The sequence below is a fragment of the Mesorhizobium sp. M0140 genome (genome assembly GCF_040322475.1).
GTDB lineage: Bacteria > Pseudomonadota > Alphaproteobacteria > Rhizobiales > Rhizobiaceae > Mesorhizobium.
Map to the genome: position 1 here is coordinate 165434 of NZ_JAMYTM010000008.1, position 48110 is coordinate 213543.

General features: G+C 62.3%; 43 protein-coding genes and 1 tRNA gene. 14 read left to right on the forward strand and 30 right to left on the reverse strand.

Annotation, left to right across the window (positions count from 1 at the left end; translation table 11 throughout):
• Positions 1-246 precede the first annotated feature (246 nt).
• Positions 247-1437 carry a tRNA 2-thiouridine(34) synthase MnmA gene (gene mnmA / locus NKJ37_RS11020; RefSeq protein ID WP_352773820.1) on the forward strand — a complete coding sequence of 397 codons (1191 nt, stop codon included), beginning with the start codon at positions 247-249 and terminating at the stop codon, positions 1435-1437.
• 40 nt (positions 1438-1477) lie between these two features.
• Here the strand turns inward: mnmA and NKJ37_RS11025 are convergent, their stop codons facing one another.
• The gene (locus tag NKJ37_RS11025; RefSeq protein ID WP_352773821.1) at positions 1478-2443 is read right to left on the reverse strand and encodes a Gfo/Idh/MocA family protein; all 966 of its coding nucleotides are present in this window, start codon (positions 2441-2443) and stop codon (positions 1478-1480) included.
• Between the two features lie 240 nt (positions 2444-2683).
• On the opposite strand from NKJ37_RS11025, the gene NKJ37_RS11030 reads away from it, so the two are divergent.
• Positions 2684-2760 (forward strand) — tRNA-Met (locus NKJ37_RS11030).
• Positions 2761-2932: 172 nt separating this feature from the next.
• Here NKJ37_RS11030 and NKJ37_RS11035 read toward each other — a convergent pair.
• The 5 genes from NKJ37_RS11035 to NKJ37_RS11055 are packed head-to-tail and all read right to left on the reverse strand — an operon-like array spanning position 2933 to position 7502.
• A complete protein-coding gene (locus tag NKJ37_RS11035; RefSeq protein ID WP_352630095.1) occupies positions 2933-3361 on the reverse strand; it encodes an acyl-CoA thioesterase in 429 nt (142 codons plus the stop codon).
• Positions 3358-4293 carry a 3,5-dioxohexanoate:acetyl-CoA acetone transferase gene (kce, locus tag NKJ37_RS11040; protein ID WP_352440332.1) on the reverse strand — a complete coding sequence of 312 codons (936 nt, stop codon included), beginning with the start codon at positions 4291-4293 and terminating at the stop codon, positions 3358-3360. The genes NKJ37_RS11035 and kce overlap by 4 nt, the downstream gene beginning before the upstream one ends.
• 31 nt (positions 4294-4324) lie before the next feature.
• Positions 4325-5431, reverse strand: coding sequence for an ABC transporter ATP-binding protein (locus NKJ37_RS11045; protein WP_352440331.1), 1107 nt, complete (start codon positions 5429-5431; stop codon positions 4325-4327).
• Complete coding sequence (locus NKJ37_RS11050) at positions 5431-6168, reverse strand: GntR family transcriptional regulator (protein ID WP_127321023.1); 738 nt, start codon at positions 6166-6168, stop codon at positions 5431-5433. Before NKJ37_RS11050 ends, NKJ37_RS11045 begins: the two co-directional genes overlap by 1 nt.
• Positions 6168-7502: an aspartate aminotransferase family protein gene (locus NKJ37_RS11055; protein WP_352440330.1), complete on the reverse strand. Its 1335-nt coding sequence runs from the start codon at positions 7500-7502 to the stop codon at positions 6168-6170. The genes NKJ37_RS11050 and NKJ37_RS11055 overlap by 1 nt, the downstream gene beginning before the upstream one ends.
• 14 nt (positions 7503-7516) lie before the next feature.
• Between NKJ37_RS11055 and NKJ37_RS11060 the strand changes: the two genes are divergently transcribed.
• The 7 genes from NKJ37_RS11060 (at position 7517) to NKJ37_RS11090 (ending at position 14506) form a co-directional block, all read left to right on the forward strand.
• On the forward strand, positions 7517-8680 hold the full coding sequence (locus tag NKJ37_RS11060; protein WP_128306012.1) for an ABC transporter substrate-binding protein: 1164 nt from the start codon (positions 7517-7519) through the stop codon (positions 8678-8680).
• A 31-nt stretch (positions 8681-8711) separates the two neighbouring features.
• Positions 8712-9911, forward strand: a complete 1200-nt coding sequence (locus NKJ37_RS11065) for an ABC transporter permease (protein ID WP_164893116.1) — start codon at positions 8712-8714, stop codon at positions 9909-9911.
• Positions 9908-10717, forward strand: coding sequence for an ABC transporter permease (locus tag NKJ37_RS11070; protein WP_128306010.1), 810 nt, complete (start codon positions 9908-9910; stop codon positions 10715-10717). Before NKJ37_RS11065 ends, NKJ37_RS11070 begins: the two co-directional genes overlap by 4 nt.
• A complete protein-coding gene (locus NKJ37_RS11075) occupies positions 10714-11892 on the forward strand; it encodes an amidohydrolase (protein ID WP_352440329.1) in 1179 nt (392 codons plus the stop codon). The genes NKJ37_RS11070 and NKJ37_RS11075 overlap by 4 nt, the downstream gene beginning before the upstream one ends.
• On the forward strand, positions 11892-13325 hold the full coding sequence (locus NKJ37_RS11080) for an NAD(P)/FAD-dependent oxidoreductase (RefSeq protein WP_352440328.1): 1434 nt from the start codon (positions 11892-11894) through the stop codon (positions 13323-13325). The genes NKJ37_RS11075 and NKJ37_RS11080 overlap by 1 nt, the downstream gene beginning before the upstream one ends.
• Before the next feature lie 2 nt (positions 13326-13327).
• Positions 13328-13690 (forward strand): EutQ-related cupin domain-containing protein, encoded by a 363-nt coding sequence (locus tag NKJ37_RS11085; RefSeq protein ID WP_164893115.1) that lies wholly within the window; start codon positions 13328-13330, stop codon positions 13688-13690.
• 177 nt (positions 13691-13867) lie between these two features.
• Complete coding sequence (locus tag NKJ37_RS11090) at positions 13868-14506, forward strand: response regulator transcription factor (protein ID WP_352773822.1); 639 nt, start codon at positions 13868-13870, stop codon at positions 14504-14506.
• Positions 14507-14857: 351 nt separating this feature from the next.
• Here the strand turns inward: NKJ37_RS11090 and NKJ37_RS11095 are convergent, their stop codons facing one another.
• Positions 14858-16951, reverse strand: a complete 2094-nt coding sequence (locus NKJ37_RS11095; RefSeq protein WP_352759530.1) for a DUF5801 repeats-in-toxin domain-containing protein — start codon at positions 16949-16951, stop codon at positions 14858-14860.
• Positions 16952-18117: 1166 nt separating this feature from the next.
• On the opposite strand from NKJ37_RS11095, the gene NKJ37_RS11105 reads away from it, so the two are divergent.
• Entirely contained in the window at positions 18118-19887 is a 1770-nt protein-coding gene (locus NKJ37_RS11105) for a type I secretion system permease/ATPase (RefSeq protein WP_352773823.1), read from the forward strand.
• On the forward strand, positions 19884-21233 hold the full coding sequence (locus NKJ37_RS11110; protein ID WP_352773824.1) for an HlyD family type I secretion periplasmic adaptor subunit: 1350 nt from the start codon (positions 19884-19886) through the stop codon (positions 21231-21233). Before NKJ37_RS11105 ends, NKJ37_RS11110 begins: the two co-directional genes overlap by 4 nt.
• 21 nt (positions 21234-21254) lie before the next feature.
• Here the strand turns inward: NKJ37_RS11110 and NKJ37_RS11115 are convergent, their stop codons facing one another.
• The 8 genes from NKJ37_RS11115 to NKJ37_RS11150 all read right to left on the reverse strand — a co-directional run bounded on the left by NKJ37_RS11115 (position 21255) and on the right by NKJ37_RS11150 (position 29678).
• Entirely contained in the window at positions 21255-22091 is an 837-nt protein-coding gene (locus NKJ37_RS11115; protein WP_352773825.1) for a sulfite exporter TauE/SafE family protein, read from the reverse strand.
• A 95-nt stretch (positions 22092-22186) separates the two neighbouring features.
• Positions 22187-22933: a pyridoxal 4-dehydrogenase, SDR-type gene (gene pldH, locus NKJ37_RS11120; protein WP_352773826.1), complete on the reverse strand. Its 747-nt coding sequence runs from the start codon at positions 22931-22933 to the stop codon at positions 22187-22189.
• Between the two features lie 33 nt (positions 22934-22966).
• Positions 22967-24145 (reverse strand): pyridoxamine--pyruvate transaminase, encoded by a 1179-nt coding sequence (ppaT, locus tag NKJ37_RS11125; RefSeq protein ID WP_352773827.1) that lies wholly within the window; start codon positions 24143-24145, stop codon positions 22967-22969.
• A gap of 26 nt (positions 24146-24171) precedes the next feature.
• A complete protein-coding gene (pldA, locus tag NKJ37_RS11130; protein ID WP_127290290.1) occupies positions 24172-24978 on the reverse strand; it encodes a 4-pyridoxolactonase in 807 nt (268 codons plus the stop codon).
• Positions 24979-25024: 46 nt separating this feature from the next.
• Positions 25025-25960: a putative B6 ABC transporter permease subunit 1 gene (locus NKJ37_RS11135; RefSeq protein ID WP_127267958.1), complete on the reverse strand. Its 936-nt coding sequence runs from the start codon at positions 25958-25960 to the stop codon at positions 25025-25027.
• Positions 25961-25962: 2 nt separating this feature from the next.
• Entirely contained in the window at positions 25963-27060 is a 1098-nt protein-coding gene (locus NKJ37_RS11140) for a putative B6 ABC transporter permease subunit 2 (protein WP_352773828.1), read from the reverse strand.
• On the reverse strand, positions 27057-28625 hold the full coding sequence (locus NKJ37_RS11145) for a putative B6 ABC transporter ATP-binding protein (protein ID WP_352610527.1): 1569 nt from the start codon (positions 28623-28625) through the stop codon (positions 27057-27059). Before NKJ37_RS11145 ends, NKJ37_RS11140 begins: the two co-directional genes overlap by 4 nt.
• Before the next feature lie 78 nt (positions 28626-28703).
• Positions 28704-29678 (reverse strand): putative B6 ABC transporter substrate-binding protein, encoded by a 975-nt coding sequence (locus NKJ37_RS11150; protein ID WP_352773829.1) that lies wholly within the window; start codon positions 29676-29678, stop codon positions 28704-28706.
• Positions 29679-29832: 154 nt separating this feature from the next.
• Here NKJ37_RS11150 and NKJ37_RS11155 point away from each other — a divergent pair, with 154 nt between their 5' ends.
• Positions 29833-30258 carry a hypothetical protein gene (locus NKJ37_RS11155; protein WP_023809930.1) on the forward strand — a complete coding sequence of 142 codons (426 nt, stop codon included), beginning with the start codon at positions 29833-29835 and terminating at the stop codon, positions 30256-30258.
• A 38-nt stretch (positions 30259-30296) separates the two neighbouring features.
• On the opposite strand, the gene NKJ37_RS11160 is transcribed toward NKJ37_RS11155, so the two are convergent.
• The 9 genes from NKJ37_RS11160 to NKJ37_RS11200 form a co-directional block, all read right to left on the reverse strand.
• Positions 30297-31307: an ABC transporter substrate-binding protein gene (locus tag NKJ37_RS11160; RefSeq protein ID WP_023809931.1), complete on the reverse strand. Its 1011-nt coding sequence runs from the start codon at positions 31305-31307 to the stop codon at positions 30297-30299.
• 39 nt (positions 31308-31346) lie between these two features.
• Complete coding sequence (locus tag NKJ37_RS11165) at positions 31347-32162, reverse strand: ABC transporter permease (RefSeq protein ID WP_224621906.1); 816 nt, start codon at positions 32160-32162, stop codon at positions 31347-31349.
• Complete coding sequence (locus NKJ37_RS11170; RefSeq protein WP_352553328.1) at positions 32159-32989, reverse strand: ABC transporter ATP-binding protein; 831 nt, start codon at positions 32987-32989, stop codon at positions 32159-32161. Before NKJ37_RS11170 ends, NKJ37_RS11165 begins: the two co-directional genes overlap by 4 nt.
• A 130-nt stretch (positions 32990-33119) precedes the next feature.
• Entirely contained in the window at positions 33120-34049 is a 930-nt protein-coding gene (fhmpcd1, locus tag NKJ37_RS11175) for a 5-formyl-3-hydroxy-2-methylpyridine 4-carboxylate 5-dehydrogenase (RefSeq protein WP_352440316.1), read from the reverse strand.
• The gene (locus NKJ37_RS11180; protein WP_023809935.1) at positions 34049-34669 is read right to left on the reverse strand and encodes a glutathione S-transferase family protein; all 621 of its coding nucleotides are present in this window, start codon (positions 34667-34669) and stop codon (positions 34049-34051) included. The genes fhmpcd1 and NKJ37_RS11180 overlap by 1 nt, the downstream gene beginning before the upstream one ends.
• Positions 34670-34695: 26 nt before the next feature.
• Positions 34696-35103, reverse strand: coding sequence for a RidA family protein (locus NKJ37_RS11185; protein WP_023809936.1), 408 nt, complete (start codon positions 35101-35103; stop codon positions 34696-34698).
• Positions 35104-35112: 9 nt separating this feature from the next.
• Positions 35113-36270, reverse strand: coding sequence for an LVIVD repeat-containing protein (locus NKJ37_RS11190; protein WP_352773830.1), 1158 nt, complete (start codon positions 36268-36270; stop codon positions 35113-35115).
• A gap of 45 nt (positions 36271-36315) precedes the next feature.
• A complete protein-coding gene (locus tag NKJ37_RS11195; protein WP_027039500.1) occupies positions 36316-37467 on the reverse strand; it encodes a cupin domain-containing protein in 1152 nt (383 codons plus the stop codon).
• A gap of 290 nt (positions 37468-37757) precedes the next feature.
• Entirely contained in the window at positions 37758-39386 is a 1629-nt protein-coding gene (locus NKJ37_RS11200; protein WP_352440315.1) for a GMC family oxidoreductase, read from the reverse strand.
• Between the two features lie 204 nt (positions 39387-39590).
• Here NKJ37_RS11200 and NKJ37_RS11205 point away from each other — a divergent pair, with 204 nt between their 5' ends.
• Entirely contained in the window at positions 39591-40268 is a 678-nt protein-coding gene (locus NKJ37_RS11205; RefSeq protein WP_023809939.1) for a FadR/GntR family transcriptional regulator, read from the forward strand.
• Between the two features lie 42 nt (positions 40269-40310).
• Complete coding sequence (locus NKJ37_RS11210; RefSeq protein WP_352773831.1) at positions 40311-41858, forward strand: GMC family oxidoreductase; 1548 nt, start codon at positions 40311-40313, stop codon at positions 41856-41858.
• A 58-nt stretch (positions 41859-41916) separates the two neighbouring features.
• On the opposite strand, the gene NKJ37_RS11215 is transcribed toward NKJ37_RS11210, so the two are convergent.
• The 6 genes from NKJ37_RS11215 to NKJ37_RS11240 form a co-directional block, all read right to left on the reverse strand.
• On the reverse strand, positions 41917-42669 hold the full coding sequence (locus NKJ37_RS11215; protein WP_352773832.1) for a GGDEF domain-containing protein: 753 nt from the start codon (positions 42667-42669) through the stop codon (positions 41917-41919).
• 228 nt (positions 42670-42897) lie between these two features.
• Entirely contained in the window at positions 42898-43602 is a 705-nt protein-coding gene (locus tag NKJ37_RS11220) for a thermonuclease family protein (RefSeq protein WP_352610533.1), read from the reverse strand.
• 33 nt (positions 43603-43635) lie between these two features.
• A complete protein-coding gene (locus NKJ37_RS11225; RefSeq protein WP_502901991.1) occupies positions 43636-44835 on the reverse strand; it encodes a type 1 periplasmic-binding domain-containing protein in 1200 nt (399 codons plus the stop codon).
• Between the two features lie 92 nt (positions 44836-44927).
• Positions 44928-45701: a lytic transglycosylase domain-containing protein gene (locus tag NKJ37_RS11230; RefSeq protein WP_128305813.1), complete on the reverse strand. Its 774-nt coding sequence runs from the start codon at positions 45699-45701 to the stop codon at positions 44928-44930.
• A 31-nt stretch (positions 45702-45732) separates the two neighbouring features.
• On the reverse strand, positions 45733-46104 hold the full coding sequence (locus NKJ37_RS11235) for a hypothetical protein (RefSeq protein ID WP_023809946.1): 372 nt from the start codon (positions 46102-46104) through the stop codon (positions 45733-45735).
• A 60-nt stretch (positions 46105-46164) separates the two neighbouring features.
• A partial coding sequence (locus NKJ37_RS11240; RefSeq protein ID WP_352773833.1) for a calcium-binding protein occupies positions 46165-48110 on the reverse strand: 1946 nt, incomplete at its 5' end.

Sequence of the window (48110 nt, forward strand, 5' to 3'; positions counted from 1 at the left end):
TTACCGCCACAGCTTTAAAAATTGCCTAAGCAGACCCTAATGACTAGGTAAGGATCATGAACGCCGCGTTAGTCTTTTCGCCGGCATTTGAAACATCTGCCCGCAAACCCTGATTTGCCGGGGAAAATGCATCCCCTGGCGGAGATCGGACGCAACCGGTGAATCGCCCTGCACGCTGGCGCGCCGGTAAAGCTTGACCTATATTCTCGACATTGGCATTGAGGCGCCGTGCAGAACGAAAGCATCATGAACAGTCTCGATCTTCCCGGACGTCCCGAAAACACCCGCATCGTCGTCGCCATGTCGGGCGGTGTCGATTCCTCTGTCGTCGCCGGCCTGCTGAAACGTGAGGGCTACGACGTCGTCGGCGTCACCTTGCAGCTCTACGACCACGGCGCGGCGACGCACCGCGCCGGCTCATGCTGCGCCGGGCAGGACATCGACGATGCCCGCCGTGTCTCCGAGACGCTCGGCATCCCCCATTATGTGCTCGACTACGAGGAACGCTTCCGCAAGGCGGTCATCGATCCCTTCGCCGAGAGCTACGTCGCCGGCGAGACGCCGATCCCGTGCGTTTCCTGCAATCAGACGGTGAAGTTCGCCGACCTCCTGGCCACCGCCAAGGAGCTCGGCGCCGACGCGCTGGCCACCGGCCACTACATCCGTTCCGGCGCCAACGGCGCCCACCGCGCGCTCTACAGGCCGGTCGACGCCGACCGTGACCAGAGTTATTTCCTGTTCGCCACCACGCAGGCACAGATCGATTATCTGCGCTTTCCCCTTGGCGGCCTGCCGAAGCCTCAGGTTCGCGCCATTGCCGAGGAGATGGGGCTGGCGGTTGCCGCCAAGCAGGACAGTCAGGACATCTGCTTCGTGCCGCAGGGCAAGTATTCCGACATCATCGCCAAGCTGAAGCCGACCGCCGCCAATCCGGGCGACATCGTCCACATCGACGGCCGCGTGCTCGGCCGCCATGAGGGCATCCTGCGCTACACGATCGGCCAGCGCCGTGGCATCGGCATCGCTTCCGGCGAGCCGCTTTACGTCGTCCATCTCGATGCCGACCGCGCTCGCGTCGTGGTCGGCCCGCGCGAGGCGCTGGAGACGCACAAGATCTATCTGCGCAATATGAACTGGCTGGGCGACGGACCGCTCACAGACGTCCCTGCAGGCGGCCTTGAGCTGTTCGCCAAGGTCCGCTCGACGCGGCCGCCGCGCCCGGCCGTGCTGCATCATCGTGCCGGTGCCACATGGGTGGAACTGGTCGACGGCGAGTCCGGCATCGCGCCGGGCCAGGCCTGCGTGCTCTACTCCGATGACGGCAACGAAGCTCGCGTGTTCGGCGGCGGCTTCATCGAGCGTTCGGAGCGTGGCGCCGAGGCCGAGGCGATGCTGACCCGGCTTGCCGCCAGGCCGGCCCAGATTCCTGCCGAATAAGATACCTGCCGAATAAGATACCCGCCGAATAATCCGCGCTTCAGGAATTCGACTTGGTGTGGGTGACCGTGCCGGCGGTCAGGATGCGCAGCACCCTGATCGCTTCCTCGCCGCTGGTACGCGGTTCGGCACGCGTCTCGATGCACTGGATGAAATGCTCCAGCTCGCGTGTCAGCGGCATGCCCTGGGCAACCGCGACATAGGACGGCTCATTGGTGGTGAAGGCCCATTGGCCGCTGTCCTGCCACACCGCGTGGCGGTAGACGGCAAGCTTGCGTTCCCATGGCTCGACATCGTCGAACACCGCCATCGCCTTGGTGCCGACCACGGTGAGCCGCCGCTCGCGATAGGGGTTGAGCCGCGAGGTGAAGAGATGGCTGCGCAGGCCGTTCGGAAAGCGCATGTGCAGATGGGCGAAATCGCTGAGACTGTCGAGCAGCGCGGCGCCCTCGCCGCGCACCTCGATCGGCTCGGTGCCGGTGATCGCCAGGATCATCGACAAATCGTGCGGGGCCAGGTCCCACAGCGCATCGTTCTCGGTGTGGAACTTGCCGAGGCCGAGGCGGTGCGAGTGGATGTAGCGCACTTCGCCGAGTTCGCCCTTGTCGATGAGCCCTTTCAGCGTCTCGAAAGCGGGGTGGAAGCGCAGGACATGGCCGACCATGAAGACGCGGCCATTGTCCTTGGCCGCCCGCACCGCGCGCTCGGCGTCGGCAACCGTCAGCGCGATCGGCTTTTCCACCAGCACGTCCTTGCCGGCCGCGACGGCACGCACGGCAAGGTCGGCATGGAATTGCGGCGGCAGCGCCATGACGATGGCGTCGATATCGTCACGCACGAACAACTGGTCCGGCTCGATCGCCAGGCAGTCCTGCTCGCTGGCGAAGCCTTCTGCCCGAGCCCGGTTGGTATCGGAGACCGCGTGCAGCGCGCCGAGCGCCTTGAGAGTGCGGATGTGGTTGCTGCCCCAGTATCCGCAACCGAGGACTGCTATGCGCGGCTTCATCTGTTTCAAACTCTAAAAACTCTTGGCCGAGACATAGCGACGTGCCCCTTCGAACTCAACCCCGGCGGCGGCAACCAAATGTCCGCACGGCAAAGCTTTTCGATAATGACGATAAGCCGGCAAGCCGGTTGCTTCGAAGCTTGACAGGCTCACCCTCCCAACCTTATATCCGCGCGACCTTGGCGAACGCCTCCGACATGCCTTTCGATTTGAGGCGGATTTCGGGCCTTTCGCCGCCCTGGCGGGGTAGCTCAGTTGGTTAGAGCACGGGAATCATAATCCTGGGGTCGGGGGTTCAAGTCCCTCTCCCGCTACCACTTCAAACCCCACTATCGTACGCAATGGCCGATTGTGGCGGGCTGCCCAATGCGGTGTCCTGTGCGATAGCGGCTATATCTGACCTTCCTAGTAGAAGCCTTCAGCGACCTACAGCATCTCGCTCAGTGACGCCAATGCGGCTAACGATGCCGTCACCAGACATTCTCGCCGTCACCCACGCGTATCGGCTTCACCCCTCGGGAGTTTCGCGCTCGCCTGCCGGGCTTCGCCTTCGATCTCGATCTTGCTCCGCGCTTGAAGATCGAAGCGCACGGTTACAGTGCGCATGCGCGCATGCAGGACTCCGTCCAGCGTACCGCGCATTTCATGCAGATAAGTCAGCGACGATTTCCCAAGCTTTTCTATAACGCTGCGAACGGTGACCAGAGTTCCCACCGCGGTTTCATGCACGTAGTCGATCTCCATCCTCACATCCGCCCAGCCGAGGGTCGGCGTCAAACGAGGATCGGCAATCCTGCCCAGCAACTGGAAACTGGCGTCATCAAACATGGCCACATAATGACGAACGTTGAGATGGCCCATCGCGTCGCACATCCAAGGATGCACGACGCCGACATAGGTTTCGATGCCGGGCGTCAAAACCCGACCTCGTTTGCGCCCTTGAGATCCAGCAGTTGACGGGCTTCGTCGGGCGTCGCGATTTCGAGCGATAACTCGTTGAGAATGCGCTTTATCTTGGCAACCTGTTCGGCATTGCTCTTAGCGAGCGTGCCCTTGGCGACATAGAGGCTGTCTTCCAAACCGACCCGTACATTGCCGCCCATGATCGCGCCCATCGTGCAGAGATTTATCTGGTGCTTGCCCGCGGCAAGGATCGACCAGAGATAGTCGTCTCCGAACAGCCGATCAGCCGTCCTGCGCATGTGCATCATGTCTTCTGGGTCGGCGCCGATTCCGCCCAGCAGCCCGAAGATCGTCTGGACGAAAAGCGGCGGCTTCAGCAGCTTGCGGTCTAGAAAGTGCGCAAGCGTGTAGAGGTGACTGACATCGTAGCACTCGAACTCGAACTTCGTGCCGTAGGCCTGGCCGACTTCGACGATGATACGCTCGATCTGCTCGAACGTGTTGGAGACGATGCCCTTCTTTGTGTCTTCCAGGTAGCCCTTCTCCCAGTCGTACTTCCAGTCGGTGTATTTCGGCGCGATGTGGTGCAGGGCGAAATTCATAGATCCCATATTGAGCGAGCAGAGTTCCGGCTTCGAAGCGTGCGCGGCTTCAAGGCGCTCTTCGAGGGTCATCTTCAGCCCGCCGCCGGTGGAAATGTTCATCACGGCGTCGGTCTGCTGCTTGATGCGCGGCAGGAAATCCATAAACAGCTTTGGATCAGGGGTAGGCTTGCCGGTCTCCGGATCGCGGGCATGCAGATGGATCACCGACGCTCCGGCTTCGGCTGCTCCGACAGCGGCGTCGACGATCTCGGACGGCGTTATCGGCAGATACGGGCTCATCGTCGGCGTGTGGATCGAGCCGGTGACCGCACAGGTTATGACGACTTTCGGCGATTTCTTCATGGTTGAACTCTCCCTTGTCTGCCTTTTGTTGTTATCTATCGAGCGCGAGGCAATCCTCACGACCACAGCCCAATCGAACCGCCTCGCCCGCATTGAGTTCGGACCGAGACGACGATGCGGCAAGCTTGACAATGAATTTCAGGCCGCCCGCCGTCACAGCGACGAGCCGGATGTGATCCCCGACATAGACGGACTGAACGACGGTTGCCGCAATCACGTTGAGGGCGGTGGAGCCATCGTGCAATAAGGACATGCGCTCGGGCCTGATCGACAGCGTCACCCTGGCGCCCGCAGGGGGCGTCGCGCCAGGGGAAATGGCGTTCAACACCAGATCGCCATCGTCGAGACGGACGGCCACGCCACCGTTTTCACCGCCGGCAACCACCGTGCCGGACATGCGGTTGTTCTCGCCGATGAAGCTCGCCACAAAGCTGCCCGTCGGACGCTCATACAGTTCGCGTGGTGTCGAAAGCTGCTCGATGCGGCCGGCGCTGAACACCGCGATCCGGTCCGACATGGTCAGCGCCTCGGTCTGGTCGTGTGTCACATAAACGAACGTGACGCCAAGCCGGGCATGGATATCCTTGATTTCGAACTGCATCTGCTCGCGCAATTGCTTGTCGAGGGCGCCGAGCGGTTCGTCCATCAGGACAAGATTCGGTTCGAAGATCAGGGCGCGGGCAACCGCGACGCGTTGTTGCTGCCCACCCGAAAGCTGCGCCGGACGCCGGTTGCCGAATTCGGGCAACTGGACCATGTCGAGAACGTTCCTGACACGTCGCGTCACCTCGTCGCGGCCAAGTTTGCGGACCTCGAGCGGGAAAGCCAGGTTTTCGGCGACCGTCATGTGCGGGAAAAGCGCGTAGTTCTGGAACACCATGCCGATGCCGCGACGATTGGCGGGAACGTTGTCGATGCGCTGACCGTCAATGAGGATTTCGCCCTCGGTAGTATCTTCGAACCCCGCAAGCATCATCAACGCCGTCGTCTTGCCAGACCCGGAAGGCCCCAGCAGCGTCAGGAATTCGCCGCGCATGATTTCCAGGTCGAGCTGACGCACCGCCTGGACCGTCTGCCCGTAGCGCTTGCTGACGCCACGAAACTCGACATGAACCGGGCCACGCGGGGATCCGCCCATCACCGCGCCTGCGCCTTGGGATCACGGCGTGCCGAAGCCGGGCGTTTGCGCGCAGGCTGAGCCTCAGCCGCCGCGGCGGCGCGAAGAATGATGTCGGCGGCCTCGCGCAGGTCGGCCACCAGCGCCTTGCGCGCAGCCGCGCCATCGGCGCGACGCAGCGCCGCGAGCATTTCGTCATGATGGTCCAGGCCCAGGCCGTAGGTCACGTCCGAGCGGACGATGTTCAAGAACGGTCCTGCTTGCAGCCACAATTTCTCGATGATTTGCTGGATGAGAGGTGACCGTGCGGCATGGTACATCGTGAAATGGAAGCGCCTGTTCAAGCCGAGATAGCTAGCCATGACATTGCTCTCGACGCATTCGCGCATCAGCCCGTTCAGCTTCGCCAATTCATCGAGTTCTTCGGGCGTGATGGTCGTCGCGGCCCACTCGGCCGCCGTTCCTTCGACGCTGCAGCGCACACGCACCAGATCCGAAATACGCGCCACCGTGGCCTCGGGGACGATGACGCCCCGATTTGGGTGGTCGAACATCGCCTCGTCGCTGACGAGTTGCCGCAAGGCCTCGCGCACCGGCATGGCGCTGGTCCGGTACTGTTCGGCAAGCTGTCGCACGACCAGTCTTTGGCCGGGCAGGAAGTCACCGTTCATCAGTGCTTCCTTCAAGCCCGTATGTACACGAACATGAGCTGTCTTTTGCGCGGCCGAGCCGGCACTGGCATCCTTGCGATCAAGCATCAGTTTGTCCGGCGCGGCAGTATTTTGAGGTTGCTCGACAGGAAATCGTCGAATGCGCCGGCGAAGCCGTCGAGTTCGGCGTCGCCAGATGGCAGTGACAACGCCAGCATGCCGCGCGGCGTCACGTAGTACCCTCGCAACAGCATCTCGATATGCCAAAGCGCAATCACCGAAGGATCGGCATCGTCGAGCCGCGCCGGAGTATCCACCGGCCCCCTGACGAAATGCAGGTTCATCAACGACCCTCGCCCGATGACGATGCCCTCGACGCCACGCCTTTCAAGGGAAACGTTCATCGCTTCACGCAGGCGGTCGCCGCGCGCATTGATCGCGCGGCTCGCCTCTTGCGTCAGCACCTGGGTCAGACCGGTGAAGCCAGCAGCCATGCTGAGAATATTGTTGTTGAACGTCCCGCCATGCGAGAACGAACCGGGCAAAGCCGGATCGAAGCGATCGACGAGGTCGGCGCGTCCACCGAATGCGCCAAAACTGGCGCCGCCGCCGATATACTTGCCGAGCGTCACGAAATCGGGAAAAATCCCATGCGCCCCGTGGAGCGCGCGGTAGTCGAGGCGCGAAGTCATGACCTCGTCGAAAATCAGCAGCGCCCCGGTCTCCTTCGTCGCCGCGCGCAGCGCTTCCAGGAACTCACGCGTCGCCGGGATGCAGCCGCCGCCGCCCATCATCGGCTCGACGATCACCGCGGCAAGCTCGTCGCCCTGTTCCTTTATGAGCGCCACGGCGCCTGCACTATCGTTGTAGTCGGCGAAGACAAAGGGGAACGGTAGATTGAGTGGCGAGCCGCCATGCGCAAAGGTGAGTACACCACCGTGGTAGCCCTCGCGGAATGCGAGTATCTTCGAGCGCTGCGTGATGGCGCGAGCCGCCGAAATAGCCATGATGTTGGCTTCAGTGCCGGAATTGCAAAAGCGAACGCGCTCGATGGCCGGAAAGCGGTCAACCACCGCGGCAGCCAGGCGCGCTTCGTAGCGGTTGGGCGCACCCAGCATGATGCCGCCCTCTATGACGTTCACCAGGGCCGCCGAAATCGCCTTGTCGGAATGACCGTAAAAACCGGCACTGTATTCCGAGACCAGGTCGACATAGATGTGCCCGTCCAGATCGGTCACCCTGCAGCCTTCGCCGGAAACAAACGATACGGGGAATGGCGGATACCATAGAACAGCCCTCGTATTGCCGCCCGGCAACGATGCCGCGGCCTCGTTCTGCCGCGCCAGGCTGTTCGGGTTGGCGTCAGCGAAACGCTGTCGGGCCTCGTCCAGAACAGCAGCGAGACTGACATTGGCGCGTACGTCTCTGGTGCCTTGCAGCATTCGATCAAATCCCTTTGGCTTTTTCACTTTTTTGCACCGTATCGCAAATTCCTGTTGCTAATCAACCCATTTTGCGCTTGAAATTTGATCAAATATACAACGAAAAAGAAAGGGGAACTGCAATGAGGACTTATCTGCAAACCGTATCTGCCGCCGCGATCTGCCTCGCGACCTCGACTTTTGCCGTGTCCGCGGCCGAACCCGTCACAGTGGTCGGCTGGGGTGGTACATGGGATAAGGCCTACAAGGATGGGGTCTGGGACAAGTACACCGAAAAGACGGGCGTTCCGATCGTCATGGAAGAATGGGGCGGCGAGGTCGCCAAGGTGCGTGCCCAGGTGCAGGCGGGCAACATCACTTATGACGTCGTCTCGGTCGAAGCGCCCGCCATGGAAGTCGGCTGCGCCGAAGGCCTGTTCGTTCCGCTGACGCCAGAAATCACAGGCGACGCGGCCAATTATTTGCCGGGCACCCTGCACGAATGCGGCGTCGCGTCTGATACCTGGGCCACGGTCCTTGCCTATAACACAGATGTCTACAAGGGCGACGCCGCGCCGAAGAGCTGGGCGGATTTTTGGAACGTCGAGAAATTTCCGGGAAAGCGCGGCCTCTACCAGCAGGCGCAGTTCACGCTGGAAAACGCGCTGATGGCCGACGGCGTTAAGCGCGAGGACATGTACAAGGTGCTGGGCACGCCGGAAGGCGTCGACCGGGCTTTCGCCATGCTCGACAAGATCAAGGCGCACGTCGTCTGGTGGTCCACAACGACGCAGGGCATCCAGAACCTCGACAGTGGTGAAGTGGCTCTCAGCGACGGGTTCAATGCGCGCATCACCAACGAAGCCATCAACGAGAAGAAGCCCTATACGATCGCATGGGACGCTGGCTTCTTCTATGGCACCGACTACTGGGCGGTGGTGAAGGGCGCGCCGCACCAGCAGGCCGGGCTGGATCTCCTCAAGTGGTTCTCCATCCCTGAAAACCAGGCCGGCTTCTCGAAACTCTATGCCTATGGCACCGGCCGCAAGGAAGCCGCCGACCTCATTCCCGCGAATTGGAAGGCCAACCTGCCGACGTCGCCGGAGCACCTTCAGTACGGCGCCTCCTATGACAACGACTTCTGGACCGAGCACAAGGAAGCACTGGAAGAACGCTTCAAGGCCTGGCTCGCGAAGTAACCTAGGCATGTTGGTCGGGGCAAAGCCGGCTATGAAGCGGCGTCAACGGGGCGGCATGCTCGCCCTGTTGACGGCCCCGCTTATCCTGTTCGTCGTCATTCTGTTTCTGTGGCCGGTGGCGCGCTTCCTCGCTCTGGCCGTCGACAACTCGGATTTCTCGAACAACCTGCCGCGTACAATTGCCGCTCTGGCGGGCTGGAAAGCAGATAGCGGCCTGCCTGGCGAACCCGTCTTTGCAGCACTCGTCGAGGACCTGGCCGACGCGCGGCGCGCCGGGAAGGAAGGCGTCCTGGCGCAACTCGTGAACCAGCGCGTCGTCGGCAGCCGTTTCCTCGTCATCAAGACGGCAAAGGATGCGGCCGACGGCAAGCTGACTATGCGTCCCGTGCGCGACGAGGTGCTCTCCAAACAGGCCGGCTGGAAAGACATCGATCTCTGGCAGGTCATCGCGCGTCAACAAAGCGCGCGAACGGACTATTATCTGCTTGCGAGCCTGGACCTGAAGCGAGGCGCGGACAATTCGATCGAAGCCGTTTCCGCCGACCGCGCCATCTTCGTCGACGCGCTGCTGCGCACGATCTGGATCAGCATCGTGGTGACCGTCATCTGCGCGGTGCTCGCCGTGCCGCTGGCGCAGGCAATTGTCAGCGCGCCGCCGGCCTGGTCGAAGCTCATGTTCGCGCTGATCCTGTTTCCGCTCTGGACATCGCTGCTGGTGCGCACCGTCATCTGGATTATCGTGCTGCAGAAGAACGGACCCGTGAATTCCACGCTGCTTGGCCTCGGCATCGTCAGCGAGCCGCTCAATCTCATTTACACACGCTTTTCGCTCTATTTGGCGATGGTTCAGGTTCTGCTGCCCATGATGGTGCTCTCCGTCGTCGCTGTCATGCGGCGGGTTCCGACCACCTACATGCGCGCGGCACTCTCGCTGGGTGCGCCGTGGCTCACGGCATGGCGCCGCGTGCAGTTGCCGTTGATCCTGCCAGGAATCCTGTCTGGCGGGGCGATCGTTTTTGTCTTCGCTCTCGGCTATTACATCACCCCGACGCTTGTCGGCGGGCCGACCGACCAGATGATCTCCAGCTACATAGCTTTCTACACGAACAGCACACTGAACTGGGGCATGGGTGCAGCGCTTTCGCTGCAACTGCTGATGATCCTCGTCCTGTTTGCGTTGCTGTTCTGGACGGCGTCCGTCCTCTTCCGCCGCAAGGCGCATGTCGCATGAGCGCCGACCGCTTCCGGAAGTGGCTGATGTATGCCTATGCGGCGACGTTGCTGGCGTTCATCATCCTACCCCTGCTGATCGTGATCCCTATGTCGCTGACCTCGAGCAATTCGCTGGCATTTCCGACGCCGGGCTGGTCGCTGCGCTGGTATGCCGAACTGTGGGTCGACCAGCGTTGGCCGAACGCGCTGTGGAACTCGATCGTCATCGGGATATCCACCACGGTTCTGGCGTTGCTGCTCGGCATACCTGCGGCGATCGGACTCGCCTGGGGCAATTTTGCCGGCAAACGGATCCTCTACGCGGTCATCGCCGCGCCCTTGGTGACGCCGGTTGTCATCGTCGGCGTCGCGGCCTTTTCATTCTTCGCCACACTGGGACTCGTCGGCAACAAGCTATCGATCATTCTGGTGCATACGGCGATGGCCGTGCCTGTGATGCTGACGACTGTCGTCGCCAGCCTTTCGACCTTCGACCGGACATTGGTTCGCGCGGCGGCATCGCTCGGCGCCGGCACCATGCGCACATTCTTCAAGGTAGTGCTGCCGCTGATAGCGCCGGGCGTCATTACAGGGGCCATCATCGCCTTCATCATCTCTTTCGACGAAGTCGTCGTCGCAAGTTTCCTCTCGACAGGCGCGGAGCGAACCTTGCCTCGCATGATATTCTCCGGGGTTCGCGAGTCCATCAGCCCTGCTATCGCGGCCGTCGCTGTGCTGCTGATCGCCTTCTCGGCGACCCTGCTTGGTGTCATCGCCATCCTTCAGAGCCGCTCGCAAACTCTCCGCGCAAGGGCATCGGCATGAGACTGGTTCCATCGGTGCAGCAGTTGGAGACAGAGATGACGGCCTGGCGGCGGCATCTGCATGCCAATCCAGAACTCGGCTTCGAAGAGTTCGAGACGGCGCGTTTCGTGGCGGACAAACTGCGCTCGTGGGGCATCGAGACGATCGAAGGCGTCGGTCGGACAGGCGTCGTGGGTACGCTCAGGGGCAGGCTCGGCGCTGGTCGCGGGCTTGGCATCCGAGCCGACATGGACGCCCTGCCGATGACCGAGGCGCGGCCGCTGCCGCATGCGTCCCGCATTCCCGGGAGGATGCATGGCTGCGGCCATGACGGTCACACGACGATGCTGCTCGGCGCAGCCTCGGCGCTTGCCCGCTCGCCCGACTTCGCCGGCACCGTGCATTTCATTTTCCAGCCGGCCGAGGAGGGCCGAGGTGGGGCACTCGCCATGCTGAATGAGGGCCTTTTCGAGCGTTTCCCCTGCGATGAAGTCTACGCGCTGCACAATTGCGAACGGCCGCTGGGCGAGATCGCCGTCCACCATGAGACGGTGGCAGCGGCGGCCGATCGCTTCGAGATCGTCGTGCATGGAAGGGGCGGCCATGCGGCGATGCCGCATCTTGCGATCAATCCACTTCCCAGCGCCGCGCGCATCCTGCTGGCGATAGAAGCCCTGCCCGGACGCCTGACCGATGTGCACTCTCCGGCAATCGTCACCGTTGGCAGCCTGCGCGCCGGCGAAGCCTTCAACACCATCCCCGATGCGGCGTTTCTGACCGGCACCGTGCGCACCTTCGACCATCAGGTTCAAAAGACGCTGGAGACGGCAATCCGCCGCATCGCGAAAAACGAGGCTGAAGCTTTTGGCGCCAGCGTCGATATTCGCTACGGAACGCCCTTCGCGCCGACGATCAACACTCCGGCGCAAGCCGACGCGATGATCGCGATTGCGAACGAGGTGATGGGCTCGGAACGTCTCGTCGTCGATCCGCCTCCCGAGATGGGTTCTGAAGATTTCTGCTACATGTTGGAACAGCGGCCGGGCTGCTATTTCTTGCTTGGCCAGGCGGACGACGCGCACCAGGCCGCCGCGCACGACACCAATTACGATTTCAACGACGCTATCCTGCCGATGGGCGCCAGTCTTTGGGTCAGGCTGGTGGAGCGCCGCCTGTCCGCGGCAGGCGCATCGTGATGCAGTTGCCGGAAAAAGACATCCGCTGGCGGAGCCATTGGCTGCGGCAGGCATTGCCCGAGGACCCGGACCTTGCGCCTCCGCTCGAAGAGACAACGCAGGCCGACATCTGCATCGTTGGCGGCGGGTATCTCGGACTGTGGACCGCCATTCGCCTCAAGCAGCACAATCCAGGCTTCGATGTTGTCATTGTAGAGCGCGACATTTGTGGTGGTGGCCCGAGCGGCCGCAATTCCGGAATGGTGCTTTCGGCATGGACCAAATACAGCGCGCTTGCCGCGCTGCGCGACGGAAACGACGCGCTTTCGATCATCAAGGCATCCGAAGCCGCGATCGGCGGCATCGAGGCTTTCTGCAAGGCAGAGGCAATCGACGCCTGGTTCGATCGCATCGGCTGGATCTGGGGCGCTACGTGCGAAGCACAGCTTGGCGCCTGGGACGACGCGTTAAACAAGCTGGCAGCGCATGGCTACGTTCCGGCGCGGCGAGTTTCGCGCCCTGAGATCGCGGCGATGGCCGGTACGACGAGCCACCTTGGCGGTGCGTTCGACGCTTCGTCGGCAACTGTGCATCCAGGGTTCCTGGTGCGCGGCCTGCGTCGTGCAGCGCTGAACCGCGGCGTTCGGATCTATGAAAAGTCGCCGATGAAGCGGTTTTCACGACGTGGCAAGCTCACGGTGGAAACGGCGAAAGGAACTGTGTCCTGCGGCAAGGTCGTGCTTGCCATGAATGCCTGGTCCGGCGCGATTCCGGAACTGGCCCCTGCGATCTTCAACATCTCCAGCGACGACGCCATGTCACAGCCCATTCCAGACCTTCTCGACAAGGTCGGCTACCGCCGGGCGCCGCTGATGATCGATTCCCGCGTCTTCGTTGGCGGTTGGTCTCCGACGCGCGATGGTCGGCTGTCCGTCGGCGTCAGCGGTGGCGTCATTGGCTTCGGCGGCATCGTCGACCAGCGTTTCCATGGCCTGTCGCCACGGGTCGCCGAAATGCGTCGCGCGCTGCGGGATGGCCACCCAGCGCTCGCCGATTTCCCGCTCGAGACATCGTGGAACGGCCCGATCGACCGGACGGTCAGCGGCGTGCCGCTGTTCGGCGCTTTGCCCGCTAACCGCGATGTCGTCTACGGCTACGGCTTTTCCGGCAATGGCACGACAATGGCTTATATCGGCGGCGAGATCCTCACCGGCCTGCTGACTGACGGCGAATCGGAACTGACGCATTCGGCGCTGGTGCGTCCGGTGGCGCGCGGTTTCCCGCCCGAACCCTTTCGCTTCGTCGGTGCGCATTTCGTCCGTGGCGCGGTGCGTCGGCGCGACGATCTCGAACATGCCGGGCGCAAGCTGGATCCGGTGACGAGATGGCTCGCCGGGATGGCTCCGTCCGGCGTCACTCCCTCCAAAGCCAATCTTCGCGCAAAGAAAGGATGACGATGTCCAAGGCCAAGATTTTCAAGCACAGCGAGTTGACTCTGAAGCCATCAGTCACGCCGACCGGAACGTCGTCGATCGCGCGCGTGATCAATGCCGAGATCAGCCGGACCATGGGCGGTGGCATCGAGTATCTGGAGAACGCCTCGATCGACTGGACCGTGACCTATGACGAGGTGCTGTTCATCCATGAAGGCACGCTGACGATCGAACTGGATGACGGCCGCCACGAATGCCGCCCTGGCGACATCGTCTGGCTGCCCAATGGCACGCATCTGAAATACATCGCAACCGAACGCACCGGCTATTTTTACTGCCTGTACCCGTACGACTGGGCCGCGCGGCAAGGGACGTTAGAACCTTGAAAGTGACAGGCATATCATAGGTTGGCTTTTTACGGCGCCGATCCGCCTGGCAGACGGCGGATTGTCATTATAGCAACATGCATATTAGCTATTCCTTGACAATCTGCCTGGGCTCTGGTTTCCTGATTTAACGGGTGTTTAACCAAGTTCGTTGCGTTTTTTTCGGACGGTGTTGGTATGTCGACTTTGGTTGTCGCCGACCCGCGGGGGGTGTATCTCGCCGGTCTGGAGTGGGTGTTGCAGAAGGCTGGGCACGATGTTGTCGCCCAGTGTCGCCGCCCTGTGGACGTTCTCGCTCATGTGGAGCGCCATCAGCCTGATATCGTCATCGTGGGCGTGGATCTCGCGGACCAGCAGACATCAGGTCTCTCCTCACGGCTGAAGGCTGGCAACAGCGCTCTCGGCATCATCTTCATCGTGCAGCCAACCGGCAGGCTCGATGTCAAGGAGATACAGACGCTCGACGTCGACGGCCTGTTTCTGGACGGCATCAGCCATCGCTTTCTCATCGAATGCGTGAATGCGGTGGCGGCGGGCAAGAAGTGGATCGACAACAAGATTGTCCAGCAACTGCTGATGCCCGGGTCGCAGCCGCAGTCAATGTCCCGGCTGACCGGGCGGGAGACCGAGATCGCCGATCTCGTCTCGCGCGGGTTGCGTAACAAGACCATCGCGCAGCGGCTGCATTTATCCGAAGGCACGGTGAAGATGCACCTGCATCACGTCTACGAGAAGCTGCACCTCGGCGGCCGGACGGAACTGGCCTGGATGACGCACGGCAAAGGCCTCGCCCCCCCAGGAACGGGCCTCCTCTGAAAGCAGCACTTTTTACGGGCATCGACGTGAGGCCGGCAGCGGGCCGGAAAGCCGCGCGATGGCATCGGCCGTGACACCCTCTGTTCTCGACGATTGCGACAGCCTGCTCTCGGTCCGACCCGCCTGATAACCGGGGCATTTCAGATTGGCTTGGCGGTTGCTGGCTCTCCCCTCCTCCGGTTCCTTCAGCCAAACAGGCTGGTTGTCGGAAAGCCGCCACAGCATACACCGCAAGCCGCCGCTTTGCATGTCGCCTGGTTTGAGTCCAGAGCCTTGGTGTCTTGAACATCCGGCCCCTCGAAGGGGGCCGGATCGCCTGCGTTGAAGCTAATGAAGGCTGCGAGAACGTCATTAAACGATGAAGTCCTGGCTTGCGAGGATGCTCAGTGTTTGCGTAGCAGCATCCCCGTCGAGGTCGGTGTTTGCCAGAGTGAATTCGAACGGCTGATCGTCAACTGGGCCCTCGATGCTCGTCGAGAAGTCGAGGATGCGAACACCCGAGTTGGCACCGCCGACGTGGAACTGAACGTAGGCCGTGTCGAAGGCTTGCCCACCATCGTCATCGATGGTCACGGTCTGATTGCCCGAGCGCAAGCCAGTAACGTTTTCGATGGTGTGATCGATCAGATTGCCGCCATCGTCGTAAAGCCACGATTCTACGGTGATGGCGTTGATGTTTCCAATTCCTGCGACCGCGAAGGTTAGATTGTTGATGTCAGACCCGTCCGCAGTGGAGAAGGTGAAGCCCTCGTTGTTATTGATCTGCGAAGCCTGACCGCCTTTCACGCCGAAACCAACTGCATCGGGGTTAAGGTCGTCAGCCGCTACAGTCGGGCCTCCCAGTGGAGTGGTGTTGAACGGCACAAAGGCTGCCTCGGTCGCGTCCGCTGCGGGCGTAGCGTTGAAGATCAGGCCGTCAAAGACGATGCTGCCGGTGTTATCCACCGTGGGTACTGTCAAGGTCTCCTGGGGACCGCCCGACTTGACCGCATTGAAGTTGAGGTCGGACTGCTCACCCTGGGGTGTGAAGAGCACGTCGAAGGTGTATCCCGAGTCGGTCACGTTCAGTTGGTAAAGATCCGTATCGGTGGCCACGTCGCGGTACGTCAGCGTGGTTCCGTCGTTGGTGAGAATCTCCTCGATGTCAGCGCCACCGAGATCGGTATATTGGGTGATGGTGACGTGTGAGCCGTCGGCTCCGGGAGTAAGGTCGAACGTCCCTGTGTCCTGTTGATTGGCGGCCAATCCGACCTGGAACGGCGTTGCATCACCAGTGATGCCGTCGAACGTCGGCCCGGCATCCTCGAACACGAGGTGCGTCCCGAGATCCTCGTGGTTGACGACCGTCACCTCGCTCGATGATGGGAACGCGACTTCAAGGTTCTCAACGCGCACACCGGAGGTGCTCTGCTTCGTGTCGTAGGTAAATCGAACGTAGATTTGATCGACGCTATCCGCCGACTCGATGGTATAATTCTCAAAGACGGCGCTGCCGGAAGGTAAAGTTACTGTGTCAGTGCCATGCTCAACTATCACCCCATTATCGATAGTCCACCACTCGATGTTAACGCTCTTCACACCGCCTATGCCCTGGACGTCGAACCTGATGCCGCCGATCTCGTTCGCATCCGGAGTGGCAGAAGTCCAGGCCGCGTCTTGGACGAAGAAGCCCTCATTTTGATTCATCTGAGAGGCTTGGCCTCCCTTCACACCGAAGCCGACGGCGTCGGGATTCAGATCATCATTGGTTCCGGGGTTCTTGTTGATGGTCGTCGGATCAGTGACTGCACCTGCCGGGAAGATGATGCCATCAAACTTGGCGCTGTGATTGTCAGTGAGATCGGCTGTCGCAACCGTGAGTGTCTCCTGTGGGCTACCTGACGGGATCGACGCGAAGTCCAGCACCTGAAACGTCGTTACAAGTTCGGTGGTCGTTACATCCAGTGTGATCTTGCCCTGGGCAAATGACAGGATGTCGTCATCGTCAATGACAGGAGGATCACCAGGAACGTTGTGCTGCAGCGGTTCGTATTGAATGAGGTAAATCTGCGCCGATGACAGGTCAGTCTCGTCAAGCGCAACCGCGAACGCCAAGGCGCCAGCGGGATCGGCGTCACCATTCCCGTCGGCCTCGCGCCCATAAATGATGCCGTCTTGGTTGTAGAGGAAGATTTCCACACCGTCGACGGTAAAGAGGCCGCTCGACGTGCCGTCAGCGGGGATCGACAGCGCCAGATCGGTCGCTCCGGTTGTGTCAAGGAGGGCGGTGTTGACGGCCACCTGCGGGAAGCCTGTCGCGGGGTCGGTAGGACTGATTCCAAGCACGCCGAGAGCGATGAGCGCGTCGCTCAGCGTCTGGTCGAGGAGGACATCATTATCATCGGTGACGGTCTGTACGCCGATCTGCTCGTCGAGAACGAGATTGGTGGCGGTAATCGTAGTCATAATCTTCCTCCCAATTGTGATCGAGCTGTTCCAGGGTCAGTTGGAATTAGGTCAGGGCGCGCCGAAAATGGTGGATTTCGAGAACCGGAACAGAGCACGCCTTGACGGGCGTAAGTTCCGGAGGCGTAGAAAGCTACGATTGCCCGTCCGCCATCACTTGAGATGCCACTTGAAATGCTAACAAACCCCAGATGCTCAGGGGTCAATTTGGCGCAGCCTAAGGATGGCAAGTCAACTTTCCGTCTGGTAGTATTCTGACCTATATCGAACGATATATATCGTTTTCGATAGGGTCGCCGTCGACAGTATAAATGGGAATATTGACTTGGCGGAGAAGCGCCGTAGTGAATACCCGCGCCGGAGCAAACCATACGTGTCAAAAGCCTTGGCCCGATCGGCGTCGCCCTCTATGTAGGGCACGTCGCTTAGCGATCGCCGGAGCTTATCGGGTTGCGCAGCCCGGCGAGCGCGGATGAGCTTGGCCGTGTTGGGTGATCAGGCGCGGTTCTTGAAGCGCCCGCACTCATTGACAGTCTCGATGATCTCACAGTGATGCGTGAGACGATCCGAGTTCATCGAGGACGACGAAGCCGAGGCGAGTGAGATAGTCGGCGCGACACTCGGTCTTGAGCTGGTTGAGCAGATCGACGACGTTGCACCTATACCACGTTTACGAAAGCTGCACCTCGGCAGCCGGGCGGAGCTGGCCTGGATGGCGCATGGCAAAGGCGCTGCGCGTCCAGGAACGGGCCTCCTCTGACACCAGCACTTTCAACTGGCATCGACATGAAGCTGGCAAAGGGGCCGGAAAGCCGCGTGATGGCATCGGCCGTGATACCCGCCGCAGCGCCTGTGCCGGCCTGATCTATCGAAAGGTATATATCGTTCGATCAGGTGCGGACATTGATCTCAATACTATCGAACCGGGAATGGACGCCTCCTCGTCGGCGGCGACACAATCGAGGATCAAAGGCCGCAGTTCAGCGCGTCAGCGCGCCAGCGGATGCACTCGGGGGATGCACTCGGGTAGGGCATCTGGGGGGATCCCCTTTTCTTTATGCGTTCAAAAAGGGGGGAATCTCGATGGCACTCACCATAGCAACTTATGGCTGGACTAACTGCAATCCCTTGCGCCGGATGTCACTCCGCACACCAGAGAAATAGCGATGAAAACCAAGCAACAGCCCCCTGCCCTGCAGGTAGTCATGAAAGAGGTCAAACGCGCCATTCGGCCGCTGATCTGGTTCAGCGGAGGCATCAACGTGCTGATGCTGACCGGGGCGCTTTACATGCTCCAAGTCTACCACCGCGTGCTCGGCAGCCATAGCCTGGAGACGCTGGTGATGCTTTCGCTGATGGCGGCGGCCGCGCTCGGGACGCTCGCCGGGTTGGAAGTAATACGCGGGCGTCTTCTGGCCAAGGTCGGTTCCTGGATGAATGCGCGGCTGGGACCGGTTCTGCTGACTGCATCGGTGGAATACGCCGCCTCGGCGCCCGGCCAGGCCAACGCCCGTGCATTGCGCGATCTGGACCAGGTGCGGAATTTTTGCACCAGCCCGAGCGTCTTCCCGATCCTCGACGCTCCTTGGGCGCCGCTGTTTTTCGCTGCCATTTTTGTCATGCACCCATGGCTTGGATGGCTGGCGCTCGGCGGCGGGATCGTCCTGTTCGCTTTGGCGCTGCTCAACGAATACGTCACGCGAAAGCCCTTGACCGAGGCTGCGGGTGCGCAGTCGCGGGCATATGTGCAGGCCGAGGCTGCAATCCGCAACGCCGAGGTCGTCCAGGCCATGGGCATGCTGAAGCCCCTGTTGGAGGGCTGGAAGGCACAGCAGGACGAGGCGAACAAAGGACAAGTTCTTGCCGCCAACCGGGGTGGGGCCATCGCGGCTATCGCGCGTTGTCACCGGCTGGCCCTGCAAATGGCGATACTCGGCCTCGGCGCCTATCTGGTACTTCGCAACGAGGCCTCGCCCGGTATCATGATCTCCGCCTCGATCCTGATGGGCCGCGCATTGTCACCGGTCGAGCAAGCCATCGGCACATGGAAGGCGACGCTCGGAGCGCGTGCCGCCTATCGGCGTCTCACCGCTGTCGCCGGACAGCACCGGGAATCCACACCGGTTCTGCCGCTACCACGACCGAAAGGCAGGTTCGAGGCCGAGAACATTGTGCTTGCCCGACAGGGTGGCGAACATATCCTGAAAGGCATCAACTTCCGCCTCGAGCCGGGTGAAGCGATGGCGTTGATCGGTCCGAGCGGGGCTGGCAAGACGAGCCTGGCGCGCATACTCGCCGGTGCCTGGCGCCCGTCCGCGGGGCGCGCCTTGCTGGACGGAACGGATGTTGCCCAATGGGCGGCGGAAGACCGTGGCCGTCATGTCGGCTACCTACCGCAGGACATCGAACTCTTCGCCGGCACCGTGTCCGAAAATATTTGCCGCTTCGCGACGCTCAACCCGGCGGTCTTCAACAAGGTGGTCGAGGCCGCGCAGTTGGCAGGAGTCCACGAACTGATCAAGGGACTGCCGAAGGGTTACGCCACCGAGATCGGCGAATCCGGCGCCGTCCTGTCAGGCGGGCAGCGCCAGCGCATCGGGCTGGCGCGGGCACTCTACGGCGACCCCGCGCTGCTTATCCTCGACGAACCCAATTCCAACCTCGACAGAGAGGGCGAGGAGGCATTGATTGCTGCTCTCGGCGTGGCCAAGGCCACGAACACAACCGTTATCCTGATCGCGCACCGCCCCAACCTTTTGGACAAGATAGACAAGATACTGGTGCTCAACAGAGGTCAGCAGGATCTCTTCGGGCCGCGCGACCATGTCTTCAACGAACTCGCCAACCGTGTCAGCAAGGTGGCCCATCTGCCCAAGGCGGCCCAGTTGCCAGCCCTTGAAGTGGTCAAGGAAATCAAAGAGGTCAAGGAAGCATGAGCCGCCCCCCCGGATTGAACGTCGTGCCGCTACCCCTTCCCCCGCCCTCGCTGCTGGAACCGGTGCCGCTGCGTCTCACCGGCGTGACCTGCACCGGGTTCGCGATCATGTTCCTGTTCTTCGGCGTGGCCGGGGGCTGGGCGGCACTGGCGCCGTTGGACAGCGCCGCCGTGGCGCCGGGCGTTATCAAGGTGGCCGGCGACCGCAAGCTCATCCAGCACCTCGAGGGCGGCATCATCGCAGAGTTGAACGCCGCCAACGGGGATATCGTCAAGACCGGCAAGGTCCTCGTCCGGCTCGACGACACGCAGGCAAAGGCGCAGCTCGACCTGATCCAGAACCGGATAGCAACGCGTGAGGCGCTGGCCGCGCGTCTCAGGGCCGAGCGTGACGGCAAGACCGGGATCGAGTTCAATCCGGCGTTGCTCGCAGACCCCGCCACGGCCGTGAAGGACGCGGTGGCAGCACAGCGTGACGTGTTTGCCGCGAAGCACCACAATCTGAAGGACGAGCGGGAAATTCTCGGCCAGCGCCGTCACCAGGTCGAGGAAGAGATAACGGGACTGGAGCAGCTTATCGTCACCGAAGACAAACAGATCGAGGCAATCGAGGATGAAAGCAAAGACCTTGAGGGGCTGCTCAAGAAAGGGCTGACCACCCGCGAACGGAACCTGTTGCTCAGACGCCAACAGCGGGAGATCGAAGGGGAGCGCGCTACCAACATTGCCGCAATCGCCCGTGCCGGAAGCGCCATGGCCGAGATTGATATGCAGATCCTGAACCTCAACACAGTGCGGCTGAACCAGGCCGTCGATGAGTTGAGCAAGGTCGAGGCGGAGTTGTTCGACCTCGGACAGCAGGAGCGCTCCGCCAAGGACGTGCTTGACCGCACCAACGTCGCCGCACCGGTTGACGGCATCGTCATGGACCTGAAGGTCCATACGGCAGGCGGCGTCGTGAAACCCGGTGAGACATTGATGACGATCGTGCCGCTCGGACAACAACTCGTGGTCGAGGCCATGGTCAAGCCGGAGGATGTCGAGACGATCGCACCCGGACAGCTCGCGCGCGTCAGCTTCCCGGCGTTCGCTCGCTACAACCTGCCGCCGCTCGAGGGCGTCGTGGAGATCGTGTCGGCTGACCGCATGGTTGAGGAACGCAGCGGCGCACCTTATTTCGCCGCGACGGTTGTGATCGACAAAAGCGAACTCGGCAAGCTGGAGGGCCGCAAGCTGCTGCCCGGCATGTCGAGCGAGACGATGATCCGGACGGGGGCTCGCACCGTGCTCTCTTATCTCGCCGAGCCAATCACGCAGAACTTCCGCCGGGCCATGCGGGAAAAATAGCCGTACGCCGCCCAACGAAATTCAAGACAGCAACATTCGCCCGGCCGTGATCGCCAGGAAGAACGCAAAGGCGAGTTTCAGGTAGCGCGGGTTGAGCGCGTGGGCGAGCTTGGCGCCCAACGGTGCAAACAGAAAGCTCATGGGCGCTATGATGGCAACCGCCGGCAGGCTGACGTAACCCAGGCTGAGCGGAGGCCTGCCGGCGATTTCAAGACCCGACCAGATGAAGCCGGCCACTGCCGGAAGCGCGATAAGCAGGCCAAGCGCCGACGATGTGCCGACGGCACGATGCACCGGAAAGGAGAAGCTGGAAAGCGTCGGCACCGACAGTGTGCCGCCGCCAATTCCCATGAGCGAAGAGACAAAGCCGATCACAGCAGCGATCGCGCGGTTGATCCAACCGCTTTGCGGCAGGTGATCGGAGATCACGAGGTGCTTCGGCAACGCCATGTTGACGGCCACCAGCAGGCCGACGACGCCGAAGACCAGCCGTAAGCCGGCGCCCGGGATGAATTTCGACATGATGCCGCCGACGAGGGCACTGACGAAAATCGCCGGTCCCCAAAGATTGAGCAGAGGCCGATCGACATTGCCGCGCCTGTTGTGTGACCGCATCGACGAGATCGCGGTGGGGATAATGACCGCAAGCGATGTCGCGACCGCCAGATGGCTGATCACAGCAGGCGAAAAGTGGAACAGGCTAAGCACCCAGAACAGCACCGGAACGATGACGATGCCGCCTCCGACTCCCAGCAGACCGGCGAGCACGCCGGAGGCAATTCCGGTCATGGCCAGGCCGGCGATCAGCATTGCAATCGTCAGCCCGTCGAAAACCGACGTGTCGAATCCGAAGTCCACTGTGATTTCCCTTTGATTGGCCGCGCTCATCCGCTGTTGCGACCCAAAATGCAGGTCGCCCAGAAGGGTCGTAGCGTTTTTGGGATGCGCTCTGGCTAGTGGCGCACCATCCCGGCGTCGACATTGAGCGTCTGGCCGGTGATCCAGCGCGCATCGTCGGAGGCCAGGAACGAAACCACATCGGCGATATGTTCCGGCTGCCCTTTGCCCTTCATCGCCTGAAGCATCTCGACGAAGCCGAACGCCTCGTTGTGCGGGCTCGCCTTGACGCCGTCGCTCTCGATCAGGCCAGGCGTCACCGCGTTGGCGGTGATGTTGTATTTTCCGAGTTCTGTAGCGAGCGCCCTGGTGAAGCCGATGACGCCGCCCTTGGCCGCGACATAGGCCGCCATGTTCGGCGTGCCGGCAAAGAAGGTGTTGGACGCGATGCTGATCACTCGCCCGGCCTTGCCTGCCGCACGCATCTGGTCCGTGCCGGCACGGCTGACAATGAAGGTGCCGGTCAGGTTGACGTCGATGATCTTGCGCCAATGGTCGAGATCGACATCGTCCCAGGCAATGAACGGCACGATGCTGGCATTGTTGACCAGGATATCGATGCCCCCGGTCAGGGCCTGGATTTCGGCGAAGAGCGCCTTGACGGATGCCGGATCGGAAATGTCGGCGGCGATCGCCCTCGCCTTTCCGCCTATCGCCGCGGCCGCCGCCCTGGCGCCTTCGGCATTGATGTCGCTGACGATGACGGTGGCCCCGTCGGCGGCAAGCCGCGCTGCGATCGCCTTGCCGATACCCTGCGCGGCGCCTGTAACCAGCGCCGTCTTTCCCGCAAGCCGTTCAGTCATGAAAATGCTCCCTCAATCCGTGGTGATGTCTGTTCAGGCGTCGGCGTCGATCACGGCCAGCGCCGCGTCGATGCCCCTGCCGATCGCCAGTTTCTGGCCGGCCGCGTTCATGGCGCCGCCCAGTGCCGTCAGCGCCGCGATCGCATAGATCGGCTGGGCTGTCGGCCCCATATGGCCGATGCGCGTCAGCTTTCCCAAAGTCTCGCCGCGGCCAGACGAAAACACCACGCCGTAGCGGGCACGCGCGGCCTGGCGAAGCGCCTTCTCGTCGACACCTTCGGGCGTGCGGACGGCGGTCGTGGTCGGCGACGCGATGCTGTCGCTGGCGGCCCAGATCGATAGGCCCATCGCGGCGACACCCGCGCGCATGGCCTTGGCGGTGAGCGCGTGGCGCGCCCACACCGCCTCCGGTCCCTCATTGAGATAGAGGTCGAGCGCGACATCGAGCCCGTTGATCTCCGAGACCGACGGCGTGAACGGAAACGGCTTGTCCCTCAACCACGCATGCTCCCAGTCAACGATGCTCAGCATCGACGCGCGGGGGGCCGCCTCGTTGCCCTTCATCTTGGCCCAGGCCCGCTCGCTGACGCCCATCATCGTCAGGCCGGGAGGCGCGCCCAGGCATTTGTTCGGGCCGGTGACATAGATATCGGCCTTGCAATCCTCGGGATGCGTCTTCATGCCGCCAAAGGACGAGACGGCGTCGACGATGAGATAGCCGCCATGCGCCGAGACCAGCGCGCCGATGGCGTCGATCGGGTTGATGGTGCCGGACGGCGTGTCGTGGTGGCAGACGGAAACGACGGTGATCTCCGGATGTGCCTTCAGCATTGCCTCGACCGCCTGCGGATCGATCGCCTCGTTGTACGGCACCTCGATCTCGAGCAGATGTGGCGAATAGCGCTTCGCCCAATAGCCAAAGCCCTTGCCGTAGACTCCCGAGGCAAGGTTGAGCACGACATCGTCCGGCGTGATCAGCGAGGCCGCGGCGGCCTCCAGGCCAAGCACGGGCTCGCCATGCAGGATGACCGGCTTGTTCGACAGCCGCATCGCCTTTTGCGCCTTGTCGACCACACCCTCGTAGAAGAGCTGGAACGCCGGGTCGTAGTCGTAGAGCACCGTGCGCCCGAGGCCGCGCAGCACTTCGGCATAGGCGTTCACCGGCCCCGCGGTCAGGGTGATGACCGGATCGGCATGTTCGAGATAACGCATCGTCTTGGTCTCCGGATTGGCGGGGGTCAGCCGTAGAATTGCGTGCCGGTCCTGTAGGTCTTGAAGTTGTCCATGTCGTGCGAGTACATCAACTCGGCGCCATGGTCCTCGGCGAGTTTCTTCACCTTGCGCATCGAATTGACGCCCGCCACCGGATCGATGTGGAAGGCCGCCTGGCACAGCGTTTCAAGGCTCTTCTGCGTATAGGCCGCGTCGATGGTGAACATGATCGGCTTGCGCTTGGGGAACTCTACCAGCAGGCTGTAATGGCCGATCGAATGACCGGGCGTCGAGATCAGCCGGACACCCCTGGCAAGCTCGACGTCGCCATCGACGCCTTCAAAGGTCGAGTTCGCCCGTGTCGTTCCCGCAAGCAGTTGTCCGGTCGCGCCACGCGCTTCGGCAGCCTCCGCCGAAAAGCTCAGATCGGAATAGCCGAGATGTTCGAAGGGCTCGGGATTGCAGGCCTGCGGCACCTCGGTCCGATGACAGATCTTCTTGGCATGCGGAAAATACTTGTTGCCGCCGCAATGATCGAAGTGGAAATGCGAGTTGACGACGACGTCGATGTCCTTCGGCTCAAGGCCGAGCAGCGCCAGGGCGCCGGGGATGGTCTGGTGCTTTTCCTGGATCGGCTTTTCGAACGGCAGCACCTTCATCACGTGGTCGTAGTCGTAGCCGGTGTCGATGAGGAACCGGCCCTCGGCATGCTCGATCAGGATCGAATAGACCGGGAAGCGCACTTCGCCGCCAGGGCCGCGATTCCAGAACACATGATAGCCGTCGAGAACGAGCGAGCCGCCGTCGAGCAGATAAACCTTGGTATCCGACATTCTTGCCTCCTTTATTGGCGCGGTCCCATCCGCGCATGAATTGTCCTCAGCGCGCGCCGCGCTCGTATGGAATACCGAGCGCCGCCGGCAGGCTGGCGCGCCGGCCGAACAGAACCAGCATGATCATCACCGCCAGGAACGGCAGCATCTGGATGATGTCGGTCGGTATGTTGATCCCGGCCACCTGCATGGCCGTCGTCAGCGACAGGCAGACACCGAACAGCAACGCACCGAACAGCACCCAGATCGGGCGACCGCGCGCCAGCATGGCCAGCACGATGCCGAGAAAGCCCGCGCCATTGGTGATGAACGGAATGAACAGCCCAGCCCCGACATTGGCGAGATAGGCGCCGCCGAGCCCAGCCAGCGCTCCGGTCGTCAACACGGCGATGGTGCGGGTCCGCACGACATCGATGCCGGCGACATCGAGCGCGGCCGGCTTGTCGCCTGCCGCCTGCAAATTGAGGCCGAGTTGCGTGCGCCGATAGAGGTAGCTCATGCCGAAAACCAGCGCGACCGCCAGATAGACGATCAGATGATGCTTGAAGAATGCGGGACCGATGACCGGAATGTCCGAAAGCAGCGGAATGACGGTTGCATCCGCCGCCGGCAGGCGGGGGTAGCTGCGTGAGAACTGGAAATGGTGGAGCAGTGCCGTCAGGCCCTCAAGTCCGAGCGTCAGCGCGATGCCGATGACGATCTGGTTCAGCCCGATGCGCACGCAAAGCAGCGCCATGACAAGCGCCACCGCGGCACCCCCTGCGGCACCGGTGAGAAAGCCCAGCCACAGCGACCCGGAATAGAAAGCGCCGACAAAGCCGAGATAGGCGCCGGCCAGCATCATCCCTTCGATGCCGATATTGAGCACGCCAGCCTTCTCGGAGATCTGCTCGCCGAGCCCGGCAAGCAGCAGCGGGATCGCCGCTGTGACGGCGCCGAACAGGAGCGCACTGAGAAAGACTTCGCTGAACAGCCCGGTCATGCCTAGGCCCTCCGCGACTGGTTGTATCGGTGATCGAAATATTCGGCGAGCGCGAGCACGATCAGCACGATGGAAACCAGCACCAGCGTGAAATGATTGGGCACGCCGAGCCGGCGCGCCGCGCTCTCACCGCCGATCGAAAGCACCGAAAGCAGGAACACGAAGCCGATGGCTGCAAAGCCGTTCATGCGGGCGAGAAACACGGCGGGTATCACGGCAAGCCCGTAGGCGGGATTCCAGTCGGCGCGGACATTGCCCTGGACACCGATGATGTCGACGGCGCCGGCAAGCCCGGCCAGCCCCGCCGAAATGGCGAAGACGGCGACGGTCAGGCCGGGGACGCCGAGCCCCGAGTGAACCGCGGCGCGTGGATTGGCGCCGACGATCCTCAGCTTCAGCCCGAACGCCGTGCGCGTCATCACCAGATGCACGATGACGATCGCCGCCAGCCCAAGCAGCAGGCCACTGGTGATGGTCGTTTCGAACAGGCGCGGCAACCGGTCTTCCACCGGCAGCGTGCGCGTCTGCGGCACGGTCGTGCTTGGGTCGCGAAACGCCAGCTTGACCAGCACATTGGCGAGCGAGGTGCCGAGGAACGTCATCATCAGCGTGGTGATGATCTCGTTGACACCCTGATAGGCACGCAGCAGGGCCGGCACCAGCGACCAGATCATCGCCACCATCATGGCGATGAGGAACGAGCAGACCAGCGCCAGCCAGGCTGGCATAATCTGAACGAACACGGGAGCGCTGGCAGCCGCCGTCACCGCGCCAAGCAGGAACTGGCCGTCGCCGCCGAGATTCCATATGCCGGCGCGAAAGGCCACGATCAGGCCGGCGGCAAGAAACAGCAGCGGCGCCATGCGCGTCAGCGTCTGCTGGATGCCGAGCGGCGAGAACAGTCCTTTCTCCAGCACGAAGCCGTAGTAGGCGAGCGGGTCGACGCCGACCGCAAGCAGGATACAGCCGGCTATGACGAGAGCGATGAGGATCGGGCCGAGCGTCATCAGCAGCCGATGCAGGATGTCGCGGCGCGTCGTCGCCCCGCTCGTGGCATCGAGTGCGGTAGCACTGACCGTGGGTGCGGTGTCGATGCTCATGCGGCAAGTCCGATCATCAGGCGACCGACCTTCGTGCGGGCGTCGTCTACGTTCTCGACGGTGCCGACCAAAGCGCCGTTTGCGATGACGGCGATGCTGTCGCACATACCAAGCAATTCCTCGAGGTCGGTGGAGATCAGCAGCACGGCAAGGCCACGCGCCGCCGTGTCGCGAATGCGCTGGCGCGACGCCAATGTGTTGGCGAGATCGAGCCCATAGGTCGGCTTGTTGAAGATCACCACCTTGGCGCCTTCAGCCAGTTCCCGTGCCAGGAGCACCTTCTGGATGTTGCCGCCGGACAGCCGCGCGACGGGCGTCTTCAGGCTCGGCGTACGCACGTCATATTCGCGCACGAGCTGGGTGGCGCGCTTGTCGATCTCCGCGCGCTGCTCGACGCCGTTGCGCCAGAACGGGGCCGCGCCGACCTGCTTGAGGAAGAAGTTGATCGAGACCGGGAAGGTGCCGACAGTGCCCTCGCCCAGCCGGTCGTCGGTCAGGTAGCGAAGGCCGCGCCGGCGGCGCTCGCCGACGCTCAGCGTCTCGATGGCGGCGCCGTCCAGCCGCACCGAGCCGCTGGCGGCTGTACGCTGGCCGGCCAGCGCTTCCGCCAGCTGCTTCTGGCCGTTGCCGTCGATGCCGGCTATGCCCAGGATCTCGCCCGGGCGGATGTCGAAAGAGATCGACGACAGGCCCGGCGCATTGTCGGTCGGCGCGACCGCGAGATCCGCGACCTGAAGCAGCGGGGCCGTTCCGGCGCGGGCAGTGCGGACAGGACGCTCGACGGCTTCCGGATCATCCTTCTGCTTACCGAACATCAATTCCACGATCTCCGAGACGATCTCCTGTTCGCCCAGGGCGCGAAACCGCTCGGGCGGGATCTCTCCGACCTTGCGGCCAAGCTTCAGCACCGAGATGCGGTCGCCGAAGGCAGCCGCCTCCTTGAGCTTGTGGGTGATGAAGACGATCGCCAGGCCCTGCTCGACAAGGCGGCGCATCAGCGCGCCCAGTTCGTCGATACCTTTCGGCGTCAGCATGGAGGTGGACTCGTCAAGGATGAGCAGCCGGCTGTTGCGCAGCATCGCGCGCAGGATCTCGACCTGCTGCTGCTCACCGAGCGACAACTCCGATACCTTGGCTTGAAGCTTGACGGTGATGCCGAGCGTGCCGGTGATCTCGGCGACGCGCGCCGCCAGTTCCTCGGTCCTGGGGCGCTGCCACCACGGCCCGCCAAGCAGGAGGTTCTCCGCCACCGTCAGCGTCGGCACCAGCATCATGTGTTGGAATACGGTGCCAATGCCGAGTGCCAGCGCATGGCGCGGCGACGTGATCGGCGTCGGTTTGCCGTCGACCAGTATGCGTCCTTCGTCCGGCTGCTGCAGGCCGGACAACATGCCGATCAGTGTCGATTTTCCAGCGCCGTTCTCGCCCAGCAGCACATGCACTTCGCCCGGGCGGATCGACAGGTCGACGCTGTCATTGGCAACGATGCCGGGGAACCGTTTGGTCACGCCTTCAAGCGCGACGATGTCGCGCCCGGCAACGGACGATGAAGAAAAACCGCTCATGAAAGCCCAGCACCAAAAAAACGGGAATCGTCCGGAGGGGTGAACGGATCACCCCTCCGGCAGTTGACCGTGATCGCCTTACTGGGCGACGCTGGTCATCAGTGCCCTTACGGCGGCCGCGTCATAGACCGGCTCGACCTTGATCTTGCCGGAAATGACGTCCTCGCGCAGCGCCTGGATTTCCGTCCAGACATTGTCCGGGATCGCAGCGGTCTTCAGCAGCTTAACCGAGTCGTCCTTGAGGCCGATCGTATAGTGTTTGGTGCCGAACGTGTCGGCCTTCAGGTCGGCAATCATCGCCGCATAGACCGGCTCGATGTTCCACACCACCGACGACAGCAGGAAGCCCTTGTCGATCGGTGTCTTGTCGCCGATGACGTCGATAAAATAGACCTTGCCGCCATCGGCTGCCTTGGTCGTCTCGACCGCCTGCAGCATGCCGAAGCTCGAACCGTTGCCCTGGCCGAAGATGATGTCGGCACCGGATGCGATCACGCTTTCGGTGACGCGCTTGCCGCCGGCCGCGTCGCTGTAGGCGGCAGGGCCGATCACCGCATAGGTGATCTTGACGTCAGGGTTTTCCGCCTTCACGCCTTGTGCGAACGCCGCCGACTGCGAATTCCACGATGGCGGTTCGCCCGAGACGACGATGCCGACCGACTTGGAACGCGACACCTTGGCGGCGAGACGGCCGGCGAGATAGGCACCCTCGTGGCCGCTCAGCGTGTAGTCGGCGACAAGGCCCTTCTCCAGGCCGGCTGGCGTGTCGACGATCGCCACCGGAACTTTCAATTCCTTGGCGATTTCGGGCGCCGAGGTGTTGTAGCCGCTGGCATGCGCGATCAGCAGGCTGGCGCCGTCGGAGGCAAGTTCCCGCAAGGTCGGACGAACGTCGCCATAGCCGAGACCCTGGGCCACGACCACTTCGACACCTGCGGCTTTGCCCGCCGCCTTGGCAGCGTCGATGCCTTGCTGGTTCCAGCCATAGTCCGTGCCTTCTTCGGGCGTCAGGATGGCGATCGACTTGACCTCACCGGCAAGCGCGCCGCTCATCAAGACACCGCTCAATATAACTGCACTTACACTGCTCTTGAGAATCTTTAACATGTTACCCTCTCTGTTTTGATTTACCAATCAACATTCTTATTGTTATTGCGCGAAAGCGAGATAGACTGCCTGCGAAATTTATATATGGAGCTCAGGCAAAGTGAAGATCCGTTATGCCCTTCCGGTGATGCTGGCGTTGTCGTCCTTCGCCAACGCGGTTGAGTTGCACCATGTCACCGTCCGCACCGGCACTGACGGGCTCGACATGGTTCCGTTGACGATTTCGAATGCGGGCAGCGAAGGCCTCTCCTGCAACGCCGACTTCGCCCACTGGTATTCAGCCGGGATCGCAACGATCGAGCCGGGCAAGAAGACCCGCGTCGAGCTCTGGTTCGATGCGAAGACCGGCACGTTCACGATCCTCAACGACAAGCGCGAGAACCTGCCCGTCGAGCGGCTGTGGTGCGGTCTGGCGAGCCGGGCATATGCCACCCGCGTGCAGGTCACGCTCGACCGCGCCGATGCGGCGAAAGGCGAGCGTGATGTGTCCTGCGCCATCGCGCAGGACAGCCTGGTCTGCCGGTAGGCGCTCATCGATCTTTCCGTTCGAACACCGCGCGCCCCTTATTCTTTTGCCAGGAATGCGTCGGTGAAGACGTCGTCCGCCGACAGAGCCGCCTTGAGCACGCCCTGGTCCGTCAGCGTCTTTAGGGTCTCCTCCCACTGCGTCTTCGTCATCCAGCCGAGACCGTGTTCCTTGGTGTCGGGGCTGCTGAATGTCGAGGCGATGTCGGCGTTGATCTGCGCCAGCAGCACGTCCTTCTTGTCCGCATAGCCGGGCGCTGCCTTGGCCGTGATCTCGGCGGCCTCTTCCGGATGAGCCACGACATAGTCGAAGGCCTCCCTGTACGCCTTGACGAAGCGGCGCACGACGTCCGGCTTGTCCTTGATCATCGCCTGCGAGGTGAACAGGCCCGAGCCATAGGCTTTCCACCCATGGTCCGCCCCCATCATGATGCTGAGCGAGCCGGGGCCTCCGGCCTTCGCCTCCAGCTCGGGAACCTCCGCGTCGATATAGCCGACGACCGTCTGAACCCGGCCCAGCAGCAGATAGCTTTCATAGGGAGGCGAGACGCTGTTCAGCGTCATGTCCTTTTCGGTCAGGCCATTGGCGGCCAGGAAGCCCTTGAAGAAGATGTAGGTGGAGCCAGCCGGATGAATGCCGATGGTCAGTCCCTTGAGGTCGGACGGCTTGGTGAGCTTCAGCGTCTTGGCCAGCGAAATGATCCCCAGCGGCGAGTGCTGATTGACGGCCGCCAGCGCCACGACCGGGACATTCTGCGACCGTGCGACGGCAAGCGTGGGAAGATCGCCGAAGCCGAAATCCGCGTTCTCATTGCCCACCAGCCGCATCGCGTCCGGCGAGCCGGACCCCTTGCGGATCTCGGCCACATCGATGTCGTTCTTGGCGAAGAAGCCTTTTTCCTTGCCGACGAAAAACATGGCGTGATTGCCGCGCACCACCCAGTCGAGCTGAACGTTGACCTTGTCCGCCGCCAGAGCAGCGTTGGAAAAACCGAGTGCTGCAACAAACGCCGCGAAGGTAGCGGCCTTGATAAGTGAGCGTCTCAGCATTTTTTGTTCCCTTTTATGAATTTGGTTGATCGAGCGGACCTAGGACTGGCTGAATTTCGGCGCCCACGGCACCACGATGCGTTCGAGGATTTCGGCGGCGTAGTAGAAGGCGATGCCAAGCACGGAAACGAGCAGCAGCGCTGCGAAGACCAGCGCCGTGTCGAGCTGGGTCGAAGCGAACTGGATGACGTAGCCGAGACCGTCCGACGCCCCGGCGAACTCACCGACGATGGCGCCGATCACGCTCAACGTGGCGGCGATCTTGGTTCCGGCCATCAGGTTCGGCAGCGAATGCGGAACACGGATCCTGAACAGGATCTGCGTCGGGCTGGCTCCGACGGAATTCATCAGCGACAGCAGCGAGCGGTCGACCGATTGCATGCCCGCCAGCATCGACAGTGTCACCGGGAAGAAGGCGATGACCAGGATGAGGCCGATCTTGGGCGCCAGCCCATAGCCGAACCAGAGGATGAAGATCGGCGCGAGCGCGACTTTCGGCACGTTCTGGAACAGCACCACCAGTGGATACAGCGCGCGTCCCAGCCAGTCGAAGCGCACGATGACCAGCGCAATGGCAATGCCGACCACGACCGAGACCAGGAAGCCGAACAGGATCTCGCCCGCGGTCACCAGCGTCGCTTGCATCAGCGTGCCCCATTGCGCCACCAGCGACTTCGCGATCTCGGACGGGGCGGGAATGATGAAGGCGGATATGGCAAAGATCCGCACGGCGGCTTCCCACGCTACGATTGTCACCAGCAGCAGGATGACCGCCGGCAGCCAACTGCCGGTCGCCGCACTCCAGCTGGAGGCGAGCCGCGGCTCGGAAAGGTCCGTGATGGGTTGGTCGCTCAAGACGCGCCTCCCGGTTGATGGCTGGAGCGCAGCATCGTTCGCAACTGGACCACCAGCCTGACGAACTCCGGATCTTCGGTGACCGTCAGGTCGCGTGGATAAGGCAGCGCAATGTCGAGGCTCTCGGTGATCCGCCCCGGCTTGATCCCCAGCACGTGAACATGGCGCGACAGATGGATAGCCTCGTCGATGGAATGGGTGACGAGCACGATCGTCTTGCCGGTACGCTGCCAGATTTCCAGCAGCGACTGACCCATGGAATCGCGGGTGATGGCATCGAGCGCGCCGAACGGTTCGTCCATCAACAGGACCGCCGGATCGAGCGCCAGGGCTCGTGCGATGGCGACCCGCTGCCGCATGCCACCCGACAGCTCGTTTGGCCGCTTGTGGGCGCTGTCGCCCAGCCCAACCAGCTCCAGCATCTCCTGCCCGCGCGCCCGCAATTCCGAGCGCGACAGCGACTTGTCGGCGATGCCGAGCAGCATCGAGGCATTGTCGACGGCGTTCTTCCACGGCAGCAGGTTGGCGTCCTGGAAGACGAGGCCGATCATGCGCCTGCGCGCCGCCTCGACCGGTGCGAGCCCGGCGATCGCAACGCTGCCCTGGGTCGGCTTCACCAGCCCGGCCAGCACCTTGAGCAAGGTGCTCTTGCCGCAACCGGAAGGGCCGATAAGGGAGACAAACGACCCCTTCGGCACCGAGAGATCGATGTTGCTGAGGATCAGCTGCCGGGCGATGACCACCGAAACGCCCTTGGCGGAGATCAGATTGTCATGGCGGATATGGGCCGGCCTGTCACCGGCGGCTCGAATGGTTTCAATGCGCATGGCTTGTCGCCCCGCGCGCTTTCGTCGGCCGCAGCCACGCCGTCTTGATGGCGAAGGCACCCTTCACACAAACAGCCGACCGGTGGAACTCCTCGAACCGGCCTGCCCTCTGCGCACCGTTTGACATTAGCTACTCCCGGCCTTCCAGGATGCGCCGCACCGCGACGAGCTTGCGCGCCCGTTCGCCTTGCAGCGCCTTTGTCTGCTCGGGCGTGTAGGCAAACATGCCCTCGCCCGACTTGATGCCGAACTTCAACGCAGCCGTCTTCTCCAGCACCATCGGCGCGACATCGTCGCGGTTGGAGAGATCGGCATTCAGGAAGGATGAGACGGATTTGTAGATATCCAGCCCCGCCATATCGAGCAGCGCCATCGGACCGATGACGGCGATCTTGTAGCCGATGCCCCAGGATACGCAGGTGTCGAGGTCTTCCGGCTCGATGACGCCGCGCTCGACAAGATCAACCGCCTCGCGCAGCAGCGCATAGAGCACGCGGTTCTCGACGAAGCCTGGAACATCCTTCTTCACCACCACCGGCAGCAGGCCGATCGAGCGAATGAGGTCGCGGATCGTGGCCACGGTTTCAGGTGCGGTCTTTTCGCCGCCGATCACTTCGATCATCGGAATGATGTGCGGCGGGTTCGACCAGTGCATGCCGACCATCCGCTCGGGATGCGAAATATGCGCCTGCAGCTTGGTGATCGGGATGCCCGACGTGTCGGAAGCGACGATGACCGACGGGCCGATCAGCGGATCGATGTCACGATAGGTCTGCGCCTTGATGTCGATATTCTCGGGCACGTTCTCGATCACCAGTTCGGCGCCATCGACGGCCTCGGCGATCGTCTCGACGAATCGCACGCTGCCGGCGCCTGTCCCGGGCGCCTTGATGTCGAGACGATCGAGCACGCCGCCGGCGAGATCGAGCATGCCGCGGGCACGCTCGACCGACGCCTGTGAAACATCATACGCCGTGACATCGAGGCCGCCGCGCGAAAGCCGCGCGGCGATGCCTGGACCCATCGTTCCCAATCCGATGAGAGCGGCGCGCCTGATCATTATGCGGCCTTTGCGGGAGCAGCAGTGGTTGCCGCCTTGAAGGCCGGCCGGGCGGCGATCGCGGCCACCCAACGCTCCAGATCGGGCATCGACGGCCGGTCGATCTTGAAGTCGACGCAGCGCTTCAGGATCGGCGCGCAGGCGATGTCGGCAAGGGTCAGCTTGTCCAGCGCCAGGAAGTCCTTGCCGGCCAGGTGGCCATCGACGATCTTGAGTTGCGCGACAAGGTCCTTCACCTGTTCCTTGTATTCGGCGGTCTGTTCCTCGGGTGTGAGCTTGGCGCCCTTGAAGGCCGCCAGGTAGCCGGGATTGACCGCCGCCAGCAGGAAATCCATCCAGCGCTCGACCTCGGTCTTTTCCGCCGGCGTGGCGCCATTCAACTGTTCGCCACCGAATGCCGCGAGATAGCGCAGGATGGTGTTGGACTCCCAGATCACGGTGTCACCGTCGACCAGCGTCGGCACCTTGGAGGTCGGGTTGAGCGCCTTGTATTCCGCCGTCTGGGTGTTCTCGAACTGGCGGCCATAGTCCTCGCGCTTGTAGGATGCCCCAAGCTCTTCGAGCATGAAGAGCACCTTCTGGACGTTGCCTGATGTCTGGCGGCCTAACAGCTTGTACATGTCGTCTCCTCGATTGTGTCCAATGCCTACTTGCTCGCTGGGAGCGGCTTGTAGACGATCGCGTCCATTTCGATCTTGGTGTTGATGACGGCCTTTGCCTCGACGGTCGTGCGCGCCAGCACGGCATCGCCGATCCCTTCGAGGAACGCCTTGTTGTAGCGGCCGAAATCGCGCGTATCCTCGAGATAGGTGGTGATCCGCACGACATCCGACAGCGTCGCGCCCTCATGCGCGATGACGCGCGCGATGGTCTTCAGCGTGGCCAGCGTCTCTTCCTCGATCGTGCCGCTGATCATGTTGTTGTTGTCGTCCTTCGGCACCTGGCCCGAGACGAAGATGAAGTCGCCGGCACGCACCGCCGGATGAAACGGCAGGTTCGGGTTCTTGTTGCCGATGGCGTAATGGCTGGCGGATTTTCGCGTGCTGTCGCTCAATGCCTGCTCCTAGAGAACACTGGTTTCGATGATGTCGACGCCACGGATGCGATCGATCAGGTAGACGATGCCGCGGTCGTCGATGGTCACGTCGTTGGACGAGGAACGCTCCGCCCCCTCGGGCGCGTCGGGCACGAAATGGCCGACCTCCTTTGGCGCGAACGGGTCGGCGATGTCGACGAGGCGCAGCCCCTGCGCGAACCATGCAAACGGAATGATCGTGCCCTTGAACCGTTCGGAAGGCTGATGGCAGCCGGTCATCTGCGGCTGCGGTGAACCATCCGGGTCGAGGCCCGGCACCTGGAAGGTCGAGATCGGCAACGGGTTGGTCTCGTCGGTGATGTCGTAGATCCACGTGAAGGCCGGCGGTGATGGCCGAAGCTTGGCGACGTCCTCGTCCGCCACCACCATGATGTTGCGGCCCTTGAGCGGCTGTGGAATCGGCAGGCAGGTGTGGGTGGGATGCGGAAAGCTCGGGCTCGAATTGACGTGCGAGACCAGCTTCGGCTTGGTGATGTCCGAAATGTCGAGGATGAACAGGCCGTGATGCCAGTAGCTGACATACAGCCGGTCGCCCATGCGCAAAGGATGGTGGCAACGCGGCGTGACATAGTCGTGCCAGGGGTATTCCTCGCCGCCACCGGTCCACTGGCCGGGTATCCACCAGCGTCCGACCTCGACCGGCTTTGTGGGATCGATCAGGTCGAGGATCATCACGATGTTGCCGACATAACCGTCGGCGGTCGGCGAGATGTAGACGTAACGGCCGTCGAAGTCGTAGCGGTGGACGCCCTTGCCGCCGGTTATCCATTTCGAGATGAGCTTGGGCTGTGCCGGCTTGGTTGTGTCGTAGAGTACCAACCCGCCGCCGAAATCGGCCGGGCCGGCATCGCCAAAGCGCTCGTGGTTGATGATCATCAGCCCGTCCTTGGCGCGCACCTTGTGCGAGTGCCAGCCGGGCGGAACATCGATCGTGGCTATCTTGCGCGGATTGCGCGGGTCGGAAATGTCGACCAGCGTCGTACCGCTCGGCGGCCGCATGTGGCCGATATAGAGGATGTTGCCGTCGACCCAGACCTGGCCGCCGCCTGGGCAGTCGACATGGCCGATCTGCTTGGTGTTGAACGCCGAAACCAAATGCATACGCCCTTGCTGCTGAAACGTCATTTCAATGTCCCCGCCGCCAATGGCGGCGGGGCAGTAGGATGGGAACTAGACGAGACGGAGCAGATCGCCGGCCTGGTTGCGGCCCCAGCGCTTGTAGAGGAGCAGCGCCTTCTGCGTCGGCGCATCGGTGGCGCCGAAGAAGATCACCGGCTCGCTCGACGAGCCGTTGACATGCTCGACCCAGGAACCCCCGGGTATGGCGATGGTGTCGAATTGGTTCCAGTCGTAACGCTTGCCGTCGATGATCGAATGGCCGTTGCCACGGAACGGCGCCAAGAGCAGGCTGGCGGTCTCGCGCTGCGGCAAGGTCTTCTCGCCGGGGCGCAGCATCTGCACGTAGAAATTGATGGTGTGGAAGACGGGTCCGCCGGTCGTCGGATCGACATAGTCGATGACGATGCCTTCATGAGGGTCGCCGTCCCAATCCTTGTGGGCATCGAGGACCGCTTCCATCTTCTCCCAGCGGTAGACATACATCGGCGACGACAGGCCGCCGCCGCGCTTGTGATCGACGAAACGCGGCATCAGGCCGCCCTCGCCATAGATGCGCTGTGAGTAGTCACCGGGATAGCGGGCGGTCTGCACCTTCTTCTCGACTTCCTTGCCATCGACCATCTCGGTGTATTTGTGGTCGAAATGGACGGCATGCAGCGTTTCGACCAGCGGCAGGTCGAGCACCGACAGGTTGACCGCCTGCTCACCGCCGACGGTGCCATGATTGTGCCAGGCGTCGTTGGGCGTCAGCACCATGTCGCCCGGGCCGAAGACCACGTCTTCGCCCTCGACGCCGGTGAAGTTGCCCTTGCCGGTCAGGCCGAAGCGGATGGCGCTCGGCGAGTGCTTGTGCGGCGGCATGATCTCGTCGGGATCGTTCAGGCGATAGGCAGTGTACATGGTGCTGACCGAGGCACGCTTGGGCGCAAGGCCGGGATTGACCAGGATCAGCGAACGGCGCTCGCTGTCGTCCATGGTCACCAGTTCGGCGGCGCGCTGCAGCAGCGGCTCGATGTCCGAATAGGACCACACGAAGGGAACGGCCTTCGACGTCGCCATCAGCTGCTTGATCTCGTCATGGTCGACGCCTTCCGACGTCGCCCAGAACGGAAACATGTTCTTAGCGTAGAGGGCGTCATAGAGGCCCTTGAGTGCTGCCTTCTTGTTGGTGAGCACATCGTTAGCTGGTTGCGCCAGGGACATATCGGACACCTCTCATCGCGAAGAAAATACTTATAACCAACTCAACCGTATTCGCATTGGTTTTGCTCGACAATACCCAAATTGCGAATTTTATAAGTTTTTGGTTGGGGTGCATTTTTGAGAGGCAAATGCCCAGAAATAGGCAGAAATAGCCTAGAAATGCACGAAATACAGCTCGCAATCAGGGCGTGAAACCACTTCGTCACGGCCATGCGGATGCACATGACAGTCCAACCAACGCAGTTTTTCAGTGTCAACCAAAAGACTTTGGTTGTATTCCGGCCGTCTTATCAGGCCGCCACGCTCTGTTGAGCGCGGCTGCGGATCAGATCCGCGGCCTTTTCAGCGATCATGATGACCGCCGCATTGATGTTGCCGCAGACGAGATCCGGCATCACCGAGGCGTCCACGACACGAAGTCCGGCAACGCCGCGCACCCGCAATTCCGGATCGACCACCGACCCCGCATCGACACCCATACGGCACGTGCCGGCCGGATGATGCACGGTGATCGACGTCTTGCGGATATGCTCGTCGATCTCTTCGTCGCTCTCACATTTCGGGCCGGGGAAGAATTCCGCGCCAACGAACGGGGCCATGGACGGCTGGCTGGCAAGGTTGCGCGCAACACGAAAGCCGGCGCGAAGCGACTGCCAGTCGCGCTGCGAGGACAGGAAGTTCTGATGGATCAGCGGAGCGGCGACCGGATCGCTCGACGCCAGCTTGACGCTGCCACGGCTCTCCGGCTGCACGGCGACGATACGGGTCGCAAAGCCGTCGGCGAACGGTGCCTTGAATGGCGACATGTAAGGCCATGCCCCAAGCGGTGCGGCGGTGAACAGCAATTGCACGTCCGGCAACGGCCGGCTTGCGTCGCTTTTCAGGAATGCCACGACGCCGCCAGGCACATCTCCCGAAAAGCCCTTTCCGGTGAGATAGGTCTTGACGAAATCCAGCCCGATACGATCGGCCCGCATCATCTTGAGAAACGGTCCCGGCTGTTTGCGCCGATACATCAGGATGACCGAAACATGGTCCTGCAAATTCTTGCCGACCTGCGCACGATCAACCTTGGTCTCGATGCCATGCGCCGCGAGCTCGCCGCTGTCGCCTATGCCTGACAGCATCATCAGCTGCGGCGTGTTGATGACGCCGCCGGCAAGCAGAACTTCGCGCCGCGCCAGAACTTCATGGCTCGCTCCGCCTCTGGTATAGGCAACGCCGGTTGCGCGCCCATTCTTCAGCAGGATCTTCGTCGCCATCGCGCCGGTCAGCACCTTGACATTGCGGCGGCGCATGGCGGGCCGCAGATAGGCGGTCGCGGTCGAGCAGCGCCGGCCGTTGGCAATTGTCATCTGCAGCCGGCCGAAGCCTTCCTGTATGGCGCCGTTATAGTCGTCGGTCTGCGGATATCCGGCATCACGGCTGGCCGTGGCGAAGGCATCGATCAGTTCGTCCTTGTAGCGGCAGAACTGGGTGTTCAGCGGTCCGCTGCCGCCGCGATACCGGCTTTCGCCCGCCTCCCAGCGCTCCTGCTTCTTGAAGTAGGGCAGCACCTTGTCGAACGACCAGTCCGTCAGGCCGCTTGCCGCCCAGCGATCGTAGTCGCCGCGATTGCCGCGCACATAAGCCATGGCGTTGGTGGAGGAAGAGCCGCCGATGACCTTGCCGCGCGCGCATTCGACCTTGCGCCCGCCGACATTGGCCTCGGGCTCGCAGAAATACATCCAGTCGTGGCGGCGTTCGGTCAGGATCTTGCCCCAGCCGAGCGGGATGTGGATCATCGGATCGCGGTCCCAATCCCCCGCCTCCAGCAGAAGCACCGACACGGCAGGGTCTTCGCTCAGCCGGTTCGCCAGCACGCAGCCGGCCGATCCCGCACCGACAATGACGTAGTCAAAGGTTTCGTCAGCCGGCATGCGTGATCCTCGGGAGAAAGACGGTCCGCCGCGATGGCAACCGTCGACATGGGCAGTCAACCATTGCGCAACTGGTGTTGTCAACCATTGCGTACAGTTGTAGATTGGTTGAATTGGTTGAGTGCCGTCGAACAGGTTTTCGTGTCACAATATGATGTCGGGACGTTGAGTCGGCGGTCTGCCGATCGGACAGGAGATTTGGTTTTGAGCGCATTCGAGCCGCAGGTCGGACCATCGGATCTCGACGACATCATCGCCGCGGTCCGCCAGTTGCAGCAGGGCGGCGGCAAGCTTCCGTCCGAGCGCGATCTTGCGGAACATCTGAGCGTCAAGCGCCATCAGCTTCGCAAGGCGCTTGAAGTGCTGCGCCTTTCGGGCGACCTCAAGCCGGCGCGCGCCAGGCGGGCGCCGACTGCCCTTCCGAGATATGGCGAGGAACTGGTCAGGGTAACCAATCCGATCGAGGTCCTGGAATTGCGCCTGATCATGGAGCCGGGCCTTGCCCGACTGGCGTCGCTGCGCGCCTCCTCTTTCGAGACGGCGCGGATCCTCGACGCGGCAACCACGCCTGAGAACGCCCCGTCGGGTGAGGTCGACTTCGCTTTCCATCTCGCGATCGTCGCCGCGGCCCGCAACCACCTTGCCGCGGAATTCTACAAGATGCTGCGCCAGGTCGGTGTCGATGCGCGGGTGAAGGTTGCGCGCACCGCGGCACCCACCTGCCCCAAGCGGATCGCCCACCGCGACGGCGAGCATCGCCTGATCGCCGAAGCGATCTCGCAGCGCGATCCCGAAGCGGCAGAGACCGCAATGCGCGCGCACCTTTTGTCCGTGCAGAGACAGATCATGGAACGGTCGAACGCCGGCGCCTTTGCCGCGTGATCGTATCACCTCTGACATCGAGCCTGTGCGGGGAATTTCAAATTGAAACGTCATTTCGACGTGCTGGTGATCGGCGCGGGATCCGCAGGCTCGGTTGTTGCCAGCCGGCTCAGTGAAGACCGGTCGTGCCAGGTCGGCCTCATCGAGGCCGGGGCGATGCCGGCCGATCCCGACATCGCCGATCCGCTGAAATGGACGATGCTCCAGGGCCGCGCCTATGACTGGAGCTACCGGACCGTGCCCCAGCCCTTCACTGCCGACCGCGTCCATGAATGGCCGCGCGGCAGGATAGTCGGCGGCTCGAGCTGCCTGCATGCAATGGCCTATGTGCGCGGCCATCCCGATGATTTCGAACCTTGGGCACAAGCCGGTGGCGAGCGCTGGTCCTATCGGGGGTTGTTGCCGGGCTTCATCCGCAGCGAAGCCTTCACCGCCTTCGATGCGCGGACACGCGGCAAGAGCGGCCCGCTGGACGTCTATCTGCCGGACGCCGAGGTCAGTCCGGTCGTGCGTGCCTACATCGCCGCCGGGCGATCCCTGGGCGCTCCCGCCCTGAGCGACCACAACGGCGGCGAACTGGTCGGCACCAGTCCCAATTCACTCAATATACGTGACGGCAAGCGCCTGAGCGTCGCCGACGCCTATCTGCCGCCGCGGGTCATGGCGCGGCCGAACCTGACCTTGCTCGCCGGCCACGAGGTCGAGCATCTGGTGCTGGACGGCCACAAGATCACGGGGGTGAGCGTGGTGTGCGGGGGTGAGACCGGAACACTCTGCGCCGACCGGATCGTTCTTTGCGCCGGCGCCGTATCCACGCCGCTCATCCTCATGCGGTCGGGCATTGGCTGTCCCGATACGCTGAAGCAGGCTGATATACGCTGCCTAGCCGATCGGGGCGATGTGGGCCGCAACCTGCAGGATCATCTGCTGGCTCTCGGAAATGTCTACAGCACGAAAAAGCCGGTGCCGCCCTCCCGCCTGCAGCACTCCGAATCGCTGATGTATCTGCACAGCGACGATCCGACCCGCTCTACGGGAAGTCCCGATATCGTGCTCGCCTGCGTCGTCGCCCCGTCCGCGGCCGAGGGCCTGAAGACCCCGCCCTATGGCTCCGCCTTTACCATCCTGTGCGGCGTCACCCATCCGACAAGCCGAGGGCGCATCACACCAAGCGGGCCGGGCCGCAACGATGCGCCGGTCATCGACCCACATTATCTCGAAACCGAACACGACCGCGCGACATTCAGGATGGCGTTGAAGCGGGCGCGCATGGTCGGCCATCATGCGGCTCTGGACGAATGGCGCGATATGGAGATCCTGCCAGGCGCCCCGGTTCAGTCCGATGCCGAACTCGATGCTTTCATTGCCAGGGCTGCTTCCACCCATCACCATCCGGCCGGCACGTGCCGGATGGGTCGTGACACTGAGGCCGTCGTCGATCCTGACTTGCGGCTGAACGGCTTCGACAATGCCTTTGTCGTCGACGCCTCGGTGATACCGGCGATCCCGAGCGGACCGATCAACGCCGCGATCGTCGCCGTAGCCGAAACCTGGGCGGCGTCTTCACGGGCTACCCCGTCGTCAGCGTAACCGCGGCCGCGTCCGACAATTCCCCTGGGTTCCGAATGGCTCTGGTTCCCGGCGATTGTCAGCTATGGAGATGCGTCAGTTCAAACGCGGCTCCGTCCTGGACGCCGGCCATGCGCTGCTCGGCGGACCGGAACATGTCCGCGAACTCCACCTGGTTTTCGAACACCACGCCGCCGACCTTGACGGTCAGGGCATCCTCGGTCCCCTTTGGCGCGAAATAGACTTGCGCGATGCGCGCCTCGATACGCTCGCCGATTTCCCTGGCTTCTGCTTCGGTCGCGCCGGCGAGGAAAACCCCGAACATAGACGTCCCCATGCGTCCAACCAGGTCTTCCGCGCGCACCGACGATTGTATGGTCGAGGCTATGAGCCGCAAGGCTTGATCGCCCCATTCAAGACCAAAGCGCAGGTTGATGGACCGCAGATGCTCCGAATGGATAACCAGGAAGGCGCCCGATTTAGGCCCCGGCACCCACGGCCTTGCCGTTCTTTTTTCGACCATCGACGTGAAGACCGCTCCGTTCAGGCAGCCGGTCGTGGTGTCGAAGGTTGCCGACTTGTCGAGTTCCCGGCGATAGCGACGAAGCTCGATCTGTTTCAATCCAACGAACAGAAAAAGCGGAACACCAAGGACGACAGGCAACAGGATTGCCGTGATCATGCTGCGCCCAAATGGCGTCAGCGCCTCGGAGAACAGGAGCAGATAATTGAGGCCGACGGAAACGCCCAGGATTGCAGTGGTTCCCAGAAACGTCAGCAAAGCGACGCCTTTCCATGCCTGGTCGGTGGTGCTCACCATAGTCTTTGTCACTGGCCGATCTCCTGTGGATGGGCTGGTATAGGGCCGGTGTGTTGCAATTTCAGTTTCAAGGAACCTTGCAATTTAATCGATTGCGCGATGACCCCATCAAGGCTGCGGACGAAATCGGCTTGCTCCCAATGCATGACCTCGGCTTTGGGAAAAGGACATGCAGAAAAACAAAGATCTAAGCTGCGCCCGTGGCGGTTAACAAACAAAACATCAGGGTTGAATGGCAGGCTATTGTGCCGGGCCGAATATGCCCATCTCAGCCTTTCTGGCTGTCGCCTCCGCCTTGCCGTAGATGCCGCTCGGCAGCGCCGTGGCCCAGCCGTTGGAGACAAGCCAGGCGCCAACATCCTGCTTGCCCAGCCTGCATGGCGCGGCGACGGCAAAACGCTCGACGTCCGGCGGTACGAAACAGTGCAGCCCGCGTCCCCTCAGCCAGGAATTGAAAACGGCGCGTGCGCGCAGGCCGCAAGGCCAGGTGACGTCATGAAACGAGCAGGAGCTGTCGAGATCGATGCCTCGCACTCCGCTGATGACCACCTTGCGGCCCATGGATGCGAACATCGCCGACGATGTGGCAACCGGGCGGTAGAGCAAGACCTCCCGCCAATCCCCAGGCATCGGCGTTTTGGGGGGCACGGCGAGACCGAGCTCGCTGAGTGGCGGACGGGGCTCGGTCCGTTCGATCTCAGCGGGATCAAGCCGTGGCGGAGCGATCAGGTCTTGAGCAACCTTGCGCGCCGGCTCCAGGCGCTGTGCGCCGGCTACCGGGGCAACCGGCCGGATAGGCTGCGTATCGTCAACATCCCGCGACGGGGCACGGACAGGCCGATCGACCGAAAGCAACGCCCCACCTTGAATGATCAGCAGTATCCCGGCCAGAAGCAGCAGGCTTCCAAGCGCGATCGCCAAGCGGCTGCGGCCCGGCCTGCCCATCAGCTTGAACAGGATCTCAGGGATTTGCGCCGGTCAGAAACCCGACGTCGATTTGGCAACCAGCTTGAGCGCACCTTTTTCAATCCGATAGAACGGCATCGAGCGTTCGCTGGATCCGTCGGCCCGAAACCGGAACAGGCCGGTCGACCCGCGAAAGCCGTTTGGATTCTCGAGAACCTTTTTGCTGAAGCCATCAGGCCCGATCGCGCTGGCAATCCCTGCCGTCAGGGCAACCATGTCATAGGCATAGGCCACATTGACGTCAGCGGGATAGTTGTATGCCGTCCTGAAGCGGTCGGCGATCGGCCCGGTTTCACTTGGATCGAGCGTGGCGATAAACGCCCCCTCTAAGAGCGGATCCATGGGGTGCTCCAGCCAACGGTTCGTTCCGACGACGGAGACAGTCTTTCCCGGAATGCCCTTCGATTTGAGGGCGGCAAGGACAGGCGACGGACTGCCATTGCCGCTGGCGACAATGACGGCGTCGGGGGCGTCCACGAGTGAGCCCATTTCGTCGACCGCCTTCGCGGCGCCGTCGCCGGCGGAATATCGGAGAGTGACCGCGAGCGCCGCGCCGTAGATGCTGAGGCTGTTTGCGACCCGCTTCTCCATGGCGCCGGCGTTTGGGCCATCCGCGACAAGCAGTACGAACTTCTTGCTGCCTTTCGCCGCCAGTCCCGCGGCGCCCGCGGCGGCGCTGTCCGCTTCACCAAGGAGCACGGCATAAACCCCGGCGCCGCCGGCGAAATTATCGGCGAGCGCCAGGACCGGTGGCCGCTTCGATCCAGACAGCGTGGCAATATGCTGGGCTGCCGTCAGTTCGGTCGGGCCGATCACGACCTTCGAGCCCGTCGTTATGGCCGTTATCGCCATTTTGCTGGCCAGTGCGCTGTCGCCTTTGGTGTCTTCTACCGTCAGCGTAAGCAATCCATTGCCAATATCCGTCATCGCCAGCTTGGCCGCATCCAGCATTTTCCTGCCGTTTTCGCCCGCTGTTCCGGAGCCGGACAACGGCAGCAGCATCGTGACTTTGGTCGAACCGGTGCCCAGCGACTGGGTCGCCTGGACGGGGCCGGCACCGGCGGCGCCATTCTGCCCGGCAGGCGCGGCAATCGCCGCCGGATCGAGCACTTCGGACACGCCGCCTTTCGACTGGCAGCCCGATAAGATCGCGGCGAGCGCCAAGGCGATTGCCCATGTCCGCGGACAGTGGACCTGTCGGCCAGCTTCCATGAATGCTCCACCCCTATGTGCCGCCGGATATTGTTCCCGGTCTGGTCTCCAACGCATGTTACGGCGGACTTGCAGTGCCGTCTGTAGTTCTTTTAGCCGCCGAAAAGCCTGCCTCTGAGCGTCCTGATCTGCCTTGCTTGCCCGGCACTTCGATAGTCGGCGCATTTCATGTATCGCGGCCCGGGCACGAACAGGCGGCGCACGCAAACGCCCTTTGCCCCCTTCCCCGGCCAGAATTGGGCAGCGGCTCCACCCTCACCGCCTGAAAAGGCGGAAAAGCCGAACGTCGCCACCGGCAACGGCCCGGTCACTTCAATCCCCTCCCTTGCCAGGATTGCCCGCGCACGCTGGCAGTAGCGGACCGAAAGGGCCGAGAACCGGCTTTCATTGTGCCCGGCGCGATACTTCATGACGGTGGTGCACAGATCGCCCCCGGCCAGCCTGTTGGCCTGTGCAAGATATCTGACTCCCAGCGCGATGTTGGTCGCCGGCGCGCTCAGATCGTCCAGAGAACCTCGAAAGCCGAGCATCCTGGCCGTCGCCGGCATCACCTGCATCAGGCCGACTTCGCCGTCGGCGCCTTGCACGCCGGGATCGAAGCCGCTTTCGATCTCCATCACCGCATGCGCCAGCAGCGGCTCCAGGCCATGGATCGATGCCTGGCAGCTGGCAAATGCCTTGAATGTCTGCCGGGTCCACTCCGTGGCCGGATCACAGCGCACTGCCTGCTTCAGGCCGGACGAAAGCTGTTGTTTCACGGATGGTCGTTCCAGCCAGTTGGCACTGGCCGGCGTGACCGTTTGGACAAAGCCAAGCAACACGATCGCGCCCGCGACCGCCTTCAGGAAGGATCCGTCGGCTGTCATGATGGCCAACAGGCGTGGTTCGCCTAGCCGGTCAGTGCATGTACTCGACCATGCGATCGTGAAAACACTCGCATTTGTTGAGGGTGTCTTCGTCCTTGTAGTTCGTCTTGAGGTAGCCGTAAGCCATGCCGCAGGCGACCTTGGCTTCCGATGCCCAGACGAAGACGGGACGCGACGAGTTGATCCACTCCGAACTGTTGGCGGCGGCGACCGACTCGTCCATCAGCTTCACCACTTGCTGCTTCAGATCGACGATGTTGTCGTTCAGCACCAGGTTGGACGTCCCCACGACACGGCAATAATCGCCGGTCGGGCCATCGATGATGTCGGCGGCATACCCCGTCGACCCGACTGCCAGCAACAGCGTCGCAGCGGAAACCAGCAGTCTTGCAGAACGTTTCATGTTGAGCTCCCCTAGATATTAGCGATGTATAACATAGTCGCGTGGCCGTGCGCCATGGCGTTAAACCACGTTTGCAGTCGTCGTATGCTGGGTTACGCCGTCGTCGTAGAGCAGCGTGATGGTGTTGGCAGCGGGCAAGTTCGTCAGCGTTGCCACGTCAATGAAATTGGCGCCGCCGGTTGTCCCATTCGCATCTACGCTGAGCGTGCCCGTCCCCGCATCGTAGTTCACGAAGTCACCGATATTAGCCCCTCCGGGTGCTGTGTCGAACAGCCCGGTCAGGTCGATCTTGTCGCCCTCGCCGCCATTGAAGTCAGTGATGAGATCCTTGATGTCGAGATGATCGAGCTTGAACGTGTCGGCGCCAGTGCCTCCGGTAAGCGTGTCTTGGCCCGCGCCACCGATGAGCAGGTCGTTGCCAGCACCTCCATCGAGCGTGTCGTTGCCAGCACCTCCATCGAGCGTGTCGTTGCCAGCACCGCCGTCAAGGAAGTCGTTGCCACCTCGCCCAATGATGATGTCATTGCCGCCATTGCCGTTAAGATGGTCGATGCCGGACGTTCCATAGATCTGGTCGGCCAGTGTGGCATCGCCATTCACCGTGATCCCGGGGTCGCCTGGATCATGCGAGAAGAAAGAGAAGCTCACTTTGCGCGCCTGGAAATTGCCGCCATCATTGTCGAAATAAGACAGGGTCCAGTTGTCGCCGACTGACGGCGGATGCGTGATCAGGTAGCTGGCAAGCGTTGTGGAGGTGGCATTGCCGCTGCCGTCCAGAAGGTAAATGTGGTCGTAGTCGACGGTCGCCTTCATCAAACCTGTGGTCGGATCGTAGAACCAGCTCTGCTCGAAAGTCCCAGGGCTGGTGTCATCTTCGACGATCGCGAAGCGATCCGAGCCAATTCTGATTTCGACTTGCACTTCCTGCTCACGATGCGAGCCCGCGCTGCTGTCTCCGTAGACACCCGGATTCCGTTCGCCCAAGGGAATAGGCGTGATGAAAGGCGACTCCTGGAAGTCGGTATAGACCACTACCGTCGAGTTGTGTGGATCAGCCAGGATTGCGCTGACCGTCGCTTGCGACAGGGAGAGCGTTGTGATCTGATCGTTACCCGACGTAAGCGGACTGTTGCCATTGCCAATCTGCGACGTGTCGCTCGGCAGGCTAGTCGGCGGCACTTCGTGGATGCCGACCGTCTGCGCTATGTGAGTATGACCGTCATATACATCCAGCGACAGGTTGTTGTTGACCGTGTCAGTTTGCGATGCTGTTGGCCGATAAACCAGGTCGTCCAGCAAATCGATACCGCCGGACGGATTGTAGAGCACCGTGCCGGCTGTTAGGGCGACATAGGTCACGCCGTTGAAATAGAATGTGCCGGTGGGGATCGTTCCCGTGGCGGTGACAATGAGGTTATCCCCGTCCGCATCCGTCGGAATGGAAACCAGCAACGGATACCCATTCGGATAGCTAGGCGTGCTCAAGGTCTGCTGCGCCGGGTCGCTCGACATCCAGTTCTGGGTGTTCGCGACAACGGGTGCGTCATTGATGTCCGCCAGGTTGATGGTCAGCGTCGTCGTCGACAGGTCGCCGTCGCCGTCCTTGATGGTGTAGACGAACACGTCCGTGGTGTTGGCGCTGATGCTGTGGGTCGTCGACTGGTAGGTATAGGAGCCGTCGGCGTTGAGGTGCAAGGTGCCGTGCAGGCCGGCAATGTCGGTGTTAACACCGGTCGTCACCGCCGTCGTCGTATTGCCGCCCGCTGCCCGCACGCCGTCGATGGTTGCACCGTCGGCGCCGGCAACGTCATTGACCAGCACGCCCGCCGCCGCCGTCACGGTCAGCAGAGCGCCTTCGTTTACATTGCCAGTGTCGGCATGTGCCGTCGGAATGTCGTCGGTGACGTCGATGGTGATGGTGTTGGTGATCGTGTTGCCGTTGGCGTCGGTCGCCTGGTAGGTGAAGGTCTCGACATTGTTGACGGTGTTGGTGCCGTTGTTGGCAT

What these genes read in the sequence shown, in the direction of transcription:
- mnmA (WP_352773820.1), top strand. Translation starts at nt 247, where the DNA reads ATGAACAGTCTCGATCTTCCCGGACGTCCCGAAAACACCCGCATCGTC.
- NKJ37_RS11160 (WP_023809931.1), bottom strand. Translation starts at nt 31,307, where the DNA reads ATGCTGAGACGCTCACTTATCAAGGCCGCTACCTTCGCGGCGTTTGTT.
- NKJ37_RS11065 (WP_164893116.1), top strand. Translation starts at nt 8,712, where the DNA reads ATGAAGCGGCGTCAACGGGGCGGCATGCTCGCCCTGTTGACGGCCCCG.
- NKJ37_RS11025 (WP_352773821.1), bottom strand. Translation starts at nt 2,443, where the DNA reads ATGAAGCCGCGCATAGCAGTCCTCGGTTGCGGATACTGGGGCAGCAAC.
- NKJ37_RS11200 (WP_352440315.1), bottom strand. Translation starts at nt 39,386, where the DNA reads ATGCCGGCTGACGAAACCTTTGACTACGTCATTGTCGGTGCGGGATCG.
- NKJ37_RS11110 (WP_352773824.1), top strand. Translation starts at nt 19,884, where the DNA reads ATGAGCCGCCCCCCCGGATTGAACGTCGTGCCGCTACCCCTTCCCCCG.
- NKJ37_RS11220 (WP_352610533.1), bottom strand. Translation starts at nt 43,602, where the DNA reads ATGGGCAGGCCGGGCCGCAGCCGCTTGGCGATCGCGCTTGGAAGCCTG.
- NKJ37_RS11045 (WP_352440331.1), bottom strand. Translation starts at nt 5,431, where the DNA reads ATGGGCGGATCCCCGCGTGGCCCGGTTCATGTCGAGTTTCGTGGCGTC.
- pldA (WP_127290290.1), bottom strand. Translation starts at nt 24,978, where the DNA reads ATGTCGGATACCAAGGTTTATCTGCTCGACGGCGGCTCGCTCGTTCTC.
- NKJ37_RS11105 (WP_352773823.1), top strand. Translation starts at nt 18,118, where the DNA reads ATGAAAACCAAGCAACAGCCCCCTGCCCTGCAGGTAGTCATGAAAGAG.
- NKJ37_RS11135 (WP_127267958.1), bottom strand. Translation starts at nt 25,960, where the DNA reads ATGACCGGGCTGTTCAGCGAAGTCTTTCTCAGTGCGCTCCTGTTCGGC.
- NKJ37_RS11230 (WP_128305813.1), bottom strand. Translation starts at nt 45,701, where the DNA reads ATGACAGCCGACGGATCCTTCCTGAAGGCGGTCGCGGGCGCGATCGTG.
- NKJ37_RS11055 (WP_352440330.1), bottom strand. Translation starts at nt 7,502, where the DNA reads ATGCTGCAAGGCACCAGAGACGTACGCGCCAATGTCAGTCTCGCTGCT.
- NKJ37_RS11070 (WP_128306010.1), top strand. Translation starts at nt 9,908, where the DNA reads ATGAGCGCCGACCGCTTCCGGAAGTGGCTGATGTATGCCTATGCGGCG.
- NKJ37_RS11085 (WP_164893115.1), top strand. Translation starts at nt 13,328, where the DNA reads ATGTCCAAGGCCAAGATTTTCAAGCACAGCGAGTTGACTCTGAAGCCA.
- NKJ37_RS11150 (WP_352773829.1), bottom strand. Translation starts at nt 29,678, where the DNA reads ATGAGCGGCGCGCTTGCCGGTGAGGTCAAGTCGATCGCCATCCTGACG.
- NKJ37_RS11225 (WP_502901991.1), bottom strand. Translation starts at nt 44,835, where the DNA reads ATGGAAGCTGGCCGACAGGTCCACTGTCCGCGGACATGGGCAATCGCC.
- NKJ37_RS11140 (WP_352773828.1), bottom strand. Translation starts at nt 27,060, where the DNA reads ATGAGCATCGACACCGCACCCACGGTCAGTGCTACCGCACTCGATGCC.
- pldH (WP_352773826.1), bottom strand. Translation starts at nt 22,933, where the DNA reads ATGACTGAACGGCTTGCGGGAAAGACGGCGCTGGTTACAGGCGCCGCG.
- NKJ37_RS11050 (WP_127321023.1), bottom strand. Translation starts at nt 6,168, where the DNA reads ATGCTTGATCGCAAGGATGCCAGTGCCGGCTCGGCCGCGCAAAAGACA.
- NKJ37_RS11095 (WP_352759530.1), bottom strand. Translation starts at nt 16,951, where the DNA reads ATGACTACGATTACCGCCACCAATCTCGTTCTCGACGAGCAGATCGGC.
- NKJ37_RS11235 (WP_023809946.1), bottom strand. Translation starts at nt 46,104, where the DNA reads ATGAAACGTTCTGCAAGACTGCTGGTTTCCGCTGCGACGCTGTTGCTG.
- NKJ37_RS11180 (WP_023809935.1), bottom strand. Translation starts at nt 34,669, where the DNA reads ATGTACAAGCTGTTAGGCCGCCAGACATCAGGCAACGTCCAGAAGGTG.
- NKJ37_RS11075 (WP_352440329.1), top strand. Translation starts at nt 10,714, where the DNA reads ATGAGACTGGTTCCATCGGTGCAGCAGTTGGAGACAGAGATGACGGCC.
- fhmpcd1 (WP_352440316.1), bottom strand. Translation starts at nt 34,049, where the DNA reads ATGATCAGGCGCGCCGCTCTCATCGGATTGGGAACGATGGGTCCAGGC.
- NKJ37_RS11195 (WP_027039500.1), bottom strand. Translation starts at nt 37,467, where the DNA reads ATGTCCCTGGCGCAACCAGCTAACGATGTGCTCACCAACAAGAAGGCA.
- NKJ37_RS11170 (WP_352553328.1), bottom strand. Translation starts at nt 32,989, where the DNA reads ATGCGCATTGAAACCATTCGAGCCGCCGGTGACAGGCCGGCCCATATC.
- NKJ37_RS11090 (WP_352773822.1), top strand. Translation starts at nt 13,868, where the DNA reads ATGTCGACTTTGGTTGTCGCCGACCCGCGGGGGGTGTATCTCGCCGGT.
- NKJ37_RS11080 (WP_352440328.1), top strand. Translation starts at nt 11,892, where the DNA reads ATGCAGTTGCCGGAAAAAGACATCCGCTGGCGGAGCCATTGGCTGCGG.
- kce (WP_352440332.1), bottom strand. Translation starts at nt 4,293, where the DNA reads ATGAAGAAATCGCCGAAAGTCGTCATAACCTGTGCGGTCACCGGCTCG.
- NKJ37_RS11145 (WP_352610527.1), bottom strand. Translation starts at nt 28,625, where the DNA reads ATGAGCGGTTTTTCTTCATCGTCCGTTGCCGGGCGCGACATCGTCGCG.
- NKJ37_RS11190 (WP_352773830.1), bottom strand. Translation starts at nt 36,270, where the DNA reads ATGACGTTTCAGCAGCAAGGGCGTATGCATTTGGTTTCGGCGTTCAAC.
- ppaT (WP_352773827.1), bottom strand. Translation starts at nt 24,145, where the DNA reads ATGCGTTATCTCGAACATGCCGATCCGGTCATCACCCTGACCGCGGGG.